This window comes from Dinoroseobacter sp. S375 (assembly GCF_049800775.1).
Lineage (GTDB): Bacteria > Pseudomonadota > Alphaproteobacteria > Rhodobacterales > Rhodobacteraceae > Dinoroseobacter.
Map to the genome: position 1 here is coordinate 282133 of NZ_JBNAFR010000001.1, position 57671 is coordinate 339803.

48 protein-coding genes and 1 tRNA gene (2 of these 49 only partly in view) are annotated in these 57671 nt (G+C 64.5%); 22 read left to right on the plus strand and 27 right to left on the minus strand.

Annotation, left to right across the window (positions count from 1 at the left end; translation table 11 throughout):
* The 11 genes from ACP150_RS01305 to ACP150_RS01355 all read right to left on the minus strand — a co-directional run.
* Window positions 1–1204: the 5' end (the start) of an SDR family NAD(P)-dependent oxidoreductase gene (locus ACP150_RS01305; RefSeq protein ID WP_424964731.1), read on the minus strand. The gene continues 6836 nt to the left of window position 1, outside the view; 1204 of the gene's 8040 nt are visible here — the first part of the coding sequence; its start codon is at window positions 1202–1204; its stop codon lies off the left edge, out of view.
* Window positions 1205–1387: 183 nt separating this feature from the next.
* The gene (locus ACP150_RS01310) at window positions 1388–1723 is read right to left on the minus strand and encodes a hypothetical protein (RefSeq protein WP_424964732.1); all 336 of its coding nucleotides are present in this window, start codon (window positions 1721–1723) and stop codon (window positions 1388–1390) included.
* Between the two features lie 35 nt (window positions 1724–1758).
* A complete protein-coding gene (locus tag ACP150_RS01315; protein ID WP_424964733.1) occupies window positions 1759–3483 on the minus strand; it encodes an HAD-IIIC family phosphatase in 1725 nt (574 codons plus the stop codon).
* A 214-nt stretch (window positions 3484–3697) separates the two neighbouring features.
* A complete protein-coding gene (locus ACP150_RS01320) occupies window positions 3698–4612 on the minus strand; it encodes a sulfotransferase family protein (protein WP_424964734.1) in 915 nt (304 codons plus the stop codon).
* Between the two features lie 162 nt (window positions 4613–4774).
* Entirely contained in the window at window positions 4775–5782 is a 1008-nt protein-coding gene (locus ACP150_RS01325; protein WP_424964735.1) for a TylF/MycF/NovP-related O-methyltransferase, read from the minus strand.
* Window positions 5783–5929: 147 nt separating this feature from the next.
* Window positions 5930–7675, minus strand: a complete 1746-nt coding sequence (gene lpdA, locus ACP150_RS01330; protein ID WP_424964736.1) for a dihydrolipoyl dehydrogenase — start codon at window positions 7673–7675, stop codon at window positions 5930–5932.
* A 12-nt stretch (window positions 7676–7687) separates the two neighbouring features.
* Window positions 7688–8953 (minus strand): dihydrolipoyllysine-residue acetyltransferase, encoded by a 1266-nt coding sequence (gene aceF, locus ACP150_RS01335; RefSeq protein WP_424964737.1) that lies wholly within the window; start codon window positions 8951–8953, stop codon window positions 7688–7690.
* 26 nt (window positions 8954–8979) lie between these two features.
* A complete protein-coding gene (gene aceE, locus ACP150_RS01340) occupies window positions 8980–11637 on the minus strand; it encodes a pyruvate dehydrogenase (acetyl-transferring), homodimeric type (RefSeq protein ID WP_424964738.1) in 2658 nt (885 codons plus the stop codon).
* A 232-nt stretch (window positions 11638–11869) separates the two neighbouring features.
* Window positions 11870–13570, minus strand: coding sequence for a D-lactate dehydrogenase (dld, locus tag ACP150_RS01345; RefSeq protein ID WP_424964739.1), 1701 nt, complete (start codon window positions 13568–13570; stop codon window positions 11870–11872).
* A 14-nt stretch (window positions 13571–13584) separates the two neighbouring features.
* Window positions 13585–15651, minus strand: coding sequence for a TRAP transporter large permease subunit (locus ACP150_RS01350; protein WP_424964740.1), 2067 nt, complete (start codon window positions 15649–15651; stop codon window positions 13585–13587).
* A 143-nt stretch (window positions 15652–15794) separates the two neighbouring features.
* A complete protein-coding gene (locus tag ACP150_RS01355; RefSeq protein WP_424964741.1) occupies window positions 15795–16847 on the minus strand; it encodes a TRAP transporter substrate-binding protein in 1053 nt (350 codons plus the stop codon).
* A gap of 326 nt (window positions 16848–17173) precedes the next feature.
* Between ACP150_RS01355 and ACP150_RS01360 the strand changes: the two genes are divergently transcribed.
* Genes ACP150_RS01360 through ACP150_RS01370 form a run of 3 tightly spaced genes read left to right on the plus strand, consistent with a single transcriptional unit; the run spans window position 17174 to window position 20413 of the window.
* Complete coding sequence (locus tag ACP150_RS01360; RefSeq protein ID WP_424964742.1) at window positions 17174–17965, plus strand: FadR/GntR family transcriptional regulator; 792 nt, start codon at window positions 17174–17176, stop codon at window positions 17963–17965.
* Window positions 17966–18020: 55 nt separating this feature from the next.
* Entirely contained in the window at window positions 18021–19139 is a 1119-nt protein-coding gene (locus ACP150_RS01365; protein WP_424964743.1) for an AAA family ATPase, read from the plus strand.
* Between the two features lie 2 nt (window positions 19140–19141).
* Window positions 19142–20413, plus strand: coding sequence for a DUF2201 family putative metallopeptidase (locus tag ACP150_RS01370; RefSeq protein ID WP_424964744.1), 1272 nt, complete (start codon window positions 19142–19144; stop codon window positions 20411–20413).
* Here the strand turns inward: ACP150_RS01370 and ACP150_RS01375 are convergent.
* From ACP150_RS01375 to ACP150_RS01415, 9 genes are all read right to left on the minus strand, one after another.
* Complete coding sequence (locus ACP150_RS01375; RefSeq protein ID WP_424964745.1) at window positions 20410–21105, minus strand: hypothetical protein; 696 nt, start codon at window positions 21103–21105, stop codon at window positions 20410–20412. The genes ACP150_RS01370 and ACP150_RS01375 overlap by 4 nt on opposite strands.
* A 24-nt stretch (window positions 21106–21129) precedes the next feature.
* Window positions 21130–22053 carry a ribokinase gene (locus tag ACP150_RS01380; protein ID WP_424964746.1) on the minus strand — a complete coding sequence of 308 codons (924 nt, stop codon included), beginning with the start codon at window positions 22051–22053 and terminating at the stop codon, window positions 21130–21132.
* Between the two features lie 137 nt (window positions 22054–22190).
* Window positions 22191–23474, minus strand: coding sequence for an ABC transporter substrate-binding protein (locus tag ACP150_RS01385; protein WP_424964747.1), 1284 nt, complete (start codon window positions 23472–23474; stop codon window positions 22191–22193).
* 17 nt (window positions 23475–23491) lie between these two features.
* Entirely contained in the window at window positions 23492–24445 is a 954-nt protein-coding gene (locus ACP150_RS01390; RefSeq protein WP_424964748.1) for a branched-chain amino acid ABC transporter permease, read from the minus strand.
* Window positions 24442–25359 carry a branched-chain amino acid ABC transporter permease gene (locus ACP150_RS01395; protein WP_424964749.1) on the minus strand — a complete coding sequence of 306 codons (918 nt, stop codon included), beginning with the start codon at window positions 25357–25359 and terminating at the stop codon, window positions 24442–24444. The genes ACP150_RS01390 and ACP150_RS01395 overlap by 4 nt, the downstream gene beginning before the upstream one ends.
* Window positions 25356–26084: an ABC transporter ATP-binding protein gene (locus ACP150_RS01400; RefSeq protein ID WP_424964750.1), complete on the minus strand. Its 729-nt coding sequence runs from the start codon at window positions 26082–26084 to the stop codon at window positions 25356–25358. Before ACP150_RS01400 ends, ACP150_RS01395 begins: the two co-directional genes overlap by 4 nt.
* Window positions 26077–26850: an ABC transporter ATP-binding protein gene (locus ACP150_RS01405; RefSeq protein WP_424964751.1), complete on the minus strand. Its 774-nt coding sequence runs from the start codon at window positions 26848–26850 to the stop codon at window positions 26077–26079. The genes ACP150_RS01400 and ACP150_RS01405 overlap by 8 nt, the downstream gene beginning before the upstream one ends.
* Window positions 26847–27929, minus strand: a complete 1083-nt coding sequence (locus ACP150_RS01410) for an aldo/keto reductase (RefSeq protein WP_424964752.1) — start codon at window positions 27927–27929, stop codon at window positions 26847–26849. Before ACP150_RS01410 ends, ACP150_RS01405 begins: the two co-directional genes overlap by 4 nt.
* A complete protein-coding gene (locus ACP150_RS01415) occupies window positions 27926–28306 on the minus strand; it encodes a TIGR04076 family protein (RefSeq protein ID WP_424964753.1) in 381 nt (126 codons plus the stop codon). Before ACP150_RS01415 ends, ACP150_RS01410 begins: the two co-directional genes overlap by 4 nt.
* A gap of 113 nt (window positions 28307–28419) precedes the next feature.
* Between ACP150_RS01415 and ACP150_RS01420 the strand changes: the two genes are divergently transcribed.
* From ACP150_RS01420 to ACP150_RS01430, 3 genes are all read left to right on the plus strand, one after another.
* Complete coding sequence (locus ACP150_RS01420; RefSeq protein ID WP_424964754.1) at window positions 28420–29070, plus strand: GntR family transcriptional regulator; 651 nt, start codon at window positions 28420–28422, stop codon at window positions 29068–29070.
* Complete coding sequence (locus ACP150_RS01425) at window positions 29067–30515, plus strand: aldo/keto reductase (RefSeq protein WP_424964755.1); 1449 nt, start codon at window positions 29067–29069, stop codon at window positions 30513–30515. The genes ACP150_RS01420 and ACP150_RS01425 overlap by 4 nt, the downstream gene beginning before the upstream one ends.
* Before the next feature lie 220 nt (window positions 30516–30735).
* Window positions 30736–32910 carry an NADP-dependent isocitrate dehydrogenase gene (locus ACP150_RS01430; protein WP_424964756.1) on the plus strand — a complete coding sequence of 725 codons (2175 nt, stop codon included), beginning with the start codon at window positions 30736–30738 and terminating at the stop codon, window positions 32908–32910.
* 70 nt (window positions 32911–32980) lie between these two features.
* Here the strand turns inward: ACP150_RS01430 and ACP150_RS01435 are convergent, their stop codons facing one another.
* Together ACP150_RS01435 and ACP150_RS01440 are read right to left on the minus strand one after the other, a co-directional pair.
* Window positions 32981–33661, minus strand: a complete 681-nt coding sequence (locus ACP150_RS01435) for a Crp/Fnr family transcriptional regulator (RefSeq protein WP_424964757.1) — start codon at window positions 33659–33661, stop codon at window positions 32981–32983.
* A gap of 81 nt (window positions 33662–33742) precedes the next feature.
* Window positions 33743–34528 (minus strand): response regulator transcription factor, encoded by a 786-nt coding sequence (locus ACP150_RS01440; RefSeq protein WP_424964758.1) that lies wholly within the window; start codon window positions 34526–34528, stop codon window positions 33743–33745.
* Window positions 34529–34609: 81 nt separating this feature from the next.
* Between ACP150_RS01440 and ACP150_RS01445 the strand changes: the two genes are divergently transcribed.
* From ACP150_RS01445 to ACP150_RS01495, 11 genes are all read left to right on the plus strand, one after another.
* Window positions 34610–36832 (plus strand): hybrid sensor histidine kinase/response regulator, encoded by a 2223-nt coding sequence (locus tag ACP150_RS01445; protein WP_424964759.1) that lies wholly within the window; start codon window positions 34610–34612, stop codon window positions 36830–36832.
* Window positions 36833–37297: 465 nt separating this feature from the next.
* A complete protein-coding gene (locus ACP150_RS01450; protein ID WP_424964760.1) occupies window positions 37298–38374 on the plus strand; it encodes a cytochrome-c peroxidase in 1077 nt (358 codons plus the stop codon).
* 11 nt (window positions 38375–38385) lie between these two features.
* A complete protein-coding gene (locus ACP150_RS01455) occupies window positions 38386–39516 on the plus strand; it encodes a cytochrome-c peroxidase (protein ID WP_424964761.1) in 1131 nt (376 codons plus the stop codon).
* 15 nt (window positions 39517–39531) lie between these two features.
* Window positions 39532–40119, plus strand: coding sequence for an arsenate reductase (azurin) small subunit (locus ACP150_RS01460; protein WP_424964762.1), 588 nt, complete (start codon window positions 39532–39534; stop codon window positions 40117–40119).
* 12 nt (window positions 40120–40131) lie between these two features.
* Window positions 40132–42807: an arsenate reductase (azurin) large subunit gene (locus ACP150_RS01465; RefSeq protein WP_424964763.1), complete on the plus strand. Its 2676-nt coding sequence runs from the start codon at window positions 40132–40134 to the stop codon at window positions 42805–42807.
* Window positions 42808–42873: 66 nt separating this feature from the next.
* Window positions 42874–45009 (plus strand): HEAT repeat domain-containing protein, encoded by a 2136-nt coding sequence (locus ACP150_RS01470; RefSeq protein WP_424964764.1) that lies wholly within the window; start codon window positions 42874–42876, stop codon window positions 45007–45009.
* Between the two features lie 16 nt (window positions 45010–45025).
* Window positions 45026–46294 carry a gephyrin-like molybdotransferase Glp gene (gene glp / locus ACP150_RS01475; protein ID WP_424964765.1) on the plus strand — a complete coding sequence of 423 codons (1269 nt, stop codon included), beginning with the start codon at window positions 45026–45028 and terminating at the stop codon, window positions 46292–46294.
* A gap of 15 nt (window positions 46295–46309) precedes the next feature.
* A complete protein-coding gene (locus ACP150_RS01480; RefSeq protein WP_424964766.1) occupies window positions 46310–46852 on the plus strand; it encodes a DUF2478 domain-containing protein in 543 nt (180 codons plus the stop codon).
* A gap of 175 nt (window positions 46853–47027) precedes the next feature.
* On the plus strand, window positions 47028–47411 hold the full coding sequence (locus ACP150_RS01485) for a hypothetical protein (RefSeq protein ID WP_424964767.1): 384 nt from the start codon (window positions 47028–47030) through the stop codon (window positions 47409–47411).
* Complete coding sequence (locus ACP150_RS01490; protein ID WP_424964768.1) at window positions 47412–48644, plus strand: HlyD family secretion protein; 1233 nt, start codon at window positions 47412–47414, stop codon at window positions 48642–48644.
* Between the two features lie 123 nt (window positions 48645–48767).
* Window positions 48768–48844: transfer RNA gene (locus ACP150_RS01495), tRNA-Arg, on the plus strand.
* A 419-nt stretch (window positions 48845–49263) separates the two neighbouring features.
* On the opposite strand, the gene ACP150_RS01500 is transcribed toward ACP150_RS01495, so the two are convergent.
* On the minus strand, window positions 49264–49404 hold the full coding sequence (locus ACP150_RS01500; RefSeq protein ID WP_424964769.1) for a hypothetical protein: 141 nt from the start codon (window positions 49402–49404) through the stop codon (window positions 49264–49266).
* Window positions 49364–49708 carry a hypothetical protein gene (locus ACP150_RS01505; protein ID WP_424964770.1) on the minus strand — a complete coding sequence of 115 codons (345 nt, stop codon included), beginning with the start codon at window positions 49706–49708 and terminating at the stop codon, window positions 49364–49366. The genes ACP150_RS01500 and ACP150_RS01505 overlap by 41 nt, the downstream gene beginning before the upstream one ends.
* A 490-nt stretch (window positions 49709–50198) precedes the next feature.
* Here ACP150_RS01505 and ACP150_RS01510 point away from each other — a divergent pair, with 490 nt between their 5' ends.
* The 3 genes from ACP150_RS01510 (at window position 50199) to ACP150_RS01520 (ending at window position 51587) form a co-directional block, all read left to right on the plus strand.
* On the plus strand, window positions 50199–50591 hold the full coding sequence (locus ACP150_RS01510; protein WP_424964771.1) for a Na/Pi symporter: 393 nt from the start codon (window positions 50199–50201) through the stop codon (window positions 50589–50591).
* A gap of 318 nt (window positions 50592–50909) precedes the next feature.
* Window positions 50910–51068, plus strand: coding sequence for a hypothetical protein (locus ACP150_RS01515; protein WP_424964772.1), 159 nt, complete (start codon window positions 50910–50912; stop codon window positions 51066–51068).
* A 162-nt stretch (window positions 51069–51230) separates the two neighbouring features.
* The gene (locus ACP150_RS01520) at window positions 51231–51587 is read left to right on the plus strand and encodes a hypothetical protein (RefSeq protein WP_424964773.1); all 357 of its coding nucleotides are present in this window, start codon (window positions 51231–51233) and stop codon (window positions 51585–51587) included.
* A gap of 153 nt (window positions 51588–51740) precedes the next feature.
* Here ACP150_RS01520 and ACP150_RS01525 read toward each other — a convergent pair whose 3' ends face one another.
* Window positions 51741–52136: a MerR family transcriptional regulator gene (locus ACP150_RS01525; protein ID WP_424964774.1), complete on the minus strand. Its 396-nt coding sequence runs from the start codon at window positions 52134–52136 to the stop codon at window positions 51741–51743.
* Between the two features lie 74 nt (window positions 52137–52210).
* Between ACP150_RS01525 and ACP150_RS01530 the strand changes: the two genes are divergently transcribed.
* Window positions 52211–53644, plus strand: a complete 1434-nt coding sequence (locus tag ACP150_RS01530; RefSeq protein WP_424964775.1) for an MFS transporter — start codon at window positions 52211–52213, stop codon at window positions 53642–53644.
* A gap of 66 nt (window positions 53645–53710) precedes the next feature.
* Here ACP150_RS01530 and ACP150_RS01535 read toward each other — a convergent pair whose 3' ends face one another.
* Both ACP150_RS01535 and ACP150_RS01540 read right to left on the minus strand, forming a co-directional pair.
* Window positions 53711–54868, minus strand: coding sequence for a hypothetical protein (locus ACP150_RS01535; protein ID WP_424964776.1), 1158 nt, complete (start codon window positions 54866–54868; stop codon window positions 53711–53713).
* Window positions 54869–55031: 163 nt separating this feature from the next.
* Window positions 55032–56063, minus strand: coding sequence for a LacI family DNA-binding transcriptional regulator (locus ACP150_RS01540; protein WP_424964777.1), 1032 nt, complete (start codon window positions 56061–56063; stop codon window positions 55032–55034).
* Between the two features lie 360 nt (window positions 56064–56423).
* Here ACP150_RS01540 and ACP150_RS01545 point away from each other — a divergent pair, with 360 nt between their 5' ends.
* Window positions 56424–57671: the 5' portion of an ABC transporter substrate-binding protein gene (locus ACP150_RS01545; RefSeq protein WP_424964778.1), read on the plus strand. It continues 18 nt past the right edge of the window; only the first 1248 of its 1266 coding nucleotides appear in the window; the start codon lies at window positions 56424–56426; its stop codon lies off the right edge, out of view.

A 57671-nucleotide genomic window follows, 5' to 3' on the forward strand; every position in this document is an offset into this window, starting at 1 on the left:
CGGCGCGCAGCGCATCGTCGACAAAGCCGAGGATCCCGACCCCAAGGGGCTTGTTGCCGATCTGAGCCTTGGTCTCGGCCAGAAGCGTCGCGCATTCTGCCTCGCGCATCAGGGCGAAGGCCAGGAAGGGCAAGGCACCCCCGTCGGCCACGGCCACCGCGAAGCCGGACACATCGCTGACCCGGGTCATAGGCCCCTGGATGATCGGGTATTGCGTGCCGGTCGTTGCTGTCAACGCGCTGCCGGGGGCGAGCGGCGCAAGGGTTTTGGCCTGGGCCACCAGGTCGACAGCCGCCGCGGCGATCCCATCAAGCGCAGATTTCAGGGTTCCGAAACGCGCCTTCAAGCCTTGGGCGAACGCTGCATCCTGACCGACCAGCCAAAGGGCATCCTCGGCGGGCTTCGAGAGGATCGCTGCGCGCACGGCCGCGCGGAAAGCTTGCGGGTCACTATTGGGGATATCGAGCGCATCGAGTTTCCGCGCGGCCGCATGATCGGCGCGCCAGAACACGCGGTGACCGGCCCCGAAATCGTGACCGAGACAGTTTGTTTCGCTGCCATCCATGCGGAGCACGCTGCGCGCCAGCGGCTCCGGAGCCTGCGCCTCCTCAAACCCGAGCAAGGGCCAGTCGAGCACCACCCCGGCAGCCCCCGCAACCTTCAGCGCCGCCGCCGTATTGGTGGCCACACCGCCCAAGGCATAGACTGGCAAAGTGGTTTGCTTGGTCAGGCGCTGCACCAACAGGAAGGTCGTATCATCGCCAACCCGTCCGCCTGCCTCATGCCCTTTCGCAACGAGGCCATCAATTGCGACCTCCTCAAGCGTGGGCAACAAATGATCGTCGAGCACCTCGACGAGACAGCGCGCGTCTGGCGCAACCTTGCGCAGCGCGGCAACCGACTGTGCCAGGGTATCCCCCCCCTCCGGCACGATCACGAACAGTGTCGCCTCGGCGAGCGCGTCACCGTGCCGCGCCATAAGGGCCGAGATATCGGCTGCCGACGCTTTCACCCCCCAAAGGCCCCGCGCCATTTCCGAGAGCATCTGCACCGCGCGCCCGGTCTCCACTGAGGCCGGATCCGCGTATTCCAGATCGAGAAGTCCCCCATGCCCGGATCGGCTGGCCGAAATCGCGATCGCAGGATTGATCACGTTCGGCACGGAAGATGCCAACACCAGAAAGTCACTCGAATACAGTGGCATAGGTTGCGCTCCCAAAAGCACTTTTTCAAACCGGCGCCCGAAGGCGGCACGCATAGAGGGGCGATGCCCCAAATTTCCAATGTCAACAGCCAAGAAGAAAGGCGTTCGCACCCAACGCTTCAACACGCGGCCCTGACCCGTCTCCTAAATCAAACGGACGTTAGAAAACCGTTAGGACCGCCTTCAATCCTCGCTTATTTCAAAGCCGCAGCGTAAGAGGCCGTCGAAATATTGCAATGCAGCGAATGTCACAGCAGCATGCGCTGCCAGACTAGCTTTTTGCGGCATTTCTCGCAAGTTGTGTTGATCGTGGTGAGGACCCGGGCCGATCGATCTTGTCGCAGTTAACCTCATTTTTCTACTCATGTCGCGGCGGTCGATATCCGCGCGATCAATACCATCACTCGCGAAAACTGTATCCAGACTCGCCGCTTTACGCAACGATATGATGAGTTTGAAACGCGAGAATAGCGCAATCCCTGAGCGCTTGCCCGAATTGTCAGCACGCCAGGGACGCAAGATCCTTGGCCAGACGGGGCTCCGGACCTCGCCTCCTACTCCGCCGCGACCTCGGACAGACCGGTCTGCGCCTCTGCTTGCGTCATGAAATCATTGACGCAACTGGCGATCTTGAAATAGCCGGCCCGGGTGTAATGGTCACTGTCCTGGAAATCCTCTTCCAGCAAGAGCGCATCCAAATCGACCAGATGGGCCTGCGCTTGCCCATCGCAAAAGGTCCGGCACATGGCATTATAGGCATGTCGCATCTCGCCGGTCCGCTCTGCCTGCTGGCCGGTTTTGGTCGCAGCCGTCAGCAGGAACACTTGCGTGTTCTGAGCGACCAATGACATCACCCGCTCCAGGCTGCGGCGGGTGAGCTCGAGACTTTCGTCAAGCGTATATCGACGGTGATAAAAGCTCTTGGCGAACCAAAGGGCCTGGTCGGACTTGATGAATTTCTTGAGGGTGCGCGGCGGCACCTTGATCAGGTACTCGCCCCCCCATTCCTTGCCCCCAAACGTAAAAAACGTGTCCCCGGGCACAGCGTAATAGAGCGACAGCAGCACCACATCCGAACTGGCCAGAGCGGTATCCAGCGCCTCCATATCCTGATGTGACCAGCTGGGAAACTTCTTCAGCGTCTGGTCATGCTTGAGCGGCTTGCGCGGATTGAGAAAGAAACCCGGATCGTCATAGCGCACCAGATAACCGCGATCCTCCTTGTTGACGAACTCGTGGCGATTGGTCCCGCAATAGAAAGACACCTGGAGCAGGTCACAGCCACCGACGAGGCATAAGGTCCGGTCATCCTGTTCGGAAAACACCTGATCGGAGGAGGAGGCCTCGGCGATCCAGTCGATCTCGTCATGCTCGTCGAGCGGATTGGCCACGGGCCCCTTCACAGCGAATTCCGGCGCGCCGATCCGACGCCAGACAAACTGCTCCACCCCCATGTTCAAAGTGCGGCAGGAGAAGCAGAAATGGTGCACGGTCGTGCCGTTGAACTTCACCCGTGCCGCAAAAAAGCCGACGATGCCGTAATCGCCATAGCGATCGGTGACACGCACCAGTCCCGCGTGAACCCCGGAGGTCGCCAGCAGCGCATCGAGCTCAGCACGCGCGGCGGTGGTCTCGACCCGTTTCTTGGTGAAATTGAGCTGGTTCGTACGGTTGATCAGCTCCAACACACGGTCCATATGCGGCTCGATCTCGGTGATGATCTCGACCCGGATCTGCGATTGGCGCAGGAACTCCATATTGTCGAGCGCGCCCGCCGCCTGTTCGGCCTGCTTGGTCTCCAGCATCTTGTACTGCGCCAGCCGGGAATGCGCGCGATCATCCTTGCCCTTAAGCTGGGGCAGATCGAGCAACCCGCTCAGATCGCCCTGAGCCTGCACACACATGAGCCCTTTGTTGAAAAAGCCCGCCTCTTCGAGGTTCATGTGATTATCGTCCAGAAACAGGACGTTGGGGGCACGCAGTTGCGCCCGTTCCAGGATGCTAGCGATCGCCTGTCCCTTCGGGGTCCAGTCGATATGGGGGAACACGAAATACTCCCACACGCCCAGAGTTTCGAGCGCCGCGCGCGCTGTCTCGAGGTCGTTCTTGGAACAGATCGACGACATGATCCCGCGATCCGCGAGCGCCTTGATCATCTGCGTGTGGGCCGCCAGCTCTGTCATACCGCCTTCGGACAGGGTCCCCTGCCAGAAGGTTTCATCAAGATCCCATATCACCAGTTTGACCTGAGACGTCACAGCTTCGAAGGTCGTGCTCACGTCACGTGCTCCTGTCTCCAGACGCTCCGTTCAGGAGCGGGTTCGGGCCCGGCAGGCCGCGCGCCTTCTGGCGCAAATCACGCGGTGTTCCCGCGGGTCGCCGTGGGGCCTGCGCCCCCGGCCTTGGCTGCGTTTCACAGCTTAGGCCTTGGATCGCACCAAATTGCAAATTTATCGTTTCCAAGATCCTAAAAAGACCGGAAACCCGCGCAGTTCAGCCGTCTTTATAGCCAAAAAACTTGGCCATTTCGACCACGTGGTCCGCAAAGGGCATACCGTCATCGCGCCAGGGCAGCGCCCCGGTCAACGGTTCCGGCTTGGCGGTATAGGGCCGCAACGCCGGCTTTTCCTGAAAACTCGGGTCGCCGCCCCATGGCGCATTCTCGGGGCCGGGTTGGGCAAAGGGCGAGGTTTCGGGGTGCTTCATGGCCTCGATCGCCTCGGCATCCGAGGACACCCCGACCCAATCGCAGATTGTCTTGAGCCAGCGATCCGGGTCCGTCAACAGGTCCTCGCCACGGATCCGCATATGGCGCTCCGGTTCGATCGTGTCGAGGAAATCCATGATCCGTTCATGGGCAACGAACCAGTGCACCTGCGGGTCGAGCACGGGCGGCGTCATCCGCCGGTCCCAGGAATCGCCGAGCGGCGAGGCCAGGATCATGGCGTACCATTCCGCCGTCATCATCGAGCGGCCCGCCGACATCGGGTGCCGGGTGATATGCAGGTAATTGGCCCCAGGCAGGATCTGATCCTGCCGGAAAGGATATTGCGGATCCGCCACGATGGAAGGGCTCTTTTCCACGATCGCCTTGGGGGCCACGGCCGCCTGCAACTCGGCCATGAGCGCTGCAGTGGTCATGCCGGGATTGTTGAACAGAAAGGCGCGCATCTCGTCGACACCCGCGGCAGTCACTTCTCCATATTCGAGCTGCGCCATAGCCCGCACGATGCCATGGGCCAGCCCGTTGCGCCCGCCTCCGGTATTGCGCAGAAACTCTCCGATGGTCTCGCCCAGCGTCAGGTTCAGCTCCGGCATGCCGTAGTGTTCGGGATGTTGCCCCAACATACCGGCGGCGACTGTCGTGAAAGAGCGACCGGGGCCCAAAAGGACGAGGGGCTGCGCCATATATGACCTCTTAAATTTCAGAGACTTGCAGCGCCCGGGCCCTGCCGGCACGCCGTGTCGAGAATGGGGTCACTGAACCATGATCCCGGATGTGTTGCAAATGGAGGCTGTGCCCCGCCCCGCGGTCTCTTGGTACAAAGGCCCGCAGGCGGAACGGTGCCGTCAGCCGTTCGAGGCCGCCTTTTTCTCGGTCCGGAGGCGGGCCTGTTCCTCACGGCGTTTGGCCAGATTGGCGGCCTGACGCTCTTTCTGAAGTTTCAGACGCTCCTGCCGGCGCTCTTCCATGATCACGGCGCGACGCGCCTCGAACTCTTCCCGCTCCTTGGATTTCTGAATGCGCAGTTCTTCGGCGCGGACCACCCGCAACTCGGACACCTCGTCATAGAGCGCCGCGAGCGAGGTCACCTCGGCGAGGTAGTCCGAATCCTCCAGCGGGCCGTAGTCGATCCCGCCTTCGGTCAGCACCAGCGAGGCCTGCTGCCAGTAAGAGCCCCCCATCTGCTCGCGCCATGTCGGAAAGGTCTTGTCGCGGATCATCTCAAGCGTTTCGCGCGGCAGCCAGAGGTTCTTGTCCAGCGCCAGCCAGCGAAAGCCCAGCCCGGTCCGCTCCAGCATCTGGAACAGGGCCAGCATCTCGTTCCAGAGTGCGTCAGCGTAGTTCACAAGTTCATCGAAATAGATCGGCAGGCCCGGGCGCAGATGGCCCTTCGCCTCCAGCGCGGTGAACACATCCACGGTCGAGGAGTAGATATCGCAGTCGATATTCACGAAGGCGACAGGCTCTTCATTTTCCTCAAGAAATCCCGGCAGTGTGTCTGAGAAATACCCTTTCACCAGCCGGACATTCTCGGGCACCTCGGGCAGGTCGACCACCTTGAAGGGTTTCTGCCAGTCGATGCGACCATCCTCGGGGAAGCCTTCGAAACTGTCGAAGCCGACCCAGGTTCGGTCCGGCTGCGCGTCGGCACAGAGATTGATCGACCGCCCCCGCCAGACCCCGAATTCCAGCCCCAGACCGGGCTGATCCGCGACCACGTCGATCGTGGTCGGCAGCACGGTGGTGCGGGTGACCCGGTCACTTTCTGGCGCGTGGAGGGCGCAGGCCTTGAGCTTGTGCAGGTTGGCCAGAAGAAACGCCGCGTAGCGCTGGGAGTCCGTCAGGTCGGTCACGGGCATACTCACCTCTCGGTCCGGGATTAATCAATAACTCCGGTATAAAGCGATCTTTGCAAACCAACCGTAAACAGCCCTCGCCCAAACGCAAGCGCCCGGCTCGAACGGATCGAGCCGGGCGCAAAGCTGCCAGTGACCGACAGGTCAGGCTTTCTTTTTCTTCTTCGGCGGCATCAGGTCCGTGATGGTGCCTTCGAACATCTCGGCGGCGAAGTTCACCGTCTCCGACAGGGTCGGGTGCGGGTGAATGGTGTGGCCGAGATCGACAGCATCCGCCCCCATCTCGATGGCCAGCGCGACCTCCGAGATCAGATCCCCGGCACTGGTGCCAACGATACAGGCGCCGATCACGCGATCATCTTCGGGATCAAAGAGCAGCTTGGTGATGCCCTCAGACCGACCGTTGGACAGGGATTTGCCCGATGCCGCCCAGGGGAAGACACCTTTCTCGTACTTGATACCCTTGGCCTTTGCATCGGATTCCGTGACGCCGCACCAGGCGACTTCGGGGTCCGTATAGGCGACCGACGGGATCAGACGCGCATCGAAATGCCGCTTGTGCCCGGCTGCAACCTCTGCCGCCACTTTGCCCTCGTGGACGGCCTTGTGCGCCAGCATGGGCTGGCCCACCAGATCGCCGATGGCGAAGATATGCGGCACGCCGGTGCGCTGCTGGCTGTCCACGGCGATGAAGCCGCGCTCATCCACGACCACACCGGCCTTGTCCGCATCGATCAGCTTGCCGTTCGGCTTGCGCCCCACGGCCACCAGCACCTTGTCGAAGGTGTCAGTCGTGACCTCGCCCTTGTCATCCTCGAAGGAGACCTTGAGGCCTTTCTTCAGCGCTTCGACCGCGGTGACCTTGGTCTTGAGCTTGATGGCCTCATAGCGCCCCTCAATCCGCTTGTGCAGCGGCTTGACGATATCCTTGTCCGCACCCGGGATGATCTGATCCATCAGCTCAACCACGGTGATGTCAGAGCCGAGCGCGTCATAGACCGTGGCCATTTCCAGACCGATGATCCCGCCGCCCAGCACCAGCATCCGCTTGGGGATGTCGGCCAGTTCCAGCGCACCAGTGCTGTCGATGATCCGGTCATCTTCCGGCAGGAAGGGCAGGTTCACCGGCTCGGAGCCCGCCGCGATGATGCATTGGTCAAAGCTGACATTGGTCACCTTGCCGTCGTCATCCTCGACCGCGATCATGTTCGGGCCGGTGAACTTGCCGTAGCCGTTCACAACCTGAACCTTGCGGCCTTTGGCCAAACCGCCCAGACCACCCGTCAGCTGACCGATCACGCTGTTCTTGAAGCTGCGCAGCTCATCCAGATCGATCTTGGGCTTGCCGAAGCTCACGCCGTGACCGCCCATTTCCTCGGCCTCGGTGATAACCTTGGCCACATGGAGAAGCGCCTTGGACGGGATACAGCCAACATTGAGGCACACCCCGCCGAGCGACGGATAACGCTCGATCAGAACGACCTTCTTGCCCAGATCCGCCGCGCGGAACGCCGCGGTGTAGCCGCCCGGGCCCGAGCCCAGAACCACGACCTCGCCATGGACATCGCCGGCACCCGTTGCGGTGCCGGTGGCCGCCACAGCGCTCGGCGCCGCGACTGCGGCCGCGGCGGGCGCGGCCTCGACGGGCGCGTCAGCCGCCCCTGCCGCGTCGAACACCATGATCACGGTGCCTTCGGAGACGCTGTCGCCTTCGGCCACCTTGATCTCCTTGACCACGCCATCAGCGGGGCTCGGGACTTCCATCGTCGCCTTGTCGGATTCCAACTCGATCAGCGGGTCCTCGGCAGAGACAGTGTCTCCGACCGCAACCAGGATCGAGATGACGGGTACATCGGAGAAATCACCGATATCAGGTACTTTAACTTCCATCGATCTATCTCCTTACCACATCAGCTTGCGCATATCGCCGAGCAGGGTCTTGAGCGTCACGACAAAGCGTGCGGCCAGAGCCCCATCCACGGCGCGGTGGTCATAGCTGAGCGAAAGCGGCTGCATCAGGCGCGGCACGAACTCTTCGCCATTCCAGACCGGGGCCATCTTCGACCGGGTCAGGCCGAGGATCGCCACTTCGGGGGCGTTCACGATCGGCGTGAAGGAGGTCCCCCCGATGCCGCCCAGGGACGAAATGGTGAAGGTCGCGCCCTGCATGTCGGGGCCTTTCAGCTCGCCTGCGCGCGCCTTGCCCGACAGCTCCATCAGGTCCTTGGAGATATCCACCAGACCCTTGCGGTCCGCATCCTTGATCACCGGAACCATCAACCCGTTCGGCGTGTCGGCGGCAAAACCGATATTGTAGTAGTCCTTCTTGATCAGCTTGTCCCCATCGGGATGGATCGAGCTGTTGAACTCCCAGTGCTCCTTCAGCGCGCTGACGGAGGCCTTGATCACAAAGCTCAGAAGCGTGACGCGGTAGCCATTTTCCTTGGCCATCGTGTCCATTTCCTTGCGGTACTTGTCGAGATCCGTGATGTCCGCTTCGTCATTATGGGTGACATGCGGCACATTCAGCCAGGAGCGGTGCAGCGCCGGGCCCGAGATCTTCTTGATCCGGGGCATTTCCACGTCTTCGACCGGGCCGAATTTCGAGAAATCCACAACCGGGATCGGCGGGATGCCCATGCCACCGGCGGCAGCGCCCCCCTTGGCCGGAGCCGGAGCGGTGGACGATTTCAGGAAGGCGGTGACGTCTTCGCGCAGGATACGACCCTTGCGGCCCGACCCGTTCACCTTGCTCAGGTCAATCTCCAATGCCCGGGCAAAGGCCCGGACGGAGGGCGAGGCATGGGCCTTGCCGAAGCCCGCATCGGTGACGGGCGCCGGAGCGGCGGTGGCAGCAGGCGCAGCTGCCGGAGCAGCGGCAGGTGCCGCGGCGGGCGCAGCAGCCGGAGCCGCAACGGGCGCTTCGGCAGCCCCCTCCCCTTCGAGGATCAGCAGAAGCGTGCCTTCGGAGACACTGTCCCCCTCGGCCACTTTGATCTCGGCGACTTTACCGGCGGCAGAGGACGGAACCTCCATCGTGGCCTTGTCGCTTTCCAGTTCCACCAGCGGGTCTTCTTCGGCCACCACATCCCCGACGCTGACCAGAATGCTGATCACAGGTACGTCGGTGAAATCCCCAATGTCAGGCACTTTGACTTCGATTGCCATGTTCTTAACTCCTCTCGTCCCAGGCCTTAGACCAGCCGCGGGTTCGGCTTCTCGCCGTCAATTTCGTATTTTGCCAAAGCGTCCTTGAGGACTTTCTCGGTGATGTTGCCTGCCTTGAAGAGCTGCACCATCGCCGTGGCTGCAATGTGGTTCGCATCCACCTCGAAGAAGCGCCGCAGGTTCACGCGGCTGTCCGAGCGGCCAAAGCCATCGGTCCCGAGCACGGTGTAATCCCCGGGCACAAAGGCGCGGACCTGCTCGGCATAGTTCTTCATGTAGTCGGTGGCGGCGATGATCGGACCCTTGGCCCCCTCAAGCTGCTGGGTGATGAACGGCACTTGCGGCTCACCGAGCGGGTTGAGGCGGTTGTTGCGGGCGGCATCCTGACCGTCGCGGGCCAGCTCGTTGAAGCTGGTGGCCGACCAGATATCCGAGGTCACACCGAAGTCGTCCTCGAGCATTTCCGCCGCCTTGATCGCCTGCACGAGGATCGTGCCCGAGCCCATCAGGTTGACATGCTTCTTGCCCGGACGTGCGGTTTTCTTGAACCGGTACAGGCCTTTGACAATGTCATCCTCCACACCCATCGGCATATCCGGATGGCTGTAGTTCTCGTTCATCAGCGTCAGGTAGAAATAGACGTCTTCCTGATCCACATACATCCGCTTCAGACCATTATGGACGATGACGGCCACTTCGTAGCTGAAAGTCGGATCGTAGGTGATGCAGTTCGGGATGGTCCCGGCGAGGATGTGGCTATGCCCGTCCTCGTGCTGCAGACCTTCGCCGTTCAGGGTCGTCCGCCCGGCGGTGCCGCCCAGCATGAAGCCCCGTGCGCGGCTGTCGCCCGCGGCCCAGGCCAGATCGCCGATCCGCTGGAACCCGAACATCGAGTAGTAGATGAAGAACGGGATCATCGGGACGCCGTGGTTGGAGTACGACGTTGCCGCCGCGATCCAGTCGGCCATGGCGCCGGCCTCGTTGATGCCCTCCTGCAGAACCTGCCCGTCGATGCTCTCTTTATAGAACATCATCTGGTCGGCATCCTCGGGGGTGTAGTTCTGACCCATCGGGTTATAGATGCCCGCCGAGCGGAAGAGGCCTTCCATCCCGAAGGTCCGGCTTTCGTCCGGGACGATCGGCACGACCTGCTTGCCGATATTCTTGTCCCGCAGAAGCGTGGTCAGGATCCGAACAAAGGCCATGGTGGTCGAGATCTCGCGATCGCCGGTGCCCTTGAGCTGCCCGTCGAATTTCGAAAGGGCCGGGATCTCAAGCTTGGGCGTGTCACGCCATTCGCGCTTGGGGAATTCCCCGCCAAGCTCTTTGCGGCGCTCGAGGATATAGGCTTTCTGCGCGTTGTTGAGCGACACGAAGGGCGCCTTGGCCACATCCTCGTCGCTGACCGGGATCTGGAACCGATCGCGGAAGGCGCGCAGCTGATCCTCGTTCATTTTCTTCTGCTGGTGGGTGGTGTTCTGGCCTTCACCGGCCGAGCCCATCCCGTGACCCTTGACGGTCTTGACCAGCAGACAGCTCGGCTGACCCTTGGTGTCCGAGGCCTTCTTGAACGCGGTATAGACCTTTTGCGGATCGTGACCGCCGCGCCGCAGGGCCCAGATCTGATCATCGGTCCAGTCTTCGACCAGCGCCGCCGTCTCCGGATACTTGCCGAAGAAATGCTTGCGGATATAGGCGCCGTCCTTGGACTTGAAGGTCTGGTAGTCGCCGTCGACAGTCTCTTCCATCAACTGACGCAGCTTGCCCGAGACATCTTTCTCCAGCAGGTCGTCCCAGCCCTTGCCCCAAAGCAGCTTGATCACATTCCAGCCCGCGCCCCGGAAGTCGCCTTCCAGCTCCTGCACGATCTTGGAGTTGCCGCGCACCGGGCCGTCGAGCCGCTGCAGGTTGCAGTTGATCACGAAGATCAGGTTGTCGAGACCTTCGCGCGCGGCCAGGTCAATCGCGCCCCGGCTTTCGGGTTCGTCCATCTCGCCATCGCCGAGGAAGACCCAGACCTTGCGGTCGGCCATGTCGATCAGGCCGCGGTTGTGCATGTATTTCATGAACCGCGCCTGGTAGATCGCCATGAGCGGACCAAGACCCATGGAAACCGTGGGGAACTGCCAGTAATCCGGCATCAGCCAGGGGTGCGGATAAGAGCTCAGGCCCGAGCCGTCCACTTCGGACCGGAAGTTTTCGAGCTGCTCTTCCGAAATCCGGCCCTCCATGAAGGAGCGCGCATAGATCCCGGGGATCACGTGCCCCTGGAAGAAGACCAGATCGCCGCCATGGATCGCGGATTTGGAGCGCCAGAAGTGGTTCAGACCGATATCGTACATGACCGCCGACGAGGCGAAGGACGCGATATGCCCGCCATATTCCGAGGACACCTTGTTGCGGCGCACGACCGTGGCCATGGCGTTCCAGCGGTTGATGGTGCGGATGCGCCATTCCATGTCCATATCGCCCGGGAATTCGAGCTGATCGTCCACGGGAATGGTGTTCTGGTAAGGCGTTGTCGCCGAGAACGGCAGCGTGGCACCTGCGGCGCGGGCTTGTTGCACGGCCTTGTCGAGCAGGTAATGCGCGCGATCCGCGCCATCCCGTGCGATCACATCTTCAATGGCTTCCTGCCATTCCTGTGACTCGACCGGATCAATATCGTGTTTGGTGTCAGTCATGGTCCTCTATCCCTCAGGAGCCCCGTTCGGAGCCGGCTCCAATTCGTTTAACACTAAATCAATCGCAAAGTCCGGTTGGCAAAATGCCTCCCCCCTTCCGCTCACGCCCCGTAGGACGCTGTGCGACTGACGCTCCTATGTCTCTGATGCCGTGTTAACACGGGGTCTGTTAGGTCAGAACCCCTGCCAGATGCATAGCGCTACGCATCTGACGCATACCAATGGTTCAACATTAAACTTCCTCCCGTTCTTCGCCATAATACTTGGCTTTCGACATCTTGCCGATCCCCGGATTCATGGAATTCGTCGGATCCACCGACTTGTAGAACGCCGCGAGATCCGGTTTCGCCGGATAGAGGTGGCCGACATTGTGCTCTGCCGGGTATTCCGCCCCTCTTTGGTCAAGCAATTCAAGCATTTCCGCCTTGAGCGCCTTTACGTCGACGCCTTTCTTGACGATGTAATCCTGGTGCAAAACATGGCACATGAAGTGCCCGTAATAGAGCTTGTGCACGAGCTTGTCGGAGATCGAGGGCGGCAGCTCTTCGAGCCAGGCCCGCTCGTTGCGCTTGAGCGCAATATCGAGCGCAAGGATGTCCTCGACCTCGTTGAAGTGGATGTTCTGGTATCGGATCGCCGCCCCGGCCGCTGCAAAGCGGTTCAGACCGGCGATCTTGCCTTCCTGCGGGGTGCATTCGAAATAGTCACCGTCCCGCGTCGCGAAAAACCCGTTCAAGAACAGCCGGGCCTCGTCGATCCCGCTATCGCGCATCTTGAGGATCAGATGATGCTCGTAGCGGTCGCGATACTCCATCAGCCGCGGGGGGATAAGACGCGGCACCAACCGGCTGGCAAATTGCATGAACTTGTCAGTAAACCCGCGGGTCAGCGCGAACTTGTTCAGCCTGGCATCCACCGCGCCCTTGATCGCAAAGAACATGGGCAGCTTGTCCGTGCCGAGCCAGTTGATCATCATCACGGTGTCTTTGCCGTATTTCTCCGAGATATCGAAGATCTCGCGCTGCATGTATTCCGCCGAGACCGGCAGCGTCTTGAACTCCGCCAGCATGTGACGGCGCAGCGCCGTAAGCTCCTCGGGATCATTGGTCCCGATATAGAAAACCTGTTCGGCCTCGTTCTTGGGATAGGAATCCAGCCGCACGGCAAAGACCGCAAGCTTGCCCGCGCAGCCCGCCGCCTCGTAGAGCCGCCGCTTGTCCGCGTTGAACCGCGCCGGGGTGTCCGCATCCACGTCGCGGACGCGGGTGGCGTATTCAGTATCCGAGGCCTGCTTGTTGGAATACTCCACATCCGCATCGGTGAACGCGCCCGTCTGCAGACGTGTCAGGATCTCTTCCGGGGTCTCGCCCAGATTGATGCCCAGATGGTTGACCAGCTCCAGCTGGCCATCCGCCGAGATCTGCGCAAAGAGCGACAGTTCGGTATAGGACGGCCCCCGCTCGATGAGGGAGCCGCCGGAATTGTTGCACACGCCGCCGACAATGGACGCGCCGATGCAGGAGGAGCCGATCACCGAATGAGGCTGGCGCCCCAGCGGATCCAGCAGCTTCTCCAGCGCAAATAGCGTGGCCCCCGGCAGGCTGATCACCTGGCGCCCGCCATCGAGCGTCATCAGCTTGTCCATCCGGCGCGTGTTGATCAGGACCACGTCCCGATCATAACCGCCATTGGGGGTGGAGCCTTCGGTCAGCCCGGTATTGGCCGCCTGCATGATGACGATCTTGTCCGCCTTCACGCAGGCCTGCAGGACCTTCCATTGCTCCAGGATTGTCGCTGGCTGCACGACCGCCAGGGCATCGCCCTCCCCCGAGCGGAAGCCCTTGCGGAACCGCTCGGTCTTGCGGGCATCGGTCAGGATGTGGCGTTTGCCAACGATGCCGCGCAGGGTCTCGACAAGCTCTTGATCGGTCATGTGCCCAGCCTCCTTCAGTAGGCTACGGAGGGTAGCCAGGTTGCAAGTGCAGGCAGCAGGAACACCAGCGCCAACCCCGTCAGCTGCAGCAGGACGAAAGGAATGATCCCTTTGTAGATGTCCAGCAGCTTGATCTCCGGCGGGCATACCCCCTTGAGATAGAACAGGGCAAACCCGACCGGCGGAGTCAAGAATGATGTCTGCAGGGTGACTGCGACAAGAATGACGAACCACACGAGCGCCGGCTCGTCGATGACGTCAAATCCGGGGATGTCGATGCCCAGCCCGTTCACGATCGGACGCATCAGCGGCAGCACGATCAGGGTGATCTCGATCCAGTCCAGAACGAAGCCCAGCAGGAACACGATGAACAGGATGAAGAGCACGGTGCCATTCGGACCCAGACCCGTCGAGGCGATCATATGCTCGATCAGCTCGTCTCCGCCCAGCTCACGCAGGACGTAAGAGAAGACCGTGGCACCGAGGAAGATTGCAAAGATATAGGCGGTCGTGTTGAAGGTCGAGACCAGCACATTGACCAGCTTCTGCAGGGTCAGCTTGCGATAGCCCAGCGCCAGCAGCGTCGCGCCCAAGGCGCCCACACCAGAGGCTTCGGTCGGCGTGGTGATGCCCGCAAAGATCGAGCCCAGCACCGCAAGGATCAGACCAAGTGTCGGCAGAACCGCGATCAGCACGTCCTTGACCGCGTCCCAATCCGGCGAGACGGCCCCTTCGGGCACCGGTGCCACATCAGGCTTCAGGTAAGAGATCACGAAGATATAGACGAGGTAGAGCCCCCCGATGATCACGCCCGGGAAGACCGCGGCCATGAAGAGATCCCCCACGGACAGGGCCATCTGGTCGGCCATGATCACAAGCATGATCGACGGCGGGATCAGGATGCCCAGCGTACCCGAGGCCGAGACGACACCGGCGGCCAGTTTGGGCGAGTATTTCTGCTCCATCATCGACGGCAGGGACAGAACGCCCAGCAGCACGACCGAGGCACCGATGATGCCGGTGGAGGCCGCGAGGATGATCCCGATCATCGTCACCGTGATCGCCAGACCGCCACGGGTCTTGCCGAACAGACGCTGCATCGAGGTCATCAGACGCTCGGCCACACCGGATTCGTCCAGCATGAGGCCCATGAAGATGAACATCGGCAGGGCGACAAGCACCGCGTTGGACATGGTCGCGTAGACCCGGTTCACCGTGGCACCCAGGGTCAGGTAGTCGAGCCCGGTCAGCGTGCCCTCAAGCCCGGTCCAGAGCATCAGGTCATTGTCAAAGAGGAAGGCGAGCCCGCAATAGGCAACCCCCACCCCGGCAAGCGTCCAGGCCACCGGATAGCCGGTGAAGAGAAGCGCGATAAAAGTCATGAACATCGCCACGACCAGCTTCTCCTCGGTGGTCTCCACCAGGAAAGTCAGGCCAAAGGCCACGACGGCAAAGGCCGCCAGCGCCGCGAGGATCAGGCCAAGGCCCTTGCCCGCCTTCTCATCCTCGTAGCCGACCATCAATGCGTGCCCGTCATGGACCAGACGCGCCAGGGCGGCGAGCGCCAGCATCACGAAGCTGAACGGGATGATCGCCTTGAATGCCCAGCGCATGGGCAGGCCCGTCGGGCTGTCGGAGCGCTCGTTCACCCGGTAGCTCTCGTAGAAATAGTCATAGCCCTGATCCACCATCAGGTAGATGAAAGGCACCAGCAGGGTCAGGATCCCGATCACCTCGATGATCCGCTGGGACCGGCGGCTCAGCTGCATATGCAGCAGATCAACGCGCACATGGCTGTCGGTGACGAGCGCGTAAGAGATGCCGATCATCGTGACAGCCCCGTAGAAATGCCACTGGATCTCGTCGAGCTTCGGGAAGTTCTGGTTCAGAAGATAGCGGAACAGCACCTGCGCCACGATTGCGGTGATGAGCAGGATATTGGCCCACATGACCACATGGCCGACGCCTTTGACGGTCTTGTCGAGCGCGATCGCAAAGGATTGCGTGTCGCGCTCTTCGTGTTCGAGCAGATGCTCATATGTTTCGATTGGATCTTGGATCTGATTGGGCTGCACGGCCATTAGTCCTCTCCTTGGGTCCCCAGATGGCAGGCGCAATTGCCCAGCCGCTTTTGCATAAGGTTTTGAAATGTCTGAAAATCAGGGGGTAGTCGGGGCGGCGCGGGAATTGGGAGGGGGAGGGGCGCCGCCCCGGCCCAGACGCGTTACTGACGCGGCAGGAAGGCGTTCCGCTTCCAAAGGGCATAGCCTTCGCGGAATTCGGTCATGTCGGCGAGAACCTTGGCAAAGTACTCGTCATTGGCAGCTTCTTCGGCGGCCACGTCGTCCCAGGTGGTCCGGAACAGCTCGAGCATCTCGGGCGACCACTGCTTCATCTCGACACCGTTGTTTTCAATATTGTCGATCAGAGCGGCGTGCTGGATGGCTTCGCCTTCGGCAAAGCTGTCGGCCATGGAGGCTTTACAGGCGCTTTCGATGATCGCCTGGTGCTGCTCGGAAGCTTCGTTCCACACGTCCTTGTTGATCATCAGTTCGAACACGGTCGCCTGCTGGTGCCAGCCGGGGAAGTAGTTGAACTTCACCAGCTTGTGGAAGCCGAGACGGGCGTCGATGGCGGGCATGGAGAACTCGGTCGCGTCGATCGCGCCTTTTTCCAGCGCCGGGAAGATCTCGCCACCAGGCAGCAGCGACGTGGCAACGCCGAGCTTTTGCATGACTTTGCCGCCCAGACCGAAGAAGCGCATCTTCAGGCCGTTCAGGTCCTCGGCGGAGTTGATCTCGTTGGCGAACCAGCCGGAGGTCTCCGGCGCAATGATCGCACAGGGCAGGACTTTGACGTTGTAGCCGGCCTGGTCATACATCTCCTGATAGAGGTCCATGCCGTTGCCGTAATAGAGCCACGCCATGTACTCACCGGCCTCGGGGCCGAAGGGCACAGCCGAAAAGAGCGGCGCGGCCGGGATCTTGCCCGCCCAGTAGCCCGCGGTGGTGTAGCCGGAATTGATCTTGCCCGAGGAGACCGCGTCGAGGATCTCGAAGGCCGGAACCAGCTTGCCGGGCTCATAGACTTTCATGCGCAGCGTGCCGCCGGACATGGTCTTGAGCGCTTCGGCCACACGGGGGATCGGGGATCCCAGACCCGGCAGAGCGGTCGAGAAGGCGATGGGTGTCTTCAGCAGCATCTTGTCTGCTGCATGCGCAACCGGTGCGGTCAACATGGTCGCGGCTGCCAGCAGGCAGGTCAGGGTCTTTTTCATGTGTTTCCTCCACAAAAAACCGTGGCTCGGGGCCATTTCAATGTTTGGGGCGCTGGATGTGTCCTCCGCCACCCTGTCATGGTTCATAAACTTTACCACGGCGACGTGGCAAACTTTATTTACCAGCCGCGACAATCTGTGCGCATACCACCTATGCGTGCGTTGCAGAGCATTGACTGTTTTTTAATCGGCATCTGGGATGTCGGATTGGCTAAATACCGCCGTATACAAAGGTATTCGGCCTCCTGCGGCACGAAAGGCGTATTGCCAAATCGAGATTCAGGACAATATTATTTACCACGTGGGCCAGCACAGAGGATCACTCCATGCCTGTCGAAGCTTCTATATTCCAACCCATCGACCACGAATCGGTGGCGGACGCGGTCGTTGAGCGCATCGAGGAGCTCATCGTCAGCCGCGTGTTGCGACAGGGCAGCAAACTGCCCCCCGAACGGGATCTGGCCGAAGCGCTCTCGGTGTCGCGGCCCAAGCTGCGCGAGGCCCTGCGCCGGCTCGAGGATCACGGGCTGATCGAAACGCTCAAGGGCGAAGGCTCTTTTATCGCCCAGCTGACGAACAAGGCGATGTCCCCTGCCCTGCTCGATCTCTTCTCGCGCCATGGCGAGGCGTTCTTCGAGTATCTGGAATACCGCAAGGAACAGGAGGCCTTCGCCGCCCGTCTCGCCGCGGATCGCCATACGGAGTTTGATGCCAAGGTCATCACCCAGCATCTGGAGACCATGCGCATCGCCCATGAGGCCCATGATGCGCGCACCTCCATGGAGGCGGATATCGACTTCCATTCCTCCATCGTGGACGCCTCGCACAACACCATGCTGAGCCATATGATGTCCTCGATCTACGAGCTCACCCGGCGGGGCGTGTTCTACAACCGCGACTACCTGCGCGCGATTGACGGCACGGGCGAGATGCTGCTGGCCCAACATGAGGCGATCGGGGCGGCCATTCTGCGCCGGGACGCCGACGCGGCCGAGGCCGCAGCCCGCGAGCATATCGATTTCGTGGGCGACAGCTTTCGCAAGGGCGAAGAGCAACAGCGCCGCGAGGCCCTCGCCCAGAAACGCTATGCGCTGGCCAACAAGGTCACCACCCACTGACGCTCGACCGCCCCGCCCCGCGCCCTAGCTCTGCGAAGACGAGAGAGGGGGTGCCATGGCACTGAATGCAATGACCGTGTCCGCCGGAACCGCGCTGGACGTGTTGCGCACGGCCTGGAGCGCGCAACGGGCCGGGCAGCTCACCGCCTCTTACATGCTCCATGGCGCGCCCGGGGTGGGCAAGACCGAGATCATTCAGCAACTCGCGGAGGAGATCGGCGCGCGGCTCTTCGATCTGCGCCTCACGACGATCGAGCCGCAGGATCTGCGCGGGCTGCCCTATTACGACCACGACGCGCAAAAGACCGTCTGGTACCGCCCCGAGGATCTGCCCGATGACCCGGCGCGCCCGGCGGTGCTGTTCCTTGACGAGCTGACCGCCGCCGCCCCATCCCTGCAGCCCACGGTCTATGGCCTGCTGCAGGAGCGGCGCGTGGGCCAGCACCGTCTGCCCGATACCGTGTTTCTCGTGGCTGCGGGCAACACGGTCGAGGATGGCGCCATCGCCTATGAGATGGGCAGCGCCCTGTCGGACCGGTTGGTACATCTGCATGTGGTGGCGAGCGCGTCGGACTGGCTCGAGAATTACGCGATCCCGAATGGCCTGCACCCAGCGGTGATCGCCTTCCTGCGCAGCCGGGGCGATCTGCTCAGCACGGTGCGCGCCGCACAGGAGCGTGACGACCTCATCGCCGCCACCCCGCGCGCATGGGCCCGGGTCAGCGCCATCCTGCGCGCCACACCGGACCGGCGGCTACGCAATATCCTCGTGGCGGGCACGGTTGGCGAGGCCATCGGCGCGGAATTCGCGCTCGTCGCTGACGAGGTCGCCGCGACCGTGCGCATCGATGAGTTGCTGCAGGCCGAGCCCGGCAAGCGCCTCGCCCTCTACCCGGACAGCATGCATGGCCTTCATGCGCTGGTTTACGGACTGATCGGCGCGCTGAACGCCGAGACCGCAACCGGGGTCATCGCCTGCATGGCGGATCTGACCCGGCTCGCCGAGGCGCGGCCCGAACCCGTCTTTCGCACCCTGCCCCTGGAGGAGCTGCGCACCCATGGGTTCGAATTGCTGATCCAGCGGGGTCTGGCGCTCGATCTGGCCGAAAGCTTCCTCGACTCCCCCGCCTATGCCGACTACGCGCGCCAGCGCGAAGAGGCCGGGCTGGCCTGACCATGACCCGCGCCGCTGCGCATTCCCAACGGGCGACACGGGCGCTGCAGAAGCTCTCGGAGGCGGACCCAGCCCTTGCCGCACTGGCCCTCTGGTGCCAGCATCGCGACCGGGATCTTGGCGCGCTGCCTGCACAAAGCCAGGGCGTGCGCATTGCCTATGGCCCCGCCTTCGAAGGGCTCGGCCTGTCGGAACAGATGGGGCTCTGCGCCCATCACATCCTCCATGTCGCCCTGCGCCACAGCGCCCGCGCCAATGGGCTGGAACTTCGGCTGGGGCCGGCCTTTGCGCCCGAGCTTTTCGGCATTGCCGCCGATGTTCTGATCAACGAGACCCTGCTGGCTGCGGGCTACATCCAGCCCCGCCCCCATGTGACACTTGCAACCCTGGGCCGCGCGGCCCCGGCAGCGACCGCGCGCGATCTTCTGGGCCAGTATGATGCGGAGCGGCTTTACATGGCCCTGCGCGGCAATGGGGGCGACGCAGGCCGGGCCAAGCAGGCGCGCGAGGCGCTGACCGAGGCCGCCGAAGCCGATGGCTACAGAGCTGATCTCGCGCCCGAGCAGGACGGTGGAGGCGGAGAAGACGACACCCAAGAGGCGCAGGATTTCGAATGGCGGCAGCATCTGGCCCGCGCGCTGGAGGCGGGCAAGCTTGCCGGACGCGGGATCGGCGCGCTCGGCTTTCGTCTGGCGGATATCCCCGAGAGCCGCACCCCGTGGGAACAAACCCTGCGCAACCTGCTGGACCGGGCCCTGCGCGACGCGCCCCGGCCTAGCTTTCGCCGCCCGGCAGGGCGCTGGGTCGCCGCCGAGACCGAGGCCCGCGCCAATGGCCGCCCAGTCCCGGTGTTCGAGCCCGCCCGCCAGCGGGATCAGATGCAGCCCCGGATCGTGCTGGCGCTCGATTGCTCAAGCTCGATCACGGGGCAAGATCTGGCCCATTTCGCCGCCCAGGTCGCCCGGATCGGGCGGCGCGTGATGGCCGAGATCCACGTGATGCTCTTTGACGAAGTGGTTCAGAGCCACCGCCAAATGCGCGGCGCGGGCTGGTCCGACAGCCTTGCAGATTGGGACTTCGCCCGCGACGGCGGCACCTCCTTTGTCGAGGTTATCGCCGAGGCCGCGTCGCTCAACCCTTCGGTCCTCATCCTGCTCACCGATTGCGACGGCCCGTTCGGCGACCCGCCCGGACGCCTGCCCGTCATCTGGGCCTGCGCCGAACCACCGGCCCAGCGTCCGCCGTTCGGCACCCTCCTGACAATGGAGCGCTAGGAAGGCCGCGCCCGCGCCATGGCGGCAAGGCGCGCATGGGCGGAAACCTCCGCCGGGTCGAAGGCGATGCTGACCTCAAGCTTGTTCTGAGACAGGTTCACCCGCTGCAACGCGTCCTCGGTCAGGCCCTCGGCAAAGATTGTGTCTTGCACGTCCTGCCGTTCCGCAGGTGTCAGGGACAGGAACCGCGGATCCTCCCCACCCTCTTGCACCGATAGAAAGGTGAGCTGCGGTACCCGGATCAGGCCCGATTGCTCGATCATCAGGTGCAGTTCGCCCGCGCGCATGTCCCGTGCGGCGGCGATCCGGGCCAGAACCGAGCGCGCCCGCACCTGCAGCAGGTCCTGCACCCGCGCGACCTCGGCCTCCGTGGCCAGTGCTCGGCGCTTGTCGCGATCCGACACGGTCAGGACATAGGTCTCGATGATCAGCACGAAACCGAACATCGCCAGCGGCGCCTGGCTCAGACCCAGCGCCCAATCGGGCCGCGCGATCATCAGGAGCGGAAAGGGCAGAAGCGCAATCACGTAGCGCGCGAGCGATTTCTCGAACACGATCCGCCAGAACAGCTTGGAAAAGAGACCGCCTCGCGGATAGACCCAAACGCCCAGCGACATCAGCCGTCGCGGTACGTAGCTTGTGTCCAGCGTGGATTTGCCCAGCACCGTCTCGGGCGTGACCACGAGGATCATCCCCCGCCTCCGTACAAGCTACGCTCAGACCTCGGCAAGGAAGGCCTCAATCTCGGCGCGCGTCGGCATGGAGGGGCCAGCGCCGGGCCGGGTGACCGAGATCCCCGCAGTGGCGCAGCCGAAGGCCAACGCGTCGGCCATGCTCTGCCCCTCGGCCAGCGCAGTGGCGAGCCCACCGTTGAAGGCATCCCCCGCCCCGGTGGTCTCGACCACGGGGCCCGGTGCCTTTGCGGGTTGGTGCAGGCACTGCGTCGCATCCTTGTAGAGCACCCCTTGGGATCCCAGCGTGATGATGGCGGCCCCGGCCCCGCGCGCGCGCAGGGCATCGGCGGCGGCCTCGGCCTCGGCCAGATTGGTCACCGGGAGCCCCGTCAGGGCCTCGGCCTCGCTCTCGTTGGGCGTGATGAGGTCACACAGGCCCAGCATGGCATCGGACAGCTCCGCGGCGGGCGCCGGATTGAGGATCGTCATGACCCCGGCCTCCCGCGCGATCTCAAGCCCGCGATGGGCCGCGACGAGCGGTTGCTCGAGCTGGGTCATGAAGACCCCGGCCCCGGCGATTAACGCGGCCTCGGCCTCCAGATCGCTCCCATCCATATGGCCCGCCGCGCCGGGGGCCACGATGATCGCATTGTCGCCCGTGGCCTCCTCGATGAAGATATGGGCCGCGCCGGTATAGCTCTCGGGCATGGGGTGAACATGCGGGGTGACACCCGCCTCCTGCCAGATCCCGTCGGCCATCTCGGCAAAGGCATCCGCCCCGAGCCGCGTGATCATATGCGCGTCGCCCCCGGCCCGGGCGCAGGCAATCGCCTGGTTCGATCCCTTGCCCCCGGGATTGAGGGCAAAGCTGTTGCCGAGAGTGGTCTCGCCCATCTTCGGCATCCGGCCTGCGCGAAAGGCGCAATCGGCAACGAAGATGCCCAGAATGACAATCGGTTTTCCCATGATGCGCTGCCCTCCCCGGCTTGGGGATACTCTAGCGCGGCGCGGCCCGGGCGCAATGATCCTCGGGCCCGATCGCTCCCGAATGCAGACAGGGCCGCCCCTCGGGACGGCCCTGCTCTGGACGCTGTTGAACCGGGTTAGTTCAGATCGGCCATGAAGGCATTCACATCATCGAGCGAGATATATTCCTCTTCCGTGATGCCCTCTTCCGAGAAGCTCCAGATCACGGCCGGGGCCGACACGTCGCCATTGGCGTCGAACTGCACATTCCCCGTGGCGCCCTGGTAGAAGACATCCCCGCCCCCGGCGAGCACCTCGACGGCGGCGGTGAAGCCCGCCCCATCAGCGGTGATCGGTGTGCCTTCGGGGTTGGTAACGCGCCCGATCTGGGCTGCAATCTCTGCGCCTGACGCGCCTTCGCCCGCCGCCTGCATGGCCAGAAGCGCGATCATCGCCGCGTCATAGCTGTTGGCGAGGCCCGGCCCCGTGGGGGCGCTGCCGAACTTCTCGGTATAGCTTGCCACAAAAGCATCCGCCGAGGCCGCACGGGGCGAAGCCGTGTCCGTGCCGAGCGTGTTGCCGAGGAACTGCAGGCCGACATTCTCGACGAACTCCTCGGATTTCAGGGAATTCGCGACGATCATGTTCTGGGTCCCACCGAGCGAGATCCATTCCCGGACTGCCGCGATCCCTTCCTTGGGATAGAGCGCGAGATAAATCGCCTCGGGTTTGCCGCGCAGGGCTTCGGTCACCTCGGCCCGGTAGGACGGTTGGCCGTCATTCAGCGCGACAGAGCCGGTCACCTCGATCCCGAGCGCGGCCAGATCTTCGGCCACGAGCTTGCCGATATCCTGCCCCCAATCGTCATTCTTGTAGAGCACGGCAACGGATTTGTAGCCCTGATCAGCGGCCACCTTGGCCCCCATGGCCGCCTGCACGCCCGAGGTGGCGAAGGTCCGGAACCAAAGGCCTTCCGTCTTGCCCTCTTCGGCGAGCCCGGTGAACACGGTCGAGGACGAACAGCACGACATCTGCATCACACCCGACGGCACCGTGACCGAGGTCAGGATCGGCATGGACACCCCGGACGAGACCGCGCCCAGAAGCACGTCGATCCCGTCGAGATCCACCAATGCCTTGGCCGCATCCACGCCGACCTTGGGGTCAACCTGGCTGTCGCGCAGGACCATCTCGATCTGGCAGCCATTCACGCCACCGGCCTCGTTGACCTGATCTACGGCGAATTGTGCCGTGGCGGCGATCGGCTTGCCCCAGTCCACCGAGGTCGGCAGCACCGCACCGATCTTGGTGGTGCAGGATTGTGCTGCCGCCGCGCCGCCGAGGCTAGCGGCGATGAAGGTCACGCCCAGCATCAGGCTGGCCCGTGTCAATCTAGGTGAAAACGTCTTGGATCCGGTCATGAAAGTCTCCCTGGTTTTTATCTGTCGGGTTGTCCCGATTGTGACACGACAAGCCGCTCCGGGAACAGGCCCTGAGGCCGCCAGAGCAACATGCCGACGATGACAAGGCCGATCAGCACGAACTGGATCGACCCGGTATAAAGCTGCACCTCCACGGGCGCGAACCGCGACAGGGCCCAGCCGCTCGCGGTCCAGGCACCCCAGATCAGGAACGCCCCCGCGATGGCCCCGCGGTTGTTGCCCGCCCCGCCGACGATGAGCATTGCCCAGATCTGGAATGTCAGGATCGGCAGGACATCCTGCGGGCTGATGAAGGCATAGAAGGTGGCATAGAGCCCCCCGGCCAGCCCCATGATGACCGACCCCGCGATGAACGCGACGAGGCGCACGCGGTCCGGCGTCTTGCCCAGCGCGCGGGCCGCGATTTCATCCTCGCGGATCGCCCGCAGAAGCCGTCCGAACGGGCCACGGATCAACCGCTCCAGCCCGAGATAGGTCAGGATCAGCGCCGTCAGCACGAAGGCCAGAAAGACGATGTTATAGCTGAGCCCTGCACCGAGCAGGTCGCTCAGCGGCCGCTCGAACCCGCGCACACCCGACGCGCCCCCGGCCAGCCCTTGCGCGTTGCGCACGAGGTTCTCAAAGGCCACGGCGACACCGAACGTGGCAATCGCCAGATAATCATGGCGCAGGCGGAGGGTCAGCAACCCGACGCCCCAGGCCAAGAGCCCTGCGATCAGGATGCCGCCGCCCAGTGCCAGCCCGTAAGGCAGGTCATAGCCCCCCAGATGGGCGGTCTGCGGCGCGCCTCCGAGGATCAGCGTCGCGTAGCCGCCCGCGCCGAAAAACGCGACCACCCCGCCATTGAAGAGCCCCGTATTGCCCCATTGCAAATTCAGCCCCAGCACCGCGATGGCCAGAATGCCCGCCAGCGTGCTGAAAAAGACGAGGTAGGATAACAGGCCGATCATGTCTCCCGCGCCTCCCCAAAGAGCCCATGGGGCCGCAGGACCAGCACCAGCACAAGAATGAGAAAGGGCACCGAGGGGCTGTAGCCCGAGGGCAGGATCACCAATGCGAGGTTCGCGGCAATCCCGACAAGGAACCCGCCCAGCACCGCGCCATAGATCGACCCGATCCCGCCGACGATGGTCGCTGCAAAGATCGGCAGCACCAGATCGCGCCCGATCACCGGGGTGATCTGGTTCGTCAGCCCGTAAAAGATCCCCGCCACGGCGGCGAGGCTGCCCCCGATGATCCAGATCAGCGCCACCATGCGCTGCAGATTGATGCCCGAGACCTGCGCGAGGCTCGGGTTCTCGGCCACCGCGCGCAGGGAAAACCCGAAGGTCGTGCGCGACAGCACCAGATGCAGCACGAACATCAAAACCAGCGCCGCGACCAGCGCAAAGACCTGATCGGGCTTGACCAGCACCAGCGGGTCATAGCTCAGCACCTGCGCGAAGACGATCTCGTCCGAGTAAAGCTGTGTGTTCAGTCCGAAGCCAAGGCCCAGAAGGTTGCGGATCACCATCGCCACCCCGAAGGACGCAAACACCATCGACAGCTCCCCGCCTTTCTCGCGCACCCGGCGAAAGACCAGCCGGTCGATGGCGATGGCCGACAGGCCGGTGAGGACCATGCTCAGCACCGTCGCCAAGCTCAGCGTCCAGGTCAGGCTCAGCATCGGCAGCGCTGCATCCAGCTGCGGCAGCAGGGCGGCAAAGAGCCCGTCAAAGACCAGCGCCGCATAGGCCCCGATCGATAACAGCTCCGCATGGGCGAAATTGGCAAAGCGCAGCATATGCATGGTCATGGTCAGACCGATCGCGCCCAGCGACAGGATCGCGCCCACGAGAATACCGTCGAGCAGATGCTGGATCATGAGGCCGCCACCCGCTTGCCGCCGAGATAAATCTGCCCGACCACCGGATCGGTCAGCAGATCCGCCGCCGCCCCGTCAAGCTGGTTGCGGCCATCGGCGAGGATGTAGCAATGATCCGACAGGCGCAGGGCCTGTTTCACGTTCTGCTCCACCAGCAGGATCGTGACCCCACGCTCGGTCAGGCTCCGCGCATGTTCCAGCACCTCTTGCGCGGCCTTTGGGGCCAGCCCGGCGGAGGGTTCGTCCATCAGCACCAGTCGCGGCTCGGTGGCCAGCGCCAAGGCCACGGCGAGGAACTGGCGCTGGCCGCCCGAAAGGGCGCCGGCCTTGTCGCTCAGCTTGTCGGCCAGAACCGGGAATTGCCGCAGCAGGGCCGCGCGTCGGTCACCGGTCTCGCGCCCCGCATGGCGCAGCACCAGATCGAGGTTCTCGCGCACGGTCAGGGTGCGAAAGATATTGTCCGATTGCGGGACATAGGCCACGCCATGGCGCGCCAGCAGGTCCGGGCGCAGATTGGTGATCGTCTCGGCCTCGGTGGTGATCACCCCGTCCGAGACCGGAACGAGCCCCGCCACCGCCTTGATCAGCGTGGATTTCCCCGCCCCGTTGGGCCCGATGATCACGGTCACCTTGCCCGCCGCCGCGCGCAGGTCAAGCCCGTGCAGGATCGGCAGATGCGGGCGATACCCCGCCACCAGCCCGGAAATCCGCAGCGCGTCAGCCATCGGCCTGCGCCCCGAGATAAGCGTCGAGCAGCACCGGATCGGCCAGCGCATCCTCTGGCGTGCCTTCGAAGATCACCCGCCCCTGTCCCAGCGCGATGATCGGAGTGCAGTGGCGCATGACGAAATCCATGTCATGCTCGATGATGACAAAGGTCTTGCCCGCCCGGTTCAAGGTCTCGATCTTGTCGATGAGCACCTCGGTCAGCACCGGGTTCACCCCCGCGGCGGGCTCATCCAGCAGGATCACCGCCGGATCCCCCATCAGCACCCGCGCCAGTTCCAGCAGTTTCATCTGCCCGCCCGAGATCTGCCCGGCAGCCTGATCGGCGAGCTTGGCGAGGGTCACGAAGTCCAGCACCTCCATGGCGCGGGCGCGGATCTCTTCCTCCTGCCGCCGCATGGCCTTGGCGCTCAGAAACGCGCCCCAGAGCCGCTCGCCCACCTGTGCCATGGGCGCGAGCATGACATTCTCAAGCACGCTCATGCGCGCAAAGGGGCGCGGGATCTGGAAACTGCGCGCGAGCCCGGCCCGGAACAGCGCGTCGGGCGTGTGACCTGTCACCTCCGCGCCCTTCAGCACGACCTGCCCCGCGCTCGGGCGCAACGCCCCGGTGAGCACATTGAACAGGGTCGACTTGCCCGCCCCGTTCGGCCCGATCAGCCCGGTCATGCTGCCCGGCGTGATCTCGAGCGATACATCATTCAGCGCCTGGAACGGGCCAAAGAAATGCGACAGCCCGCGCGTGGCGAGGATCGGCGCGCTCACGTGCCTGCCCCCAGCACCGCGTCATCGGGCTTGGTGTTGAGGTTGTATTTCATGATCCGGCCATGGCGACCGGAGCGGTCCCGCTCCAACCCGTAAACCGGCCCTTTGGGTCCCTTGGCCTGGGACAGGATCGCATCCAGCGCGGCGCGGTCCTCGGCATCCAGCGTCCAGCCAAAGACTTCGAGCGTGCGCGGCAGATGCCGTGCGTAGCGCGCCCCGACAATGGCCGCGCCGACCTGCGGCTGGTCCAGCACATAGCGCGTGGCGACCGCGCTCAACCCGACCCCATGCTTGGCCCCGATCTCGCGCAGCACGCGCAGAAGATCCTGAAATCGCGCCCAAGGGCCGAACTCGTCGATGATCAGGCGGTACTTGATGAGCGAGCGGTTCTGAAACTCGAACCCGGGATCCGGCGCGCCCAGCCAGTCCTCGGTCAGAAACCCGCCCGCCAAACTGCCATAGCACAACAGCTGGATGTCCTGCGCGGCGGCCCAGTCGGTCAACCCATTGCGCGGGCGCGGGTCGAGCACCGAATACTGCACTTGCGTCGAGATCAGGTCGAACCCGGCCTCCACGAATTGCGCGGTCTCGGCGATATCCCAGTTGGTGACGCCCAGATGGCCGATCTTGCCCTCGGCCTGCGCGGCCTTGAGCACCGCAAGCGCCTCGGTCGGCACGCCTTGCGTCATGTCCCACCAGAAGAACTGCACCAGATCGAGACGCTCCACCTGCAGCCGCCGGAGCGAGCGGTCGATGATCGCCATCACCTCCTCGGGGCGCAGCTCCGCCAACCGTCCGAGATCGGGTACGAGTTTGGTATGGACCTTGACCCGCCCCGCGACCGAGGCGCCACGGCGCTGGCGCAGATCGGCGATGAACTGGCCGATCATCTCTTCGACGCCCACATAGATGTCGGCGCAATCGAAGGTGGTGATCCCCGCATCGAGAAAGGCCTCCATGTCGCGGATCGCCGTGGCGCGGTCCACCGCCCCATGGTCCCCGGCAAGCTGCCAGCCGCCCTTGATCACGCGCGAGATCTCGTGATCCGGGCGCAAGGCGATCGTTTCAACCGCGCTCATGGCCTGTCCTTTGTCCAATAGGGGGTGCCGCGCGCCTCGGGCAGGCCCGTGGTCTCGGCATGGGCGAACCAACGCTTGGCCTCGCGCGTAATGCGGAACCGCCCGCCGCAATGGGGATCCGGGCAGGCCACTTCGGCATCCGTGGATATCCAGTCCCCGGGTGCGGTCTCGCGCTGCTTGGCGGGCAAGAGCGGCAGGAGCGCGGCGAGCGCATACATCGAGACCCGCTGCCCGGCCTCGAAGACAAGTGCTTCGCCCTCGACGCGGAAACTCTCCCCCGCCACATGGCGGCAGACCGGCGGGCGGTCCGGGTCGAGCACGGTCTCCACGCGCAGGTCGTAGAGCCAGACGCCGTCTTCGGTCTTGTGATCCTGCATCCACCCCTGCCGGTCGCGAACTGTGATATGTTATCGTAGATAGGTTATTCTTGACGTGTCAATCGCCCTATGCTCCACCTGAAGTCCCGCCCCGTGCCCGAGAGGTCCGCCCCATGTGCGCGCTCAACATCGCCCGGATCGACCCGACCAGCCTGCGCGACACCGTCTATCAGGAGCTGCGCGGCGCGTTCACGCGCGGCGAGTTCGGGCCCGGGGATCAGGTCAGCCTGCGAACGCTGGCGGATATGCTCGGGACCTCGATGACCCCCGTGCGCGAGGCCGTGCGGCGGCTCGTGGCGGAGGGCGCGCTGGTGGATATGCCGAACCGCTCGCTCATGGTGCCGCCGCTAGATACGGCGCGGATCCGCGAGCTGAAGAGCGCACGCGAAACGCTCGAGGCCTTGGCGCTGGATCTCAGCATGGACCGGATGGACCCGGCCCTGATCGACCGGCTCGAGGCGATTCTGGCCACGCCACAAGGCCCCGAGCCCGACCTGCAGCAGAATTACGACTTCCACCTGACGCTCTATCGCCAGTCCCAAAGCACGGTGATCCTTCCGCTGATCGAAGCGCTCTGGCTGCAATACGGGGCTTGCCTGCATCTGGTGATGCAGCATGAGGACGCCCGCCAGATCGCCCAGCACACCCACCATGTGGAGATCATCGCCGCCCTGCGCGCAGGCGCACGGGACGCCGCGCAAACGGCCTTGCGCCAGGATATCGCCCGCAGTTTTCGGGTGCTTCTACCAGAGGACAAGACATGACCCGCCCCGACGAGACCGATCTCGGCCAGTTGCGCATCAGCCGCGCCCTTACCGGCCTGTGGCAGGTGGCCGATATGGAAAAGGACGGCACGACCCTCGACCCCGAGACCGCCGCCGATCATCTGGCCGCCTATCACGCGGCGGGGTTCACCAGTTTCGACATGGCGGACCATTATGGCAGTGCCGAGATCATCGCCGGGCGCCTTCTGGCCCGCGCCCCGGAGCCGCCGACCATGGTGGCCACGAAATGGTGCCCGCCCCCGGGGCCGATGAGCGCCGAGATCGTGCGCGCGGGTGTGCTCGAACGGATGGAGCGGCTGGGCGTGGCGCAGGTGGACCTCCTGCAGTTTCACTGGTGGAGCTTCGAGCATCCCGCCTGGCTCGACGCGCTGCACCAGCTGGCCGCTTTGCGCCGCGAGGGGCTGATCGCCGAGATCGGGGTGACCAATTTCGACGCGGCCCATCTGCGCGTGGCCGTGGCCGATGGCGTGCCGCTGATCAGCAATCAGGTCTCTTTCTCGCTGCTGGATCGCCGGGCGGCAGGACCGCTGGCCGCGACCTGCGCCGATCTGGGTGTGCGGTTGCTGGCCTATGGCACGCTCTGCGGTGGGTTTCTGTCCGAACGCTGGCTGGACCAGCCGGAACCTGCGGAAATCACCGACTGGAGCAAGATGAAGTATCACCGCTTCATCGATGCGGCCGGGGGTTGGGACGGGTTCCAGGGGATCCTGCGCGCGGCCAAGACCGTGGCGGACCGGCATGGGGTCTCGATCCCGAATGTCGCCACGCGCTGGGTGTTGGAGCAACCCCATGTGGCCGGGGTGATCATTGGCGCGCGGCTCGGCGAACGGGCGCATATTGCGGACAATGCGCAGCTCTTCGAGTTTTCGCTGAGCGCGGAGGATCACGCAGTGCTCGACGCCGCCTTCGACGGCACGCGGATGGTCCCCGGGGATTGCGGCGATGAATACCGAGTGCCGCCCTTCCTGACCGCGTCCGGGGATCTGAGCCATCACCTTGCGGAGATGCCCCGGGCCGTGCGCGCCTCGGACGGGCTGCGCGGCCCCCATGTGGTGACGGGCACGAAATGGGAAGACATCGCCGGCTATGCCCGGGCGCGACGGGACGGCGAGATCGTCTCGATCTCGGGCACCACGGCCACTGCCGGCAGCGACCGGGTGGTCGCGCCCGAGGATGCAGGCGCGCAGACGACCTTCATCCTCGACCGGATCGCGGCGAGCCTTGCCGCCCTGGGCGGATCCATCGAAGATGTGATCCGCACGCGCATCTATATCACCGACCCGGCGGATGTGGACGCGATCTCCGAGGCCCATGGCCAGGTCTTTGGCGCGATCAAGCCCGCCAACACGCTGGTGGTGGTGGCCGGGCTCATCGGCGGCTACCGGGTCGAGATCGACGCGGATGCGCGGATCGCTCAGAGCTGAGGCAGATCGGGCCCGCGCACTTGCGCCCATCGCGCTGCAAGGCGCATTTCCGCCCCCCGCGCGCGTTTGTCCGGTTGATCTCGCATCAGGGCTGATTTAGGCGGTCTGTGACGATCGTATACCGTCGTGTACGGAACGATTGCTGACTGCTCACATGCGCGTGCCCGGGGCGCAGGCCTCGGCGCGGACCTGATCCACTTTCGCCGGAAGGTAACTGACTATGGCCGATCAAACGAACCCGGATATCGTGTACACCACCGTTGACGAGGCACCCGAGCTGGCGAGCGCGTCGCTCCTGCCGATCATCCAGGCCTTCGCCGCACCTGCGGGCGTGTCCGTGGGCACCCGGGACATCAGCCTTGCTGGCCGGATCCTAGCCGCCGTTGCCGGCGCACAGGACCACCTGGCGGAGCTTGGTGGTCTGGTGAAGTCGCCCGAGGCGAATGTCATCAAGCTGCCGAACATCTCGGCCTCTCAGCCCCAGCTCGATGCGGCCATCGCCGAGCTGCAGGCGCAGGGCCATGACGTACCCTCCTACCCGGCCAGCCCGTCCACCCCGGAAGAAGAGAAGATCAAGGCAGCCTATGACGCGGTCAAGGGCTCGGCCGTGAACCCCGTGCTGCGCGAGGGCAACTCGGACCGCCGCGCCGCGCAGGCAGTCAAGAACTTCGCCCAGGCCAACCCTCACCGGATGGGCGCATGGTCGTCGGACAGCAAGACCACCGTCATGACCATGGGGCAGAATGACTTCCGCTCTAACGAGACCTCGACCACCGTCACCGCCACGCAGGCTGGCGATGCGCGGATCGAGTTCGAAGGCCCCGATGGCGTAACCGTGCTGAAAGAGGGCATCGCCCTGCCCGAAGGCACCGTTGTGGACGCGACCTTCATGTCCGCCGCCGCCCTGCGCAGCTTCCTCGCCGAAACCATCGCCGCGACCCAGAAAGAGGACGGCGTCCTGTGGTCGCTGCACCTCAAGGCGACGATGATGAAGGTCTCGGACCCGATCCTCTTCGGCCATGCGGTCGAGATCTTCTTCGAAGAGCTCTTCGCCAAGCACCCGGATCTGGCCGCCGCCGCGCGCGGTGGGATGGGTACCGTGCTCGACGGAGCTTCGGACGCGGTTCTGGCCGACTACCAGGCGGTTCTGGCCAAGCAGCCCCCGATGTACATGGTGAACTCCGACAAGGGCATCACCAACCTGCACGTCCCTTCGGATGTGATCATCGACGCCTCCATGCCCGCCGTGATCCGCGCGGGCGGCAAGGGCTGGGGCCCGGATGGCGGCGAGGCCGATACGGTCTGCGTGATCCCGGATTCGAGCTACGCGCCGGTCTATGACGAGGCGATCAATTTCTTCAAGAAGAACGGCAAGCTCGACGTCACCACCGCCGGAACCGTGCAAAACCTCGGCCTGATGGCGCAGAAGGCCGAAGAATACGGCTCCCACCCGACCACCTTCGAGGCGGCGGCTGACGGCACCATGCGGATGATCGCGGCCAATGGCGATGTCCTACACGCCCACACAGTCCAGAAGGGCGATATCTGGCGCTCCTGCACCACGAAGAAAGCACCGATCGAGGATTGGGTGAATGTCGCGATCCAGCGTCAGGCCCTGACCGGCTACCGGGCGATCTTCTGGCTCGACGCGACCCGTGGCCATGATGCCGAGCTGATCAAGTATGTCACCCCGATCCTCGAAGCCGCCGGCGTGGCCGACAAGTTCGAGATCATGTCCCCGGCTGAGGCGACCGTTGCCAGCCTCGAGACGATCACCAAGGGCGAGAACACCATCGCGATCACCGGCAACGTGCTTCGCGACTATCTCACCGACCTCTTCCCGATCCTCGAGCTGGGCACCTCGGCAAAGATGCTGTCCATCGTCAAGCTGATGCAGGGCGGCGGGCTGTTCGAGACCGGTGCGGGCGGCTCGGCCCCCAAGCATGTCCAGCAGCTGATGGAAGAGAACCACCTGCGCTGGGACAGCCTTGGCGAGTTCTGCGCCCTGGGTGAAAGCTTCGCCTTCCTGGCCCAGACCCATGACAATGCCAAGGCCGCCGTGCTCGCCGCGGGGATCGAGGCCGCGACGCAGAAAGTGCTGGAATTTGACCGCTCCCCGGGCCGCAAGGTCGGTCAGCCGGACAACCGCGCCAGCCATTACTGGTTCGCCCGCTACTGGGCCGAGGCGCTGGCCGCGCAAACCGACGATGCCGAGCTGGCCGCCCATTTCGCGCCCGTGGCCGAGCAACTGGCCGCTCAGGAGGAGACCATCCTTGCCGAGCTATCGGCCGGGGCGGGCAGCCCGGCGGATCTGGGTGGTTACTACCATGGTGACCCGGCCAAGGTGGCCGCCGTCATGCGCCCGAGCGCGGCGCTGAACGCCATCATCGGCTAAGGCCGCAGCAGACCGACATCGCGAAAGCCGCCCGCATCCCGGGCGGCTTTTTCATGCCCGCCGGTCGCCCTTACCGCGCGCCGGAAGCGCGGCTCATCCGCTCCAGCGCTTCGGCGCCCACAAGCTCCACCGCGCCGCGCCGTTGCACGACCCAGCCCCGGCGCTGAAACTCCGCCAGGGTGCGCGAGATGACCTCGCGGGCCGTGCCAAGCTCGGTGCTGAGCACCTGATGGGTTGCGCGCACGACCCCGTCGCCATCGGCCAGCTCCAGCAGCCGCGCGGCAAGCCGGACATCCATGCGCTGGAACACGATGCTGTCGATCAGCGAGAAGAGATCCGTGATGCGCCGGGAATAGGCCTTGAAGACAAACTGACGAAAGACATCCGAGCGCGCGGTCAGATCGTCAAAGGTGCCGCGCGGGATCGCCACCGCCCGGACCGGGGTTTCGGCAACACCGAAGGCCGCATATTCTTCGAAGGCCAGCATGCAAGCCGTTGTCAGAACGCAGCTTTCCCCGGCATGCACCCGGTAGAGAAACACCTCCCGCCCGGTATCGGAGACTTGCTGCACGCGCACCGAGCCCTCCAGCAACAGCAGCAGGTGATCCGGGGACTGGCCCGGGGCAAAGACCTCGGTCCCTTCGGGCACGGACAGGATCCGGCTGCCCGCCACCAGCGCGCGGCGCAGATCGGCAGGCAAGGCGGCCAGCCCGGCAAAACGCGCGATCCAGCTCTCGGTCTCTTGGCTCAATTGACTGTTCCTCTGCGGGCGCTCCGCTCCGCGACAAGTCTAGCAAACCCCGCGCGCGGCACCAGCGCAAGCGCGCCGGGATCAGGTCCGCAGCGCGTCGCCCATCTCGACCCGCGGGGCCGGCTTGGCGGGCGCGGGCAGAACGGCGGCCGCGAGCCGGTACCCCGCCCCGTGGACGGTCACGATCAGGTCCGCATCGGGCGAGGCCAGCGCCAGCTTGCGCCGCAGCCGCACGATATGGGCATCAATGGCCCGATCGGTGATCGTGGTGGCATTGCCATAGACCTGATCGAGGATCTCGCTGCGTGTGACCACATCCCCCTGCCCGGCCATGATGACCTTGAGCAGCGTGGCCTCGGTATTGGTCAGCTCCAGGTTCCGGCCATCGGCCACCCGGCTCGCCCGCAGTGCCACCAGATCGAACTCCACCGGCCCAAACCGATAGCGCTGCCCCTCGGCGAGGGTGATCCCGTCGCGCCCGAGGCCCTGCCCGTGTCCCTGCCGCTGCATCCGGCGCAGGACCGAGCGGACCCGCGCCAGAAGCTCACGCGGCTCATAGGGTTTGGTCACATAGTCATCGGCCCCGACCTCCAGCCCGATGATCCGGTCATAAAGCTCATCGCGCGCCGAGAGCATGATGATCGGCACATCCCAGTGCTGCTGCAGACGCCGGGCCACGTCGAGCCCATCCTCGTCGGGCAGGATCAAATCAAGCACCACCAGATCGGCGGCCTGCTGATCGAGCAGCTCGAACAACTCAGCCGAGGTTGACACCCCGGTGGCGCGATATCCGTGTTTCGAGAAGAACCGCTTGAGGAAGGACGTCACCTGCTGGTCGTCATCCACGATCACAATATGCTCTTTCATCGGCGCCCTGACCCTCCGTGGTGACGCGGCCTGCCACTCCACCCTTGCGCGGTGGCGTCTGGCAGGGCCATGGTTCGCGTCATGCGTGTCCCTGACCCCAGCCTCCGCCAGACACGACCCTTATGGATCGCCGCGGCGGCGCTCGCCTTGATCTCGGTCACGGTCGGGCTCGGGGTGACGCTGGGTCTCCAGACCCGCACGCAGTTCCGCGAGATCTCGGCCAGTTGGGACAGCTACACCGTGAGTGCCGAGCGCAAGGGCGCGCTGATCAGCGAGATCCGTGGCTATCTCGGCTATGGCGGCATCATCCACAATTTCAAGAATTACGTGCTGCGGCAGGAGGATGTGTATCTGCAGGCCACGACGGCGCAGATCGCCCAGTTCCGCGAGACGGTCGCGGAGTACGGCACCCTCGCGCTGGTCCCGTCCGAGCGTGACGCACTGGACGCCATCGCCGCCACGATCAGCGCCTATGAGCAGACCCTGCCGCAAGCCCAGACCGCCGCTCGGTTCGGCTGGCCCCCGGCGCGCACGGATGCATTGGTTCGGGTCGACGATTCCGAGGCATTGGCCGCCCTCGCCCGGCTCGAAGGGGTCTGGCGAGAGGCACAGGCCGCCAGCACCCAGCGCATCCTCGCCTCGGTCACCGAGGGCAACCGGCTGATCTGGATCGGGTTCTGGTCCATCGCCGCGCTGGTTCTGGCCGCTCTGGTGATCGGCTGGCTGCTCTATCTGATGTTTCGCGACCTGAATGCCGCGAACGCCCGGCTCGCCCGGGAACTGGCGGAGCGCACCCTGCTGGAGCAGGCGCAGGCGCGTTTGACCACGATCGTGGAGCAGAGCCCGACGACGATCCTGATGACCGACACGCAAGGCCGGATCGAGTATGCCAACGCCAAGTTCGAAGCCCTGACCGGCTGGTCCCGGGACGAGATCCACGGCAAGACCCCGGCCTTTCTGCAATCGGGCGACACCGAGGACCACGCCTATGCCGAGATCCGCGAGACGCTGGGCCGGGGCGAGACCTGGCGCGGAGTGTTCCGCAATCTGCGCAAGGACGGGTCGAGCTACTGGGCCGAGACGACGCTTCTGCCGCTGCTGGATGCACAGGGCGCGGTGCAGAATTTCGCCGGGCTGGGCGAGGACATCACCGAGGCCCGGCGCGCACGCGATCACGTGGTTCGCGCCCAGAAGCTGGAGGCGGTGGGCCAGCTCGCCGGGGGCGTGGCCCATGATTTTAACAACATCCTGACCACCATTGTCGGGGCGAGCCATCTGGCCGCGCTGGACGCCCCCGAAGGCAGCGATCTGGCGCAGGAGATCGACCAGATCGAGATCGCCGCCCGCCGGGCGCAAAGCCTCGTGCGCGAGTTGCTGACCTTTGCCCGGCGGGAACCCGGCAAGCGCCAGCCCGTGCTGCTGGACGAGATCGTCTCCGAGGTGCTGATGCTGCTGCGCGCCTCGATCCCGCCTCTGGTGGAGCTGCGCTACACGGCCAATGCCGCGCCGCTGACGGTGCTGGGGGATCCGACCCACCTGCATCAGATCATCATGAATCTGTGCCGCAATGCTGCCGAGGCGATGACCGGCGCGGCGGGCATTGTCGAGGTCACCGTCACCGATGACGCCCCGCCCGAGGATATGGCACGGGACCGGGTGGCATGGGTCCGGTTGCAGGTCCGCGACAACGGACCGGGCATGCAGCCCCAGACGCTCAAACACCTGTTCGATCCGTTCTTCACCACCAAACCCCTGGGCAAGGGGTCTGGCCTGGGCCTCGCCGTGGTGTTCGGCCTGGTCGAAGAGATGGAGGGGGTCATTACCGTGGATTCCGCGCCCGGCGCAGGCGCGCGGTTCGACATCTACCTGCCACGCGCCAACGAGGTCGCGGTCGCGCAGGCGGATGCGGAGCGGACCCTGCCGCGCGGCTCGGAAAGGGTGCTTTTGGTGGATGACGAGGCCGAGGTGGCGGGCACCCTGCGGCGGCTTCTGCTGCGGCTGGGATACAGGGTCGATGCCTTCACCGCGCCGCGTCAGGCGCTCTCGGCCTTCACCGCCGCCCCGGATGCCTATGATCTGGTGATTTCAGACATGGTGATGCCCGATATGAGCGGGTTGGAACTTGCGGCCGCGATTCGAGCCAGCCGCCCCGGATTGCCCGTCATCTTTTGCAGCGGATACCCCCCGCGGCTGATCGATCTGCCCGGCGAAGTGCCGAACATCCTCGGCAAACCCGTCGATCCGGTGCTGTTTGCGCGACAAGTGCGCACAGCTATCGATAATGGAAAGATCCCGACCCCCTGATTTTCTTGACCTGAATTAGGTCGCCGCAAGATTTCGTCACAGTTCGTCACAACTCGGCGCAGGCGCGAAACAACGCCACGAGCGCCGCGAGCTACACTCAACTCAAGGTTTTGTCTCCCTGAATTTCGACCTTCTGCCAGCCCGGCAGAAGCGCTGCGATTTGCGGCGTGAGACCTCCTGTTTTGAGGACAGCCATGACCGGGACGCGCCCAAGGACACTTCGCCAGCATTGCGCATTCACGCAAGGCCCTTGGTTTGCGCCACGCCGTGCCGCAACCGCGTCTCCGCGATCCATGGCGGATCATGCCCCGATACAGACGACGGAACCGCCCGCCGTCTGACCCCTTGCCAAGCGCGAGCCCGACCCCGGTCGGGATCCGCACCCCAGCAGATTGAACAAAAGCGCGGGACCCGCCGGTCAGGGACAGGACCGGCCCCGCCTTTGCCAGGACAAGGAGCACATAGATGATACTCAGGATCCTACTGGCAGGAGCTGTGCTTGCCGGTGGCGCCGCCACCGCGCAGGAGGCGGCCACGCCCGAACCCCCGCTTGAGGTCAATGCGGCCCGGGCGGAGCTGGGCAAGAGGCTGTTTTACGACACGCGCCTGTCAGGCGACACTTCGCTCGCCTGCGCCTCGTGCCACCAGCCGGACAAGGCCTTTACCGACGGGCTGCCGCTCTCGGCGGCCTATACCGGGGGCGCGCATTTCCGCAACACGCCGACGCTCGCCAATGTGGGCTTCCGTGATGCGTGGATGCATGACGGGCGGCTGGGGACGAACCTCAACGATGTCGCCCGCGAGATGATCACCGAAACCTACCTGATGAACATGGACATGCGCATCATGCAGGAGCGGCTGAAGCAGGATCCGGTCTATGTGGAAATGTTCGCTGCCGCCGGCATGTCCGAGCCTTCCAATGGCGGGGCGCGCAATGCGCTGATGGACTTCATGAAGACCATCCAGTCGCGCAATGCCCCCATCGATACCGGCGAGATGTCCGCCGCCGCCCTGCGCGGGCAGGACATTTTCGAGGGCAAGGCCAACTGCGCCGCCTGCCATGCGGGCGTGCGTTACACCGATGATCAGCCGTACAATATCGGCGTGCCGAACAACGCGGATATCTGGAGCGATCCGGAACGCCACTCGGTCTATGTCACCTATGCCAAGTTCTTCGGCGTGCCGAATTACATGAACCTGCGCGAGGATATCGGCGCCTATATCCGCACCCATGAGGATGAGACGCGGCGCTCTTTCCTGACCCCGTCCCTGCGCGAGCTGACCTGGACTGCGCCTTACATGCATAACGGCGTGTTCGAAACCCTCGAAGAGGTTGTCGATTTCTACGACGCCGGGGGCGGCAATGACGCGCTGAAGGACCCGCGGCTCGAACCGCTCGGCCTCGTGCCCTCCGAGAAATCCGATCTGGTCGCTTTCCTGAAGGCCCTCTCGGGCGAGAGCTTCGAGACCGACGCCTATGTCTGGCCCGATGACGACTTCGATTACGCGCTGATCGAAGACTGGCGCAACGTGAACAACTGAGGGAGGCCCAGATGTCTATCAGAACCACTTTCACCGCCCTCACCGCCCTGGCCGTCGCCAGTGGTGCCTGGGCTCAGGACGCCCCGCGCCCCGAAGGGCTGGCCGCGCTCGGGCCGCCGCCGATCCCGGCGGACAACCCGCAAACCCCGGAGAAGGTCGCGCTAGGCGAGATGCTGTTCTTTGACCCGATCCTGTCGGGCAACTACGGGATGCCCTGCTCGGCCTGCCACCTGCCCGAAGCGGGCTGGGCGGTGCAGGACCGAATCAGCTTCGGCTATCCGGGCACGACCCATTGGCGCAACAGCCAGACGGTCATCAACTCGGCCTATTACGGCAAGCTCTTTTGGGCGGGTGCCTCGGGCTCGCTGGAGCATCAGGCCCGCTCGGCCGCCCGTGGCGGGGTCGCGGGCAATGGCGAGGATGACGGGATGGAGGCGCGGCTTGCCTTTGTGCCCGAATACGTCACGGCCTTCAACGAGGTCTTCGGCGATGACTGGCCGTCCGTCCGCCATGCCTATATGGCCATCGCCGCCTATCAGCGGACCCTCGTGCAGACCGATACGCCCTTCGACAATTACATGAACGGCGATGACGAAGCCCTTGATGAGGCTCAGAAACGTGGACTGGACCTCTTTGCGGGCAAGGCGAATTGCATCGCCTGCCATTCCGGACCGCTCTTGTCAAACGAGGGTTACTACAATACCGGCGTGCCGCCCTATGACGGCTGGGAAGAGGACGAGCTGGCCCAGATCACCTTCCGGTTCGAGCTTTATGCCAAGGGCTCCACGGAGGAGATGTACCGCACGACCAAGGACGATCCGGGCCTCTATTTCCGCACCAAGCAGAAGGCCGACAAGGGCAAGTTCCGTGTGCCGTCCCTGCGCTACACGGCCTACACTTTCCCCTACATGCATAATGGCATGATCGAGACCCTCGAGGACGTGGTCGAGTTCTATGATCAGGGCGGCGGCGAGAACGAGTTCTCGGCCAACAAGTCCGAGCTGATCCAGCCCCTTGGCCTGACGGCGGAGGAGAAAGCCGATCTGGTGGCCTTCCTGGGCAGCCTTTCGGGCGAAGAGATCCTGCCCGAGCCCCCCGAACTTCCCTCCATGCAGCCGCTCCCCGCGGTCGCGCAGAACTGACGAGGAGACACGATTATGAGCAACGTAGATCCGAAAATCCTCGCAGCCATCAATGGCGAAGAGGGCGAGGCCAGCAAGGCAGGCACCCGCAAGTGCCTGCAAACGCGGCGGCAATTCCTGCTCACGGGCGGGATCGCCACCACGGTGGTGATGGTCGGCATCCCCGGCCTGCCGCAGGCGCAGACCCCCGCGGCGGTCTCGACCTATCCGCGCAAGTTCATCGCCAAGCTGAGCGAGCTCAGCGTCGATGAGCCCTTCGATTTCGAATACCCCGATGAGGGGCAATACGCGGAATCGATCCTCGTGAAGCTCGGCAAGGAGGCCGGTGGCGGTCTCGGCCCGGACAAGGATGTGGTGGCGTTCAACTATACCTGCACCCATCAGGGCGGCCCGCTTCAGGGCACCTACCAGGCGGCGGACAAGGCGCTTGGGCCCTGCCCGTTGCACCTGACCACCTTCGATCTGACCCGGCACGGGATCTTCATCTCGGGGCAAGCGTATCAGTCGCTGCCGCAAGTGCTTCTCGAGCTCGACGGCGACGACATCTACGCCGTGGGCATGTTCGGCCTGATCTATGGCCGCTTCGACAATCTGCAGGGCTGAGGAGAAACCGATATGTCCACACCGTATTACGTCCCCGAAGAATCCGTCCCCCTGCCGCCGCCCGACGCGGATGTGCTGAGCACGGCCTGCGACTATTGCATCGTCGCCTGCGGCTACAAAGTCTATCGCTGGCCCGTCCGGGGCGGTCGCAATGGCGGCCCGGCGGCCGCTGACAACGCCTTTGGCGAGGATTTCCCTGTGGCCCCGCTGGGCCCGTGGATCGCGCCGAACATGCACAATATCGTGCTGCATAATGGCGAGCCCCATCACATCGTGATCATCCCCGACAAGGATACGGAGTTCGTGAACTACTCCGGCAACTCGTCCATTCGGGGCGGTGCGCTGGCGCAGAAGGTCTACAATCCGCAAACGCCCACGCGGGACCGTCTGACCTCGCCCATGGTGCGGATGTTCGGCGTGCTGATGCCAGTGACCTGGGATTTCGCGCTCGATATCGCCGCCGAGGTGGGCAACCACGTGCTCGAAAAGCACGGGACGAATGCCTACGGGGTCAAGACCTTCTCCTATGGCTATATGGAGAACACCTACGCGATCACGAAATACGCCCTGCGCCATGTGCGCACCGCGAATTTCACCTTCCACGATACGCCGTCGGATGTGACCTCCACCCCCGGGTTCCGGGATGCGGGTTTCGACAATTTTGGCCCCAGCTATGATGACTGGGCCGAGGCCGACACCCTGCTGATGTGTGGCACGGACCCCTACGAGTCCAAGACGATCCTGTTCACCGATTACATCATGCCCGCGATCCAGGGCGGCCAGAAGGCGATCTTCATGCTGCCGCGTTCGACCGCCGGTGTGGCCTTTGCGGTCAAGAACGGCGGGCTCTTGCTCGACATCCAGCCGGGCACGGACCTGCCCGTGGTGCTCGCGATTGCCCGGGTGATCGTCGAGAATGGCTGGGAAGACACCGAGTGGATCCAGAACTGGGTCAACAACAAATGGGAAAGCTCGTCTGGCTTTGGCCAGGGTACACGGAACACCCCGTGGCAGTGGCGCACGACCTGGGGCAAGTTCCAGACTGCGGGGTTCGAGGATTGGAAAGAATGGCTGCTGGCGCAGGACTATTCCAAGCCCGAGGTTGCCGCCGAGATGGCCCAGATCGACGTGGAAAAGATCTATACCGCAGCCGAGTGGATGGCCAAGCCCAAGGAAGACGGCTCGCGGCCCAAGACCAGCCTGATGATCGAGAAAGGCTTCTACTGGTCCAACAATACCGGCAACACCCAGGCGATCTCGGCCCTCGGGATCGTGTGTGGCGCGGGCGGACGCCCGGGTCAGGTCATTGGCCGGGCCGGTGGGCACCAGCGTGGCGGCCTGCGCGGCGGCGGATACCCCCGCAACAAATCGCCAGAGAAGCTGCCCGGACGGCGGCGGCGCGCCATGGATACAGACCGGTATCTCATGAGCGGGCACACCCGTCTCGCCCATGTCATCGGCACCACTTGGGTGCAGGCCATGTGCGGCTCGCAAAGCTTGCAGGCGAAGTTCGATGAGCTCACGACCCGCAACCCGCATCAGGTCATGTCCTTTGAGAAACAGGACATCATCGACACCCTGAAACGGCGTGCGGATAGCGGTGGCATGGTGGTGTGGAACCAGGATATCTATCTGGTCGACCCGATCGGCGCGCGCTACGCGGATATCGTCTTTCCGGCCAGCGGTTGGGGCGAGGACACCTTCACCCGCGCCAATGGCGAGCGGCGTCTCCGGCTCTATCCCAAGTTCTACGATGCGCCGGGCGATGCCAAGCCGGATTGGTGGATCATCGCGAACCTTGCCAAGAAGATGGGCTTTGAAGGCTTCGATTGGGAAAACTCGAACGAAGTGCTTGAGGAAGGTGCGCGGCATTCCCGCGGCAGCCGCAAGGACTTCAACATGGTGCTGGTCAAGGCCCGGCAGGAGGGCAAGACGCTCCACGAGAAGTTCGCCGAGTTCGGCACCAACGGCATCCAGGGACCGGTACTCATGGATGGCGAGGGCAATCTCGTCGGGACCAAGCGTCTGCATGATGTGACCCGCGAGTTGCCTGCCAAAGGCCCCGTGGGCAAGAACGTCTTCAACAAGAAGCTCACCCATTTCAACAGCCAGACCGGCAAGTGCAACATCCAGAAAGCGCCCTGGGATCTGTTCTCCAGCTATTGGGAATGGCTCAAGCCGCGCGAGGACGAGATCTGGATCAGCTCGGGCCGGATCAACGAGCGCTGGCAGTCCGGCTATGACGACCGCCGCCGCCCCTATATCGTGCAGCGCTGGCCGGAGAACTGGATCGAGATCCACCCGAGCGTGGCCGAGGCCCGTGGGATCGAGAACGGCGACTACGTGCAGGTCTATTCCGACCGGATCCCGGTTCAGAAGGACACGATCGTGGGCGTCGAAGGGTCCGATTTCGACTTTGCCGAGCTGCTCAAGAACGGCCATATCGAACTGACCCGCGCCTCGATCACGGCGGTGGCCATCGTCACCCCGGCGGTGAAGGAAAACCTTGGCTATATGGATTTCCTCCATACCGCGCAGCCTGCGAATGCGCTCTCGGGTCGGGTCGTCGACTGGATCAGCGGCAATTACAACTACAAGATGGGCGTCGGCAAAGTGCGCAAGATGGGCGAAAGCCCGTACAAGTCACAATTCCGCTCGATGTCCTTCGCCCGCCGCGACATCGCCTGATTTCAAAGGCTTCTGCCCCCGGCGCGCCCTGCGCCGGGGGACCTTTCCAGACATATGAGAGATCCGATGCGTGACTTGCCCATGGCCCCCATGCCCGCCGAGACCGCAGCGATGCTGGCCACTCACATCCGGAGTGAAAACGAAATTCTTCGCAGCGCGGCGATCAAGGCCCTTGCCGGTCTTGGGGTCGCCCCTGCCCTGTCCCTGCCGCTTCTGACCGAGGCGCTGATGGACCCCGACCCCGATGTGCGCACCGATGCGATGGAGGCGCTGAGACTTAGTGCCGCGCCCGATCATGCCGAGACCCTGATCTTCTCGCTCGAGAACGATCCCGTGCGCGAGGTCAAGCGCGCCGCCCTCTCCGGGCTGGCACGTCTGCGCGACAGCTCGGCGCTGGCGCGGATCCGCGCGCTCAGCCTTTCGCGTTGCGAGGACCATGTGGCCTGGGAGGATGAGAACAGCGATTGGGAGGATTGGCTCGACATCCAGATCGCGGCCATCGACGCCCTGGGCGAGATGGGCGTGACGGCGGCCATCCCCGATCTGATGGCGGCACGGGATGATGAGCTTGGCCAGACCCTCGACATCCCGGTCTTCGAGGCGCTCTTGAGGATGGGCAATGAGGGGGTGGTCTGGCTCCTCGCGATCCTGCAGACCGAGGGCGGACCGGCCCGGCGTCGGGCGCTGTCCATGCTGTGTCGGCTGGACCCTGCGGCGCTGGCCGATCATCTGGACGCGCTGATCGCGAGCCCCGATGCGCCGCTCCGGGCCCGGGCCCTGAGCCAGATGGATCCGGGTGATCCGCGTTTGGCCCGGCTTGCTGCCGAGGACCCGGCGGCATCCGTGCGTGTGGCCGCCCTGCACCAAGCCGCGTCCGCGCAGCCGGATCTGCCGATCGCTGCCCTGCGGGACCCCGCGCCCGAGGTGCAAGCCGCCGCGCTGGACACCCTTGCCGAAGATCTCGCGCCCGACGTGGCCGAAGCGCTGGTGGACAACATGCTGGCCTGGCTGGATCAGGGCGCGCAGGCGCTTGTCCGCGCCGTCGCCCGGCACTTGCCGCGCCGAGCACCGGACCGCGCGCGCGCACCATTGCTGACATTGATCGCGGATCCTCTGCGCCCGCTCGATGCCCGCATCGCTGCCGTCAAGGCACTGGCCGGGATGGATCCGGCCGTCGAGACCGGGTGCCTGACCGCGCTGTTGTCCAACCCGGCGCAGCAGATCCGCGCCACGACGCTGGTCGCCCTGCGCGACCGGGCCGAGGCCGGGGATGACGCGGCGGCCGAAGCCGTCCGCGCAGCCATTCACGGCACGCTTTTGGCCGAAGATGCAACGCAAGCAGAGGACACCGCCCTCGGCGACGGGCCGGACATGACCGTGCCCAAAGAGGGCGAGAGCGGCCCGTGCCGGATCCGGATTTCCCTCGAAGGAGAGATCATCGAGCAGGCCGAAGCCCCCAAGGCAACCGGTCAGTCGACCCTTGCGTCCATCCTCGCCCCGATGGAGGCCATGCCAGAGGACGCGGATCTGGCCGAGGACACCCCCGAAGAGGCCCCGTCGAAACGCCGCCGTCGCCGCGCCGTCGAAGGGCCCGCCGCCGTGGCCGAGGCGCTGGTTGCCGAAGCGATCCAGATCTGCGGCACCGCCCGGATTGATGGCATGGTCCCGGCCCTGCTGGCCGCCCGCCTTGCGGCGCCGGACAGCGCACAGCGCGCGATCTGGACGGCGCTCTGCCAAACCTCGCCCGACCCGGCCTGTGCCGAGGATCTGTTGAGTGCGGCCCATGCCGCCCATGATCACGAGGACCCGGTCATTCGTGGCGCTGCCTTTGCGGTGCTGGCCGCACGCGCGCCCGACAGCCCCTGCCTCGCCGCCGCGCTCAGGGATCCGGACGCGCTGATCCGGGCGGCGGCCATCCGTCGTCAGCCTCCGGAGGTGGCCATGGCCCATCTCGTTGACGACGCGATGCCCGCGCGTCACGCGGCGGTGGATGTGGTGCTCGCCGAAGGAAGTGACGCGCTGCAGCGCCAGATGGCGGATGAGATCGCCGCGGCGGAACGAGCCGATACGCTGGCCTATGCGCTGGCCCAGTCCGGGCCTGCGCGCGAGTGGTACTACCAGCGGCTCGGCACCCCCGGGCTGGGCGATCGCGCGGTTTTCATCCTGCTGGACGCGGCAGGCCAATTGGCCCCGACCGCCTGAGGGATGGGAGCGTGCCATGAACCGCCCGATGCGCAACCCGGTCTGTGCCTGCGATGATCCGGCCCGAACGGCAGCGCTGATCTCTGTCGAAACCGCCTTTGCGCGGCTTGGGGAGGCGGTGCGCCCCCTTCGGGATTACGAGGAGCTCCGCCTGACCGACGCATCGGGTCGGGTCCTCGCCGCACCGGTGACAGCCCGGGCTGCCCTGCCCCCCTTCGACAACGCCGCCATGGATGGCTACGCCCTGCGCGCGGCGGATCTGGCAGGGGACGGTCCATGGCAGCTGCCCGTGGGCGCGCGTATTGCAGCGGGTCAGTGGCCCGAGGGCCCCTCCGGCGGCGCGGCGCGGATCTTCACCGGCGCGCCCTTGCCCGCGTGGGCCGATACGGTGGTCATGCAAGAGGATGTCACGCGCCGGGACGGCGGGATCACCCTGCCCGAGCGCCCGCCTTGCGGCAGCCATGTACGCCGCGCGGGCGAGATCGCCGCGCAAGGCACCGAATTGGCCGCCGCTGGGCAGCGGTTGGGACCAAGGCAGATCGCCTCCATCGCCGCAGCAGGCCATAGCACGGTCCGGGTCTCGCGCCGCCCGCGCGCGGCCCTCGTGATCACCGGCGATGAGATCCGCAGCCCGGATGATCCCCGGGATGCCGCCGGGATCTGGGATGTGAATGGCCCGCTCCTCCAGACTGCGCTCAACGCGAGCGGGGCGGAGGTCTCGGTCCATCACGCCCCCGACGACCGCGCAGCGACCCGCAGCTTGCTGGCAGGGCTGGCGGAAGAGGTCGATCTGATCGTCACCACCGGGGGTATCTCGGTCGGCGAGGAAGACCATGTGCGCCCGGCGATGGACGCGCTCGGGACACGGATGGCGTTCGCAGGCGTCGCGATCAAGCCAGGCAAGCCGGTGTGTTCCGGCCAGCTTGGCAAGGCGCATTGGCTCGGTCTGCCGGGCAACCCGGTCGCGGCCTTTGTCACCTGGAAGCTCTTTGGGCGTCACATGATGAACCGACTCCAAGGCATTGACAAGAATACGAAATTAACAGAGCGAGTCCGATGCGCTCACCCCCTGCAGCACCGCGCGGGCCGGGCCGAATACCGTCTGGCACGCATCGACCGAACCGCCGGGCCCGGTGCGATCACGGTGATCTGCCCGGACAGCCGGAGCAGCGGGCACATCACATGGCTGGCACAGGCCGATGGTCTCATTTGTCTTCCGGCCCCGACTGGCGATATACCGGCGGGAACCGAACTTGCCTTTCTGCCCTTTGGCCCGCCAGACTGAGAAACGAGATCGCCGATGAATATCGCCTGTACCATGGCTTCGACCCGCGGGGGCACCGACCTTCTGCTTTGGGAGGTCGCAGCGCGCCTGCAACATGCGGGGCTCAAGCTGTGCGGTACGGTTCAGACCAACACCGATTGCGGCGATGACAAACCCTGCGACATGGATGTGAAAATCCTGCCCGACGGGCCCGTGGTGCGGATCTCGCAAAGCCTTGGCGCGGGATCGCGGGGCTGTCGCCTCGATCCGCAAGCGCTGGAAAGTGCCATCGGGATCTCGGAATCCTTCCTGCCCGATGCAGACCTGCTGGTGGTCAACAAGTTCGGCAAGCAGGAAGCCGGTGGTCGCGGCTTTCGCCCTCTGATCGCCGAGGCGCTGTCGCGGGACATCCCGGTTCTGGTCGGTCTGAACAGCCTCAACCGGGAGGCGTTCGAGACGTTCACCGGCGGAGTTGCCCAGGTTCTGGACCCCACGGTCGAGGATGTGGAGCACTGGTTGCGCACGATCCTCCCCGCGCTTGGCGAGACCGAAACGGGCGCAGGGCTGCAAAGCGCCTGATCCGGGTCCGCAATGCCAACCGGCCAGGCCTTCCTGCGACGGAATGTGCGTGAAATACGGGGGCTGAGCCCGCGAATAACCTCTGTTTTTGGCAGATCCGGCTGGCCAAGCCGCTGCGGCAGGCGTAGCCTGCCCGACGATTATGCAAGCCCTGACCGATGGAGGCGTGACCCGCATGACCCCCGAAGCCCACCCGATGGCGCCCGAGCACCTGCCCCGCTTCGTCGCCGCCGCCGATGGCAGCGACTACCTCATGACCGTTATGATCTTCTTCGTCATATTCGTCATTCTCGGACTGGGTGTCGCCTATTTCACCCTCCACGCGATGCCGGAAAAGATGGCGCATCATTCCAACAGCACCCAGTTGCAGCTGATCAGCGTGCTCGCGATGCTCGCGCTCTTTACCCATAACAACCTGTTCTGGGTCGGTGCGCTGGTGATTGCGGCCTTCCGGCCCCCGGATCTGATCACGCCTCTGAATTCCATTGCGTCCTCCCTCAGGGATCTGACGAGCAAGGCCGCCGAGCCAAAGACCATGCCAGAGCGCGAGACAGAGTAAATGCTTGAACTGACGATTTGCTCGCTGATCACGATCCTGCCCGACTACCTGTTCCGCAGCCGCGTTCAGGGGCGGAAATGGGGCGCCGAGATCAACTTCTTCACGGTGTGGTACGAGCTGCGCTGGGGCATCACCATGTGCGCCATGCTCACCATCAGCCTGATAACCGTGGTCTTCTACTTTCACCCGACAACCAGCAATGTCACCTCGTTTTTCCGCACCCTGACTATCGTGTCCACCACGGCCGGGCGCGTCGAGGAAGTGTTTGTGCGCAACAACCAGCTGGTCGCGGCGGGCGATCCGCTGTTCCGCATGGACAGCTCCAGCGAGGACGCAGCCGCCGAGACCGCGCGCCGCCAGATCGAAGAGATCGACGCGCAATTGCAGCTCGCCCAGTCCGAACGGGCTTCGGCCACCGGCGCGCTGGAACAGGCCATGGCCGCGCTGACCCAGACCGAAGACGATCTGAACCGGCGCGAGACCCTGATCGCCGAGGGCTCATCAGCAGTAACCCAGCGCGAAGTTGACACCCTGCGCAACCAACGCGACCAGAACCAGGGCGCGGTGGATGCGGCCGAGGCCGAACTCGAAGCGGTGAACACGAAGATCGACGTGCTGCTGCCCGCGCAACGGGCCACGGCCGAGGCCGCGCTGGCCCAGGCGCAGGCGACCATCGAGAAGCTGACAATCTATGCGGGTGTCGATGGCACGATCGAACAGTTCACCCTGCGCCCCGGCGACGTGGTGAACCCGATCCTGCGTCCTGCCGGGATCCTCGTGCCCAGCGATGCGGGGCGCGGTCGGTTCCAGGCCGGGTTCGACCAGGTCGCCACCCAGGTGGTGCAGCCTGGCACGGTCGCAGAGATGACCTGTATCGGCAAACCCTTCACGATCATCCCGATGATCATCACCGAGGTGCAGGATGTCATCGCCGCCGGGCAGATCCGTCCGTCGGACGAGCTACTGGATACCTCGCGGCGGCGCGCTCCGGGGACGGTAACCGTGTTCATGGAACCGATCTATGCGGGCACGACCGACCTGCTCCCGCCCGGAAGCCGGTGCTTGGCTACAGCCTATACCAACAACCACGACCGGCTTGAGAACGAGGATCTCAGCACCCTGCAATTCATCGGTCTGCACGTGATCGACACGGTGGGCGTGGTGCATGCTGCGGGCCTGCGGTTGCGGGCGCTGCTGATGCCGTTCAACCTGCTGGTCTTCACCGGCCACTGATCTTGCGAGGGGGCAGAAATGCCCCCTCTTGCCTGTCCGCGACGCGGAACGCCCCTCCCCCGCAATTGCCCCGGATAACAGTCTTTACAAAGCACTTTGCTGTGCCATACCTGAATGCGGTGAGGTCCCTTAGCTCAGCTGGATAGAGCAATCGCCTTCTAAGCGATCGGTCGAGGGTTCGAATCCTTCAGGGACCGCCACTGCCTTTCCATCACACCGAGACCGGGATCGGACCATGCAGCATTCCGCGGCGCGCGAGAGGCTGATTTTGCAGTGTGTCTCGATGGGAGCGCTCAGGCGCATGACGGTCCCCGTGTCCGTGAAGGACAGCTTGAGATCGTTACCGAGGCTCCGGGAACGCTCGGCAATGCCGCGCAGCCCCTGCCCGACGCCCTTGTCGCCTTCGGAAGGCCTACTTCATCCTCGACCGTAATGTTCAACTGCATAGACGGGTCCTGGCCGAAGGCGAAGCGGATGGTCCCGCGATCTCCGCCTCGGGAATACTTCACTGCATGTGTCACCGTCCGCTGCATGACCCGCAGAATGTGCAGAGCAAGCGAAGAGGTCTGACCGGCCATGGAAGGGATCTCGACCATTTTCCAGTCCAGGGTGATCCCGGTCACGGCGAGCTTCTGCTCGGCACGCGCGCGGAAGGCTCCGAGGATGCCGCTTCGGCCCGGGAGTTCACCTCGGGCTTGCGGTAGATGTTCTTGATAGGGCTAGGGACCCCGTTGCTGAAGATTCCGAGTTTCTGGGCCACGTCCTTGTCGGTGAAGCCCTTGGCGACCCTCTGAGGAAGTTGATCTCGCGAGAGCGTTGAGGACCTTCTCGGTCGCGTCCTGGGCATCCACCTGCCGCACAACACGGATGATGGAAAGGGCCACCGAGGTCGAGATCGCCGTCACCACGCTCTCTTCGTCGCCGAGCACCGAGATCACCAGTTTCTCCATTTCGGGCGATTGCTTGCGCGCGAGCCGGATCAGGTCGAAGCCATCCCCATCGGGAGTTTTCAGGTCGGCGATCATCACATCGGCGCGCTGCGAAGCCGCTTCGGCAGAGCTCACGCATTCGGCCACAAGGCGGAAATCCGGTCGGGCCGCAAGGCTCTTGGCCCATGTCTGAGTATCGCCAGGGCGTTTTCTGCGACGATCATGTTGACCATGGAACCCGTTACATCAACCCCTTCGTTTGCTGTAAAACCAACGCGTTCGGCCGAGCTTAGGGCCCAGAGTTGGCCTTGGCTGCCCAAGCCTTACGGGCTGGTACCTGCAGATCTCCGCCGTAGTCTGCGGGCGCGTCCCTCCGGAGCTAACCGCCCGGAGGACGCCTGTTTTCAAGGTAGAGCATTCCAGGCTCGCAACAATTTCCCCCACAAGCGCATAGACGCTGGCGTTGCTGGGTAGCGGGACGCGACCATGATCCGACCAAGACCGCAGCGCCCGAAGATGGTCCCGCGCATGGCTGCGATGCGTCCATGGGCCCGGTAACCCCGATCGGCCCGGTTGACGCACGCGCGTCTGGCCTGATCTTCGCGCCATGCCGTTCTCCATCAGCATGAGTGCGGACATCCTCGGCCGGCTCGGGATCGTCTTCTTTGCGTTGCACTTTCTCAGCCAGAACCTGCGGCAGCTTGCCAGTCACCAGCTGCGGCAGACCATCGCGCGTTTCACCGACCGGCCCCATCGCGGGATGCTGCTCGGAGCGGTGATGATCACCATCACCCAGAGCGGCTCGGTCGCGGATTTCGTCGTAGTGGGTCCCTTGCGGGCTGGGATGCTCGGGCTGAAACAGGCGCAACCCATCCTGCTGGGGGTGACTGTTGCCGCCCGTCTTAAGGTGCTGTTCCTGACGCTCGAGATCCGTGCTGCCACCATGGTGCTGATCGCGGTGTCCGGCGCGGGATATGCCTATGGCGACCTGCCCGTTCAGCGCATCGCAAAAGCATGATCCTCTTCGCAGGGGAGACATGCGATGGCTACCACACTCTGGCGGCTGCCTGAGCCGCCCTGCACCGGAGCATGACGATCATGAGCGCGGTGATGCCCATCCACCGCTCCGTTTGGCACCGCTTCTTGGGCATCATCAATATACTGATGTTTCTCAGCGCGATGGGGTGCTCAGCGTGATCGAAGCAGTGACCCGTCGTAATGCGACCACCCAGTTCGGCGACGCACGGCGCTTCTGATCCGCACCGAGGCGGCCTCGATGGTCAACCCGATGTAAAACCGTGACGAGAAGGGCGGGGAGATCACCGCCTTCAACGAAATGCCAGGCCAGCAGGAAAGCTTCGAGGCCGAGCTGAGCGACGCCCTGAGCAGAGGTCCCGCCTACGTTCTGCTCGTTCGAGGTAGGGCCACCTTCGTGGCCAGTGCCGGGCTCCGGGTTTTTCTCTACATCGTGCAATCGCTGGTTGCCACTGGCTGATCCCTGCTGCTCTACAGTGGTCGCGGGGCTGGTGCGCGAGGTGTTCGAGGTCTCGCGGTTCCTCTCGATCCTCGATGTGCAGGCTAACGAGATCGAGGCACGAAAAGGGCTTTCGTCAGCACCCCGTCCGTTTGACCCGATAAACACGAAAGGGTTGCCTTGATGCCGGCTTTTTTTCGGCGTCCCTCCCTGGCCATTGGGCTCGCGCTCTCGTTGGGCGCGCTCGGTGCAGCCAGTGAAAGCGAGACGAACCGCGTGACCTGTTCCTTTTGGTGCCCCCATGTCTGCACCGATGCGAACGAAGTGCTGTTGCCCGAAGCGCCGGGCTTTGCCACCGAGCCGGTGCGGGACCGGCTGGTCGATCAGGTCTACGAGGTGCTCTTTGCTCCGCAACCCTTTGCCGGGCAGTTCAAGGACATCACTCTGGGCGCGCGGACGCGGTGCTGCATGTCGAGAAAGCACCGGATCGCGACTATGGATGGCCCGCGTCTCGACCGGCGTCGATCGGCAATGCCTTGAGCGGGTCGGGCTGTTTCTCGCCGTCTCCCCCGCGCTCGAAAGCGCCTTGGTGTACGCAGGGGCGCTGCATCGGAGCCTGACCGCTCTGCGGGTCGATGGGCGGTTCGAAACGATCATGCAGGCATACGGCCCGTCGGATTGGGCGCCGGGCCGCTAGCTCCGCGTCTGGGCGCGCTGGCTCGCGCGCAGCATGGTGCGGAACCGGGGGCAGTCCATATGGTTCTCCTCCGGGCAGCTGGCCACGTGGCGCATCATCCGCGCGAGGGTTTCGAGACGGGCGATCTCCTCCTCCAGCGCTGCGGCCCGCGCCGCGATCTCGGCCCGGGGCAGCTCCAGCGTCGGGGTCAGACGGAACATCGCCGCGATCTCATCCAGCGCGAACCCCGCCGTCTTGCCCATGGAGATCAGGGCAAGGCGGTGCAGCACATCCGGGTCGTATTGCCGGCGCAACCCATTGCGCCCAGTCGAACGGATCAGGTCGATTTTCTCGTAATACCGCAGCGCCGAGGGGGCGACACCACTCTGCGCGGCGACCTCGGCAATATCCATCCCGGCCCCCTTGTCCTAAAGCTGGCTTCAAGTCGTAGACTGCCTGTCCCGATGATTCAAGACAGGCAGACAGCATGGACTCCTCCCCCGATTTTCCCCTCTCCGCCCCGGCACCCAAAGGCGCGGTCTGGACCCGCCTCATGGGCCCCGCCCTCGCCATTGTCTCGGCCGCCTCCGCGATGAGCCTAGCGGCGGTGACCCTGCCCGCCCTCGCCCTGGCCTTTCCGGACCCCGGACCGGACCCGAACCTCGTGGTCTCACTCTACCTGCTGGCGATCACGGCGCTTCTGGTTCCGGCAGGCCGGGCAGGCGACCGGTTCGGTGCGCGCCCGGTGCTGTCCATTGGGCTCGCCCTGTTTGCCATCGGAGCGGTCTGGGCCGGCAGCACCGGCAGCCTTTGGGGTCTGATCGCCGCCCGCGGCGTCCAGGGGGTCGGCGCCGCGGCCATGATCGGGCTGCCGCTCGCCCTCGTTCGCGCAACCGTTCCCAGGGCCCAGATCGGACGCTGGGTCGGCGTGATGGGCGCGATGTCGGCCATCGGCACCGCCTCGGGCCCGGCCCTCGGAGGGCTGGTGACCGACAGCTTCGGATGGCAGACCGTCTATCTCGTCCAGATCCCCGCGCCGCTGCTGGCGCTGGTCGCGACGCGCATGTTCATCCCCGCCAAGCCCCGCCCGGCGACCCGTGCTGGCCTTGACCTGCCGGGTGCGGTGCTGCTGGCATTGGTGCTTGCAAGTGGGGTGCTTTGGCTCTCGAGCCTGTCGGGGGGGGCCGCCCTGTGGCATCTTCCCGCCCTGCTCGGGATCGCGGCAGGGCTTGCGCTGTTGATTGCCCATGAAGCACGGAGCCCGGACCCTCTGCTCCCGCTCGCACGACTGCGAGACCCACATCTGGCGCTGAGCCTGACTTGCAACCTGTTTCTCTCGGTGATCATGATGGGGATCCTCGTGGTGGGGCCGTTTTTCCTGACCCAAGGGCTGTCTCTGGCCCCGCGCGAGATGGGGCTCTGCATGGCCATCGGGCCGGTTGCCTCGACCCTGAGCGGGGTGCCCGCGGGCGCGCTGACCGAGCGGCTGGGCCCGCGCCGGGCCGCGCTGTGGGGGGCGCGCGCGCTCTGCGCGACCACGCTGGCCATGGCGAGCCTGCCGATGCTCTTCGGTGTTCCGGGTTTCGCACTGGCCTTTGCTGGTCTGGCCATGGCGTATCAGTTGGTGCAGGCCGCGCTCACAACCGGGGTCATGGCAGCGGCCCCACCCGCTGAGCAAGGGGTGACGGCAGGGCTCTTCACCCTGTCGCGCAATATCGGCTTCGTACTGGGTGCGGGCGGAATGACCGCGCTGTTTCTCGGGGTCCGCGCACAGGTCGCGGAAACCTACCCGATGGACAGCGCGGCCAGTGCCGCCATGGTCGCCAGCTTTGTACTGGCAACGGCGCTCGCGCTGACGGCGCTTCTCTTGCTGCACAGGATGGGACGGTCGGGCCCATGCACAACCTCAGAAAACACTTGAGCTACACACCGTAAGGAACTGCAAAATATGAAAAGTCTGGCGGGATTACCCCCGCCAGCCAAGGGGTCACGCCCGGCGCCGGGCCCGTGCGCCCAGCAGCCCGAGCGCCCCGATCAGGAGCAGCGCTGACGCAGGCAGCGGAACCGGGGCTACGCTGTCATAAAACAGCACCGAACGGGGACGCTGCGGCAGGCTGCCCTGCTCACTGGCCAGAAGCAGGCTGGTCGTCTCGCCATCATCGAGGAAATCCCCATCCCCGTTCAGATCGGTCAACAACAGGATCTCGTCGTTGTCGTTGAAATCATTGCTCGGGATCAGGCCCCGCCCGTCCTCGATGGCGAAATCGAAGATCGCCCCATCGACAAAGCCCAACGGATCCCAGAGCTCAAACGCCTCGGTGCTCACATCGATCAGGCCGTCCCCGTTGAGATCCGTGTAGCGGATCAGACCATCGGTGAAGAGGTCTTGGGCAAAGAGGTCACCATCCTCCGCCGCGAGGGCCAGCGCGAAGGGCGCATCCCCCTGGGCGACATACTCGACCACCTCGGCCCCGCCGATCGTGCCATCGCCGTCGAGATCCTCGGCCCGGTAGATCCGCGGACTGCCCCCGGCGGTGTCGGTGATATAGGCCGTGTCGCCGTCAAACGCGATTTCGAAGGGCGAGGAGGACGCGTCCAGCGCGCCAAGATCGAGCCAGATCGCGCTCTCGCCCGGATCGTTCGCATCCCCGTCGCCGTTGAGGTCCTCGGTCCGGTAGACCACGTCGCCCGCCGGGTTGCCGACCGTATCGGCCTCGACGATATAGACCGCCCCATCGCCGCCCACGGCAACCCCGTTGGCGGTTTGCAGGGCAAAGCCATTGGCATTGTCTGACGAGAACCAGACCGAAGCCTCGCCTGCATCCTGCGCTGTGTCATTGCCGTTCAGATCGCGCAGGCGGTACACCGTGTCGCTGGCGCCATCGCCCACATAGACATCGCCCGCCTCGGACTGGGTGAGCTGAAACACGTTGCCTGTGGGCGCCACCAGCCCGCTGGCATTGTCGGCGCCAAAGAACACCTTGGTTTCGCCCGCATCATTGGTGTCGCGATCGCCGTTCAGATCGGCGGCATAGATCACCTGATCCGTGGTCTGGTCGGAAAACAGCGCCTGGGTGGTGGCCGCAACCGCCGGTGAGGTCAGCGCGGTGGTGGCGATGAAAATCGCCAAGGGGGAACGTCCCATCAGAGAGCCTCCGTTGAGTGTGCATATCGAGATGTTTGGGGAGGCTGGCTGCTGCTAGCTGGGTTCCGTTAACCCTAGCGGCCGGACCAAGTCAACGGCCTGCGGGACGGGATTTTCGCCCGCGCCCTCAGGTCTCGCGAAGGTCGGTCCGGGTGACCTTGGGTCAGCCCCGCGCGGGATCCGTGTCGTCGCGGGGCGGCACGGTCGTGCCCCGCACCACGAGGCGCGCCGGGACCAGTGACAAGGCGGCGGGCATGTCCGGTTCCTTGATCCGATCAACCACGACCCGGGCCAGCTTGCGGCCCAGATCATAGGGCGAGATTGCCATGGTGGTGAGCGGCGGGGTCGCGATGCCGGCGTCCTGAATATCGTCGAAACCGACGATCGAGACATCCCTGCCGGGCTCAAGCCCCATGCGGATCAGCGCCAGCGATGCGCCGATGGCCACCATGTCGCCGTTGCAGACAATCGCCGTGATCTCGGGATGGGCCGCGCGCAGATCCATCATCGCCTGCATGCCCGACGGCTTGTCATCCTCCGAGTCCCAGACGATGGGCGCGCCGAGCCCCCGCTCCGTCAGAACACGGGTATAGCCCTCGATCCGTTCGTTGCGGACCTCGACCTGCGCTGTCCCGCCAAGAAAGGCGATATGGCGGTGGCCGAGGTCGGCGAGATGCTCGGTTGCGATGGCGGTCGCGGCGGCGTTCTGGATCCCCACATGGTCGATGCTGTCCACATCAGCCCGGCGCAGGAAAGTCACCGTCGGCAGGGAATGGGTCGCCAGCAGCTCATAGGTGGTGCGCGGCGTGTCCTGCGCCGGAACCCAGAGCAACCCGGCGCGGGAGCTGCGGATGAAGGCCTCGAGCTGCTGACGCTGGCGCAGCGCATCGTCGCGCGCATCCAGCACCGAGAGCAGATAGCCCTCGCTTTCCAGCAGGTCACTGGCCCCGCTGATCACCTCGGCATTGAACGGGTTGGCGATCTGATGGATGGCAAATCCGATCTCGCGGCTCTCGCCCGAACGCATGGAGGCTGCGCGTCCGTCAGGTACGTAATTCAGCCGCTTGGCGGTCTGCAAAACCCGCTTGCGGGTCTTCTCCGAGATCCGCCCGGTGCCGCGCATCACCTGGCTTGCAGTCGCCACCGAAACGCCAGCTTCGCGCGCCACGGTTTCAAGCTTGGGCTTCACGGACATGATCGCGGGTCTTCCTGTTCTGGCGGTGATCCAAGGGACGCTAAAGTATAGCCGCATCCGATCTGAGCATATATCAGATACATCGTTTAATCACATCTCTGACGCTGTTTTTGAGATTTTTCGCATTAAAACAACCAATTAATGCCTCCCCTCGCCCTGTGGCTCCGTGTGTCGAGAATTTTTCTTGACCTGAGGTATAACGTTATACCACCCTAAGGGCAGATTCTGCGGCGGCCCCTCACCCAGGTGAATGACGGCGCAGGGACGCAAGACGCATCTCGGGCGGGCCCATGGCCGCCCCGCGATGCTGGAGGGAGGCGACATGAGTTGTCCCCCTAGGGTTCAAATTGGGAGGAGATTATGACCCTTAAGTTTCAGTTTGCCGGTGCCGTTTCGGGTTTGGCGCTGCTGGTTGCAGCGACCGCCGCTCAGGCAGAGGTACTGTTCTGGTCGACCCAGGCCAAGCCGGTGGAAGAAGCCCAGGCTGTGCGCGAGCAGGTTCTGGATGGTGCGGGCGAGGTGGATTACCAGCCCAATGATGCAGGTCCGTGGCTGACCCGCCTGAATGCCGAGTTGAAGGCCGGCTCGGGCTCGATCGGTCTTCTGGGGGCGTTGCATGGCGATTTCTCGGCCATGAGCACCGATGATCTGGTGGATCTGGACGAGCTCGGCCTCGGCGCGCAGAGCGACACGTTCAACAGCCTTGCGCAGCTCGGTACGGACGCCAAGCAATACATCCCCTGGATGCAGGCCAGCTACATCATGGCGGCCAATACCAAGGCGCTCGAGCATCTGCCCGAGGGCGCGGATATCAACACCCTGACCTATGACCAGCTCATCGCCTGGGCGACCAATGTCAAAGAGGCGACCGGATCCGCCAAGTTCGGCTTCCCGGCCGGGCCAAAGGGGCTGAAGCACCGCTTCTTCCAAGGTTACTTGTACCCGTCCTACACCGATGGTGTGGTGCGCACCTTTGCCTCGGACAAGGCCGTGACGGCCTGGGAGAAGATGAAAGAGCTCTGGGCCGTGACCAATCCCGGCTCCACCAACTTCTCGTTCCTGCAGGAGCAGTTGCTGAACGAGGATGTCTGGATCGCCTTTGACCACACCTCGCGACTGGCCGCAGCCTTCAACGAGCGCCCGGATGATTTCGTGGCCTTCCCCGCGCCCGCAGGGCCCGAGGGTCGGGGGTTCATGCCGGTGATCGCCGGGATCGCCATTCCGCGCACCGCGCCGGATATGGAGGCGTCCAAGGCGCTGATCGGCCATCTGATGGACCCCGCGACGCAGGTGGCGACCTTGCGCGCGACCAACTTCTTCCCGGTCGTGGATGTGGACCTGCCCGATGACCTGCCCCCGTCGGTAAAGGCTGCGGGCAACGCGGTTGCGATCATGAGCGCCTCGCCTGATGCCAATCCTGGCCTGCTTCCGGCGGGTCTCGGCAACAAGGGCGGGGACTTCAACCGGGTCTTCGTGGACACGTTCGAGCGCATCGTGCTGGCCGGTCAACCCATCGAGCGCGTGCTCGAGGATCAGAAGAAGACGCTCGTGCGGATCATGAACGACACCGGCGCGCCCTGCTGGGCGCCGGATGCGCCCTCCGAAGGC

Bases quoted from the DNA above. Each gene is read 5' to 3' on its own strand.
- ACP150_RS01355 (WP_424964741.1), bottom strand. From the start codon at position 16,847: ATGAAAAAGACCCTGACCTGCCTGCTGGCAGCCGCGACCATGTTGACC.
- ACP150_RS01510 (WP_424964771.1), top strand. From the start codon at position 50,199: ATGAGTGCGGACATCCTCGGCCGGCTCGGGATCGTCTTCTTTGCGTTG.
- ACP150_RS01485 (WP_424964767.1), top strand. From the start codon at position 47,028: ATGACCCCCGAAGCCCACCCGATGGCGCCCGAGCACCTGCCCCGCTTC.
- ACP150_RS01540 (WP_424964777.1), bottom strand. From the start codon at position 56,063: ATGTCCGTGAAGCCCAAGCTTGAAACCGTGGCGCGCGAAGCTGGCGTT.
- dld (WP_424964739.1), bottom strand. From the start codon at position 13,570: ATGACCGATCAAGAGCTTGTCGAGACCCTGCGCGGCATCGTTGGCAAA.
- ACP150_RS01375 (WP_424964745.1), bottom strand. From the start codon at position 21,105: ATGATCCTCGTGGTCACGCCCGAGACGGTGCTGGGCAAATCCACGCTG.
- ACP150_RS01395 (WP_424964749.1), bottom strand. From the start codon at position 25,359: ATGATCCAGCATCTGCTCGACGGTATTCTCGTGGGCGCGATCCTGTCG.
- ACP150_RS01450 (WP_424964760.1), top strand. From the start codon at position 37,298: ATGATACTCAGGATCCTACTGGCAGGAGCTGTGCTTGCCGGTGGCGCC.
- ACP150_RS01420 (WP_424964754.1), top strand. From the start codon at position 28,420: ATGTGCGCGCTCAACATCGCCCGGATCGACCCGACCAGCCTGCGCGAC.
- ACP150_RS01525 (WP_424964774.1), bottom strand. From the start codon at position 52,136: ATGGATATTGCCGAGGTCGCCGCGCAGAGTGGTGTCGCCCCCTCGGCG.
- ACP150_RS01365 (WP_424964743.1), top strand. From the start codon at position 18,021: ATGGCACTGAATGCAATGACCGTGTCCGCCGGAACCGCGCTGGACGTG.
- ACP150_RS01380 (WP_424964746.1), bottom strand. From the start codon at position 22,053: ATGGGAAAACCGATTGTCATTCTGGGCATCTTCGTTGCCGATTGCGCC.
- ACP150_RS01410 (WP_424964752.1), bottom strand. From the start codon at position 27,929: ATGAGCGCGGTTGAAACGATCGCCTTGCGCCCGGATCACGAGATCTCG.
- ACP150_RS01520 (WP_424964773.1), top strand. From the start codon at position 51,231: ATGCCGGCTTTTTTTCGGCGTCCCTCCCTGGCCATTGGGCTCGCGCTC.
- ACP150_RS01535 (WP_424964776.1), bottom strand. From the start codon at position 54,868: ATGGGACGTTCCCCCTTGGCGATTTTCATCGCCACCACCGCGCTGACC.
- ACP150_RS01530 (WP_424964775.1), top strand. From the start codon at position 52,211: ATGGACTCCTCCCCCGATTTTCCCCTCTCCGCCCCGGCACCCAAAGGC.
- ACP150_RS01390 (WP_424964748.1), bottom strand. From the start codon at position 24,445: ATGATCGGCCTGTTATCCTACCTCGTCTTTTTCAGCACGCTGGCGGGC.
- ACP150_RS01400 (WP_424964750.1), bottom strand. From the start codon at position 26,084: ATGGCTGACGCGCTGCGGATTTCCGGGCTGGTGGCGGGGTATCGCCCG.
- ACP150_RS01445 (WP_424964759.1), top strand. From the start codon at position 34,610: ATGCGTGTCCCTGACCCCAGCCTCCGCCAGACACGACCCTTATGGATC.
- ACP150_RS01480 (WP_424964766.1), top strand. From the start codon at position 46,310: ATGAATATCGCCTGTACCATGGCTTCGACCCGCGGGGGCACCGACCTT.
- ACP150_RS01425 (WP_424964755.1), top strand. From the start codon at position 29,067: ATGACCCGCCCCGACGAGACCGATCTCGGCCAGTTGCGCATCAGCCGC.
- aceF (WP_424964737.1), bottom strand. From the start codon at position 8,953: ATGGCAATCGAAGTCAAAGTGCCTGACATTGGGGATTTCACCGACGTA.
- aceE (WP_424964738.1), bottom strand. From the start codon at position 11,637: ATGACTGACACCAAACACGATATTGATCCGGTCGAGTCACAGGAATGG.
- ACP150_RS01470 (WP_424964764.1), top strand. From the start codon at position 42,874: ATGCGTGACTTGCCCATGGCCCCCATGCCCGCCGAGACCGCAGCGATG.
- ACP150_RS01490 (WP_424964768.1), top strand. From the start codon at position 47,412: ATGCTTGAACTGACGATTTGCTCGCTGATCACGATCCTGCCCGACTAC.
- lpdA (WP_424964736.1), bottom strand. From the start codon at position 7,675: ATGGAAGTTAAAGTACCTGATATCGGTGATTTCTCCGATGTACCCGTC.
- ACP150_RS01350 (WP_424964740.1), bottom strand. From the start codon at position 15,651: ATGGCCGTGCAGCCCAATCAGATCCAAGATCCAATCGAAACATATGAG.
- ACP150_RS01385 (WP_424964747.1), bottom strand. From the start codon at position 23,474: ATGACCGGATCCAAGACGTTTTCACCTAGATTGACACGGGCCAGCCTG.
- ACP150_RS01455 (WP_424964761.1), top strand. From the start codon at position 38,386: ATGTCTATCAGAACCACTTTCACCGCCCTCACCGCCCTGGCCGTCGCC.
- ACP150_RS01515 (WP_424964772.1), top strand. From the start codon at position 50,910: ATGCCAGGCCAGCAGGAAAGCTTCGAGGCCGAGCTGAGCGACGCCCTG.
- glp (WP_424964765.1), top strand. From the start codon at position 45,026: ATGAACCGCCCGATGCGCAACCCGGTCTGTGCCTGCGATGATCCGGCC.
- ACP150_RS01320 (WP_424964734.1), bottom strand. From the start codon at position 4,612: ATGGCGCAGCCCCTCGTCCTTTTGGGCCCCGGTCGCTCTTTCACGACA.
- ACP150_RS01440 (WP_424964758.1), bottom strand. From the start codon at position 34,528: ATGAAAGAGCATATTGTGATCGTGGATGACGACCAGCAGGTGACGTCC.
- ACP150_RS01460 (WP_424964762.1), top strand. From the start codon at position 39,532: ATGAGCAACGTAGATCCGAAAATCCTCGCAGCCATCAATGGCGAAGAG.
- ACP150_RS01430 (WP_424964756.1), top strand. From the start codon at position 30,736: ATGGCCGATCAAACGAACCCGGATATCGTGTACACCACCGTTGACGAG.
- ACP150_RS01415 (WP_424964753.1), bottom strand. From the start codon at position 28,306: ATGCAGGATCACAAGACCGAAGACGGCGTCTGGCTCTACGACCTGCGC.
- ACP150_RS01360 (WP_424964742.1), top strand. From the start codon at position 17,174: ATGCCTGTCGAAGCTTCTATATTCCAACCCATCGACCACGAATCGGTG.
- ACP150_RS01465 (WP_424964763.1), top strand. From the start codon at position 40,132: ATGTCCACACCGTATTACGTCCCCGAAGAATCCGTCCCCCTGCCGCCG.
- ACP150_RS01370 (WP_424964744.1), top strand. From the start codon at position 19,142: ATGACCCGCGCCGCTGCGCATTCCCAACGGGCGACACGGGCGCTGCAG.